The organism is Actinocorallia libanotica (assembly GCF_039525175.1).
Lineage (GTDB): Bacteria > Actinomycetota > Actinomycetes > Streptosporangiales > Streptosporangiaceae > Actinocorallia > Actinocorallia libanotica.
In genome coordinates, this window is the sequence record NZ_BAAAHH010000015.1 from 115344 (window position 1) to 172346 (window position 57003).

Here is a 57003-nt window from a genome sequence, read left to right on the forward strand (position 1 = left end):
ATCGAGGCCAACCACGGCAGGAGGCGCTCGTGCATCGCGATCCTGGCCGACATGGACAAGGCAGACATGGACGAGGCGATCCGGCTCAATGTCGGCGGCGCCGGCAGGATCCGGGTCGTGTGCCGCCGGGGCAACCCCCTGAAGGTGTCCGACCTCGCCCTGGTCAGCCCCGCCACGGCCCGCTCCGTCATCGTGCTGGCGCCGCAGACGCCGGACCCCGACATCTCCGTCGTCAAGACGCTCCTGTCGTTGAACGCCCAGCCCTGGCAGGAACCACGGCCGCCGATCGTGGCCCCCATCCGCACCGCGGCCAACCTGCCCGCCGCGCTGCTCGCGGGCGGCGAGCACACCCGCATCGTCGACGCCGACGACATCGCCGTGCGGCTGATCGTGCAGGCGCACCGCCAGCGCGGCATCTCCGCGGTCTGCGCCGAGATCCTGGACTTCCAGGGACATGAGCTCTACCTGCGCCCAGAGCCCTCCCTGACCGGAAGCGCCTTCGGCGAGGCCCTGCACGTCTTCGCCCGGGGCGTGCCGGTCGGACTCTGGCACGCGGACGGCACCATCACGCTCAATCCCGCCTCCGGTGCGGTCATCGGCCCTGACGACGAGCTGATCATGCTGGCCGAGGACGACGAGCTCATCGGCCTGGCCGAACGGCGGCCGCGCATCGCCCAAGAGGCGATCAGCGACCTGCCCGTCGCCTTCCCAGAACCCGGCTCCGCCCTCGTCCTGGGCTGGAACCCGCGCGCAGCCAAGATCATCGAGAGGCTGGACGGTTTCGCACGGCCCGGCTCGCACCTGCACATCGCCGCACTGCAAGACCGCGACCCGCGCGAACGGCTGCCCGGCCTGGCCAACACGACCGTCTCCTTCACCCGCTGCGACGACACCGCACGCACCGACCTGGAGAACCTGGACGTGCGCTCCTACCACAGCATCATCGTGCTGGCCGACGAGAGCCACGGACCGCAACTCGCCGACGCGCGCACCCTCGTCACCCTGCTGCACCTGCGCGACCTGGCCCCCTACGGAGACCGCCCGTTCTCCCTCATCGTGGAACTGCGCGACGACGCCAACCGCGAGATCGCCCAGATCACCCAGGCCGACGACTTCATCGTCAGCGAAAAACTGATCACCCAGCTCATGACCCAGCTCAGCGAAAGCCCCCGCCTCCACCAGGTCTTCACCACCCTCCTGCACCCCGAAGGCCCCGAGATCTACCTCAACCCCGTCCCCGGCTACCTCCACCCGAACGTCCCCGCCACCTTCGCCACGCTCCTGGAGGCCGCCCGCCGCCGCGGCGAAACCGCCCTGGGCTACCGGCGCCGCTCCCGCTTCCACGAACCCCCCGACTACGGCATCGTCCTCAACCCCGACCGCCGTGCTCCCCTCACCCTGACCGAAGACGACCTGGTCATCGTCTTGGCCGACCGCTGAGAGCGGACAGCGGCACCGCGGTCACAGCGGAGAGCGGCCGCAGGAGCCGCTCGACGCGCCTGCGCCAGAGGATCCGGGAGCCTGGGCGCAGGGATGTTATGTTGTGCCCAGGTGAGCCGGGAAGCCTGGTCGGCGGTCCTTTCCCCTGCCCGAAAGCCGCTCCCATGCCCCCTTCACTCGGCCTCGCCTCCCGATACGAGGACGGATATCTGATCGTCGCGGTGAGCGGCGAACTCGACATCGCGACCGCTCCTGAGCTGCGCGCCTATCTGTTCGGCCTGCTGCCCACGGCATCTGCCGGCCTCGTCCTCGACCTCAGCGGCTTGAGCTTCTGTGATTCCCGAGGGATCGGGGTGCTGGTATGGGCGCGCGCAGCGGTGGACAGCGCGCTTGCCGTGGTCGCACCGCATCGACGCATCGCCCGCCTCCTGCAGATCACCGGACTGAGTGACGTCCTGCGAGTGAACACCACCGTGCCCGAAGCGCTGCGTGCGCTGGAAACCAGGATCGACGGTGCGGCATCGAGGGGAGCCCACGCATCTCCGCTGGAACCGCCGACGCCCTGAGCGGGCCGGGGTGGCGGCTGATCCTGGTGTGACGCTACGATTCGCGCTGGTGCGCCGGGAAGTCTGGTCGGCAAAGTCCCAGATCAGCCGTTCCCGAAAGGCCCCTCGATGGCGCTGCTCCTGGCGTTCTCCGCCGTCCTTCTGCTGGCCGTGCTCCTGTCGGGGCTGGCCCACCGCACGGTCCTGTCCACCGCGGTGGTGTTCCTGGCCGCCGGGTTCCTGCTCGGGGACGGCGTCCTGGGATGGGTGCCGGTCGCGCCCGGGGACGAGGTCGTCTCGACCCTTGCCGAACTGGCGTTGTTCGCGGTGCTGTTCAGCGACGGGATGCGGGTCGGCTGGAGCGATCTGCGCACCGCGTGGCGGCTGCCCGGCCGGGCGCTGGGCTGGGGACTGCCGCTGACCCTGCTCATCACCGCGGCCGCGGCCCACTGGCTGATCGGGCTCGGCTGGGCCGAGTCCCTGCTGATCGGCGCGGTCCTGGCCCCGACCGACCCGGTGTTCGCCGCCGCCCTCGTCGGCAACGACAAGGTCCCGCCCCGGCTGCGGCAGCTGCTGAACGTCGAGTCCGGCATCAACGACGGACTCGCGCTGCCGTTCGTCGTGGTTTTCCTGGCGGTCGCGGCCGGCAGCTCCGATCTGCACCTGGGAGAACTCGGCACCGAACTGCTGCTGGGCATCGTCATCGGCGTCGCCGTCCCGTGGGCGGCGATCATGCTGGAGCGCACCCGCCTCTTCGCCGCCTCCACCGCTTATGCGCCGCTCAACGCCGTGGCGATCGGCCTGCTGGTGCTGGCCCTGGGCAAGGCCACCCATGGCAACCTGTTCCTCGCCGCGTTCGCCGCCGGCATCACGGTCGCCACTTTCGGAGAACGTCAGCGCGAGTCGTTCGAGCACTTCGGCGAGCTGATCGCCGAGCTGTTCAAACTCGCCGCGCTCCTGCTGTTCGGCGCCCTCATCACCCCGCAGCTGCTCGGCTCGATCGGCTGGACCGGCTGGGCGTTCGCGATCGTGGCCCTCGTGGTGGCCAGGCCTGTGGCGATCTGGGTGTCGTTCCTGCGCTCGGGCCTGTCAAGCCGGGAACAGGCCGCGGTCATGTGGTTCGGCCCCAAGGGCTTCGCCTCCGTCGTCTACGGCCTGCTCGTCCTGGAGTCGGGCATCGTCGAAGCCCAACCGATCTTCGCCCTCGTCGCCGTCACCATCACCCTGTCGATCCTCGCCCACTCCTCCACCGACATCCTGGTGGCCCGCTGGTTCGACGACGAGCACAAGACACCCGCCTGGTACGGCAAGGTCCGCGGCCGACTCACCCGCACGGACGCCACCGAGGAAAGCCGACAGTGACGAAACCGAACAGCCCTGTACTTCAGCGGCCGAGGTCGCGACGGGCGAAACGCCAGGTCCCGTCACCGAGGAGCGCCCCGGTGGCGGCTCTGTAGAAGGTGGCCAGGAGCGGCACCAGCAGCCCGAGCACCGCGCCTTGGACGAGCCCTACGGGTACGAAGGACTGCGCTCGGGCGAGCTCACGGCATCGAACCCGCCGACGAGGAGATCGCGGAGCTGGAAGCGCTGGCGGATGCTGCGGACGTCGACACGCGCGGCAGCTGGGAGGACGACATGTAGCAGTCGTCGGCGGCCTCCTCGGCGGCTACGCGCAGGATGACGCGGATGGGGCACTCACTGGTCAAGGCCCTCCGCTCCCGAACGTGTCCCCAGCAACCCGAAAAACGGATACCAGGGATAGAAACGCCTCTTCAAGCGGCCGATTTCGTCCGTGGATCAACGACAGGATTTTCGACAGGCTGAAGGGCTCTTCGCCCTTCCCCGAGGGGTCGGTATCAGAAGTCGACTGCACGGGTGTCTGAAGTCGTGTGCGCAGCGCTCAAATGGACGCGGGAGTCAGGTGTGATCGACGGCGTCAGGCTCAGTCGGGAGGCCGAAGACGGCCTGTGCCAGGTCCATCAGCTCCGCCTCGCTGAGCGAGGGCACTGCTCCTCGCCGGGTGCGGACATCCGAGACGAATCGGGGGTCCAGTTCGACGTGGTACCGCTCGACGTAGTGGGGGAGATCGGAGTACCAGACCCAGAAGCCGTCGGTCAGCACGGCGAACCCGCCGATGACCTCCCCGGTCGGACTCAGCACGTCGCGGGTCCTCGAGGGGGAGGCGACCAGGACCGCACCTGAGCGCAGGTACCGCACCAGGAGATCTTCGTCGTCTTCGCCCCGGTCCCGAACGGCGGCCCTGAGAGACGGCCCTTCCGGCCGCCCGTACGGCAGCTCGCTGAACTCGCCGAGGAACCGGTCCTCGTGCTCGCGGAGAGGGGGCATATCGCTGCTCTTTCAAGCGGAGTCGTGTGAGGCCTCCCGCGGCATGGCCACTTACGGTGAGATGGGTCAGCCGGCGTCGTGGAGGGTGGCTTTGCGAGCGGGTTCTCGGCGGCCTATCGGGGTGGCGGGGTTCGGCGTTCGCCTTCGATCCGCCGCAGGTGGTCCTCGACGACGGCGGTCATCTGGTCGTGGCCGACGGAGATCTCGAAGGACTGCTCCATGAGCAGGAACCGGGAGACGCTGGACAGGAAGAGGATCAAGGCCAGTGGCGGCCAGGTGTCGGACGCCGCTCCGCGTTCTTCGAGGATGCGGGTGATCGCCTCCTCCTGGAGGCGGCGGAACCTGCTGGAGGAGTCCGCGATGACGCCGCGGATGGCTTTGCGGTGGTTGGCCAGGGCGACGAATTCCATGGTGAGGGCGCTGTGGGACGGGTCCTGCATCATGTCCCACAGCGCCCAGAGCGGCTGGGGTGAGGCGAGGGCTTCGGCCTGGCGGCGGAAGGTCTTGTCGGCGCCCCGCCGGAACAGTTCGGTGAACAGGTCGTCCATGACGCCGAAGTGGTAGTAGACCATTCCCTGGTTGACGTCGGCGCGGGCGGCGACCCTGCGTGTGGTGACCCCTGCGTAACCCTCTTCCAGCATGATCTGCTCGGCCGCGTCGAGAATGGCTTCGCGAGTCCGCATACTTTCAGCTCTGCTGGTGCGACCCGGTCTCATGGCCTTCCTCTCAGGTTCGAAGACGCATGTTACCGAACCTGCTCTCCCGCCATCCCATGTCACGCTCCGCGCATGCAGGAGGCTACCGCGCGCCGGTGGTGATGACGGTTCCGGTCGCGGCGCGGCTCCGATACGGCCTTCGAGCCGACATGCCTCGAAATCAGCCATGCGCCCCTTGACATCCCCCGCAGTCGCCTCTAACAATCAATCTAGTCGATCGACTAATTATCGCCTGAAGATGCCCCGGAACCCCCCGGGAGCATAAACCGAGATCGCCCATCCGTGCTGTTTGCCTTTTGAATTGAGGCTGAGATGAACGGCGGATCCCCACCTCCCGGCAGAGGAATTCATTCGTTGAAGGTCACCGCCGTCTTCCGTGAGACGGCGGACACCACATCATTCGTCCTGGACGTTCCCGATGGATTGTCGGAGAGATATTCCTATCGAGCGGGCCAGTTCCTGACGTTCCGGGTGGAGCTCGACGGCGTCACCCATACTCGGTCGTATTCGATGTCCTCCTCGCCGTTGCTGGACGAGCGGATGAGGGTGACGGTGAAGCGGGTGCCGGGCGGGGTGGTGTCGAACTGGATGAACGACGTGCTGGCGCCGGGCGATGAGATCGCCGCGACGGTGCCGACCGGGTCGTTCGTGGTCGGCGGGGATGACGGCGAGGTCGTGGCGTTCGCCGGCGGCAGCGGGATCACGCCGGTGCTGTCGATCGTGAAGACGGTGCTGGCCGGTTCGGACCGGCGGGTGCGGCTGCTGTACGCCAACCGGGACCGGGACTCGGTGATCTTCCAGCGGGAGTTGGAGGAGCTGGCCGACCGGTACGCCGATCGGCTGGCGATGACTTTCCATGACGACAGCGAGCGCGGGCTGCTGGGACCTGAGACGATCCGGGCGTTCGCGGACGGGTCCGGGCAGGGGGAGTTCTTCGTCTGCGGGCCGGAACCGTTCATGGACTGCGTGCGCAAGGCGTTGGCCGAGGCGGGCGCGGAGGAGGCGAGGGTCCGTTTCGAGCGGTTCACCCCGGCGTCGACGGTCGCGGTGGAGCCGCCGGAGCAGACGCCACCGGAGCAGGCGCCGCCGGTCCGGGTGTCGATCCGGCTCGGCCGCCAGGACGTCTCCGGGGAGCTGCGTGCCGGTTCCACGCTCCTTCAGGGCGCGAGGGCGCTGGGGCTGCGGGCGCCGTCGTCGTGTGAGAGCGGGAGCTGCGCGACGTGCATGGCGCGGGTCGTGGAGGGCTCGGCACGGATGCGCAACAACGAGGCGCTGACGCCCGAGGAAATCGACGAGGGCTGGGTGCTGACCTGCCAGGCCGTGCCGACGACCCCGTCGGTGCGCGTGGTCTATGAGTAGGAGAGCCGTGGATCACCGTAGGAGCACGAGCAGGACGGCCGTCGTGACCGGCGGCGCGTCGGGGATGGGCGTGGCGATCTGCCGGCGCCTGGCCGCTCAGGGACATCGGGTCGCCGTCCTGGACCGCGACGGTCCGGGTGCCCGGCGGACCGCCGAGGAGCTGCACGCGGCCGGTCACGCCGGCATGGCGTGCGAGGCCGACGTGACCGACCGGACCGCGGTCGAGCATGCCCTGGGCGAGGTCCGGGACCGGTTCGGTCGGGTGGAGGTCATGGTGACCAGCGCCGGGCTGGTGGCGTTCGAGGCGTTCGCCGACATCCCGCCGGAGTCCTGGAACCGCGTCGTCGAGGTCAACCTGACGGGGACCTTCCACTGCGTCCAGGCCGCCATCGGGGACATGCTGGAGGGCCGGTGGGGGCGGATCGTCACGATCTCCTCCTCCAGCGCGCAGCGCGGCTCACCGCGGATGGTCCACTACACCGCGTCCAAAGGGGCGGTGATCGCGATGACGAAGGCGCTGGCCCGCGAATACGCCGCGTACGGGATCACCGCGAACACGATCCCGCCGTCCGGGATCGACACGCCGATGTCCCGGGCCTCGCAGGCGTCAGGCGACCTTCCCGGCAACGACGTCATGGCACGGGCGATCCCGGTCGGCCGGCTCGGCAGCGGCGAGGACATCGCCGCGGCGTGCGCGTTCCTGTGCTCGGACGAGGCGGGCTACATCACCGGCCAGGTCCTGGGAGTCAACGGCGGTGCGGTCATATGAGCGCACGGCCGGGAATGCGGCGGGCGCCGCGGCTGGCGCCGCTGGCCGCGCACCTGTGGGACCGGGACGCGGCGGCGATGCTGCGCGGCCGGGTCCGCAGCGCCGACCGCTTCCTGTCCGGCGGCGCCGACGCTCCGCGCCTGCCGAACGTGCTGGGCGTCCTGGGGCATCATCCGCGGCTGGCCGCCGCCTGGCTCGGATACAACGGGGTGCTCCTGGACGATCCGGCACTCGAACCCCGGCTGCGCGAACTGCTGATCCTTCGCGTCGCCTGGCGGACCCGCTCGCGGTACGAGTGGATCCAGCACGCGCGGATGGGCAGATCCGCGGGCCTGTCGGACGCGCATCTGGCAGCCCTCGCCGGAGACGAGCAGGCCGTGGAGTGGACGCCGCTGGAGCGGCTGCTGCTGGACGCGGCCGACCAGCTCCTGACCGCCCACCGCATCGACGACATCACCTGGAACGGGCTGGCGGCGCACCTGGACGCCCGCCGGCTCCTGGAGGTCCTGTTCGTCGTCGGCAGCTACCTGTGCCTGGCGATGGTCTTCGGCAGCACCGGCCTGGAGCTCGACCCGGACATGGACCCCACTTCCGCACCCCCGCTTCCCGGAATGGAGGAATGAGCATGGCACGCTGGCCCAAGCCCCCCGAGGGCAGCTGGACCGAGCACTACCCCGAGCTCGGCACCGCCCCGGTCTCGTTCGAGGACTCGGTCTCGCCGGAGTTCTTCGAGCTGGAACGCGAGGCGATCTTCAAGCGGGCGTGGCTGAACGTCGGCCGCGTCGAGCAGCTCCCGCGCAAGGGCTCCTACTTCACCAAGGAGATCGAGGTCGCCGGCACCTCGCTCGTCGTCGTCCGCGGCCTGGACGGGCGGATCCGCGCGTTCCACAACGTGTGCCGGCATCGCGGCAACAAGCTGGTGTGGAACGGCTTCCCCCGCGAGGAGACCTCCGGCACCTGCCGCCAGTTCACCTGCAAATACCACGGCTGGCGCTACGACCTGCAAGGACGGTTGAACTTCGTCCAGCAGGAAGGCGAGTTCTTCGACCTCGACAAGGACACCACCGGCCTGGCACCCGTCCACTGCGACATCTGGTCGGGATTCATCTTCGTCAACCTCGCACCCGAACCCGAGCAGACCCTCACCGACTTCCTCGGCCCCATGATCACCGACCTGGACGGCTACCCCTTCGACAAGATGACCGAGCGGTACGTCTTCCAGGCCGACAACCACAGCAACTGGAAGCTGTTCGCCGACGCCTTCCAGGAGTACTACCACGTACCGTCCCTGCATCCGCAGCAGGTCCCCACGCCTGTGCGCACCGGCGCGGGATTCGAGTGCGCGCACTTCCAACTGGACGGCCCGCACCGGCTGGTGTCCACCGGCGGTGCCCGTCGCTGGACACTGCCGCCGGAGTACATGTACCCGATCGAGCAGGTCACCCGCAGCGGCCTGGTCGGCCCGTGGGAGTCGCCCGACATCGGCGATCCGCCTCCCGGCCTCAACCCCGGCAAGATCGACCCCTGGGGCATCGACAACTTCCAGATCTTCCCTAACGTGGAGATCCTCATCTACCGCGGCTGGTACCTGATGTACCGGTACTGGCCAACCTCGCCGAGCACCCACCGGTTCGAGGGGATGCTGTGCTTCCAGCCCGCCACCACGGTGCGCGAGCGGATCGAGCACGAGGTCGCCGCGGTGGTGTTCAAGGAGTTCGCGCTCCAGGACGCCGGCATGCTGACCGGCACCCAGACCGCGCTGGAGTCGGCCTACGCCAACAAGATCATCGAGACGTTCCCGGTCAACGACCAGGAGGTCCTGGTCCGCCACTTCCACCACGTCGTCGCCGCATGGGTCCAGAGCTACCAGAGCAAGGCGGCGTCATGACCGGCCCGCTGCTGCCCCCGGCGTTCGCCGACCTGGAGCCCTACGCCGCGACCTGGTGCCTGGCGACCGAGACCGAACGCTACGCCCGCCGCCAGGCCTCGACGATGCCGCAGCTGCAGGAGTTCTACGACGCCTGCTTCCCGCGCCTGGAGGAGGCGATCGCCCACTGCGACGCCTTCCCCCTCGACGACCTGCCCGACGACGCCCTGCGGCTGCTCCACCTCGTCTACTCGCTCGTCATGGCCGCGATGTCGGTGGAGATCTTCCAGCAGGTCAAGGCGACCGACGCCGCCGACGCCGAGCTGGAACGCATCGAGGAGCCCGTCCCGTGACCACGAACCCGCTGCCCGGACGGACACGACCGAAAGGGGATCCGCATGCCGCCGATCACCGTTGACAGGCTCGGGCACCAGGTCGGAGCGGAGGTCCACGGCGTCGACGCCGAACGGCTGACGACCGACGCCGCACTGCCCCCTCTGATCATGGAAGCGCTGGAGACCCACGGCGTCCTGGTCTTCCGCGGCCTGCACCTCGACCCTGAGACCCAGGTCGCGTTCTGCCGCAGGCTCGGCGACATCGACACCTCTCCCGGCCACCACGAGGTGGCGGGGATCTACCGGGTCAGCCTCGACACCGCCAAGAACTCCGCCGCCTCCTACCTGCGCGCCACCTTCGACTGGCACATCGACGGCTGCACCCCCGAGGACGACGCCTTCCCGCAGAAGGCCACCGTCCTCACCGCCGAGCAGGTCGCCGACCGCGGCGGCGAGACCGAGTTCGCCAGCTCCTACGCCGCCTACGAGACGCTGACCGACGAGGAGAAGGACCGGTTCGCCGCACTGCGGGTCGTGCACTCCCTGGAGGCCTCCCAGCGGCTCGTCACCCCCGATCCGGCGCCCGAGCAGCTGGAGGTCTGGCGCCGCCGCCCCGCCAGGGAGCACCCTCTGGTCTGGACCCACAGGTCCGGACGCCGCTCTCTCGTCCTGGGCGCCTCGACCGACCACATCGCCGGCATGGACCGCGAGGCCGGCCGCGCCCTCCTGGACGAACTCCTGGCCCGCTGCACCACCCCGGACCGGATCTACCGGCACGAGTGGACGATCGGCGACACCGTCATCTGGGACAACCGGGGCGTGATCCACCGCGCGGCCCCCTACGACCCCGCCTCCCCCCGGGAGATGCTCCGCACCACCGTCCTGGGCGACGAGCCCATCCGGTGACACCGGCCTGAACCGCACCCGCCCCACCCCCAGGAGGATTCCCATGGCCCGATGGCCCAAGCCCCCCGAAGGCAGCTGGACCGAGCACTACCCCGAGCTCGGCACCGCCCCCATCTCCTATGAGGACTCCATCTCGCCGGAGTTCTTCGAGCTGGAACGCGAGGCGATCTTCAAGCGGGCGTGGCTGAACGTCGGCCGCGTCGAGCAGCTCCCGCGCAGGGGCTCCTACTTCACCAAGGAGATCGAGGTCGCCAAGACCTCCCTGATCCTCGTCCGCGGCGCCGACGACACCGTGCGGGCGTTCCACAACATCTGCCGGCATCGCGGCAACAAGCTGGTGTGGAACGACTTCCCCCGCGAGGAGGCCTCCGGCACCTGCCGCCAGTTCACCTGCAAATACCACGGCTGGCGCTACGGCCTGGACGGACAACTGACCTTCGTCCAGCAGGAAGGCGAGTTCTTCGACCTCGACAAGGACACCACCGGTTTGGTGCCCGTCCACTGCGACGTCTGGTCGGGATTCATCTTCGTCAACCTCGCACCCGAACCCGAGCAGACCCTCACCGACTTCCTCGGCCCCATGATCACCAATCTGGAGGGCTACCCCTTCGACAAGATGACCGAGCGGTGGCAGTACCGGTCGCAGGTCGGCGCGAACTGGAAGCTCTTCATGGACGCCTTCCAGGAGTTCTACCACGCGCCCGTCCTGCACTCGAACCAGACGCCGGACGCCTTCTCCGCCGCCGCCGCCCAGGCCGGGTTCGAGGCGCCGCACTACCGGATCGAAGGCCCGCACCGCCTCGTGAGCACCTCCGGCATCGTGGCGTGGGAACTCGCCCCCGACATGCGCAAGCCGATGGAGGACATCACCCGCAGCGGCCTGTTCGGCCCGTGGGACAAGCCCGACCTGGGCGTGGAGAAGATGCCCGTGGGCCTCAACCCGGCGGGCTGCGACCCCTGGGGACTGGACTCCTTCCAACTGTGGCCGAACTTCACGATCCTCATCTGGTCGGGCGGCTGGTACCTCACCTACCAGTACTGGCCGACCTCCTACAACAGCCACACCTTCGAGGGGAACCTCTACTTCGTCCCCTCCCGCACCCCGCGCGAACGCGTCGCCCGCGAGATGGCCGCCGTCACGTTCAAGGAGTACGCCCTCCAGGACGGCAACACCCTGGAGGCGACGCAGATGATGCTCGAATCCCGGGCCGTCACCCACTTCCACCTCAACGACCAGGAGATCCTGTGCCGGCACATGCACAAGGTGACCGCGGACTGGATCGCCGACTACCAGGCCGAGATCGAGAAGGGCACGACCCGATGACCGCCCTGCTGCCCGCCGCGTTCGCCGACCTCGAACCGTTCGCCGCCGACTGGTGCCTGCCGACCGAGGCGCAGCGGTACGCCAAGCGGCTGGCCACCCCGATGAGCGACATCCAGGCGTTCTACGACGCGGCCGCCCCCCGCGCCGAGGCCGCGCTCGCCCACTGCGACGCCTACTCCCTCGACGACCTGCCCGAGGACGTCCTGCAGCTGATGTACCTGCTGTACTCGCTGGTCAACGTCTCCTTCTGCGTCGAGGCGTGGAGCCAGCAGCGCGTCCCCGACACCGGAGCCGCCGCCCTCGACTGCCTGATCGAGCCCGTCCCGTGACGGGTCCGATCGTGCTGACCGCCGACCGGTGGATCGACGCCGACAAAGGCGAGGTCCGCTCCCCCGCGGTCATCATCGTCGAGAACGGCCTCATCACCGCGATCGACCCGCCCGCGACGCCGTGCGGCGCGACCCGCATCGACCTGGGCGGCATGACGCTCCTGCCCGGCCTGATGGACATGGAGATCAACCTGCTCATCGGCGGCCCCGACACCCCCACCGGGCTGCCCAGGCCGATGCACGGCGTCCAGGACGGCCCCGTCTACCGGACCCTGCGGGCCACCGCCAACGCCCGCACCACCCTGCTGGCCGGGTTCACCACGGTCCGCAACCTCGGGTTGATGGTGAAGACCGGCGGCTACCTCCTGGACGTCGACCTCGGCCGCGCCATCGACGAGGGCTACGCCGAGGGCCCCCGCATCGTCGCGGCCGGCCACGCCATCACCCCGACCGGCGGGCACCTGGACCCGACGATGTTCCAGAGGCTCGCGCCGGGCATCATGCCGCTGAGCGTCGAGGAGGGCATCGCCAACGGGGTCCCCGAGGTCCGCAAGGCCGTCCGCTACCAGATCAAGCACGGCGCCGGAGTCATCAAGATCTCCGCGTCCGGCGGGGTCATGTCGCACGGCACCGCCGCCGGAGCCCAGCAGTACTCCGACGAGGAGCTCGCCGCCATCGTCGACGAGGCCCACCGCGCGGGGATCAGGGTCGCCGCCCACGCCCACGGCGACGCGGGCATCCGCGCCTGCGTCCGGGCGGGCGTCGACTGCATCGAGCACGGGTCCCTCGCCACCGACGACACCCTGCAGATGATGGTCGACCACGGCACGTTCCTCGTCCCCACCAGCTACCTGTCCGAGGGCCTGGACGTCTCCAACGCGCCGCCCGCGCTGCGCCGCAAGGCCGAAGCGCTCTTCCCGCGCGCCCGCGCCACCCTCGGCAAGGCCATCGCCGCCGGAGTCAAGATCGCCTGCGGCACCGACGCGCCCGCCATCCCGCACGGACACAACGCCAAGGAGCTGTGGGCGCTGGTCGACCGCGGCATGACCCCGATGCAGGCGATCCAGGCCGCGACCGTCGTCGGCGCCGACCTCATCGGCGCCGACGACCGCGGACGGCTCGCCGAAGGCCTCCTCGCCGACATCATCGCCGTTCCCGGCGACCCCACCGGCGACATCACCCTCCTGCAGGACGTCCGCTTCGTCATGAAAGACGGCCGCGTCCACAAGACCCCCGCACCCACGGCCTGACCGGACCGACCCGTCGGAAGGGATCCCCCCATGCAGGGAGAAGAACGCGTGTTCATCGGAGGCTCCTGGGTGCCGCCGAGCACCGGCCGGAGGATCGAGGTGATCTCTCCGCACACCGAGCAGGCCATCGCACGGATCGCCGCCCCCGCGCCGCGGGACGCCGACGCCGCCGTCGCCGCGGCCCGGGCGGCGTTCGACCGCGGGCCCTGGCCCCGCCTGCCGCCCGCCGAACGGATCGCCGCGATCCGCAGGCTCGCCGACCTGTACGACCCTTGCCGCGAGGACATCGCCCGCCTGATCAGCGCCCAGATGGGCGCACCGATCACCTTCGCCCGCTCCGCCCACGCCGCCCTGCCCGGCGTCATGATGCGGGCCTTCGCCGACATCGCCGAGACCGTGGACTGGGAACAGGCACGGCCCGGCCGCTACGGCAGCGACATCCTGCTGCAGCGCACCCCGGTCGGCGTGGTCGCCGCGATCGTCCCGTGGAACATGCCGATGCTGCTGGCGGTGATGAAGCTCGTCCCCGCACTCCTGGCGGGCTGCCCGGTCGTCCTCAAACCCTCCCCCGAGACGCCGCTGGACGCCTACCTCCTGGCCCGCCTCACCGAACAGGCCGGCTTCCCGCCCGGGGTGATCAGCGTCCTGCCCGGCGACGGCGCACTCGGCGCGCACCTGGTCGCCCACCCCGGCGTCGACCGCGTGTCCTTCACCGGTTCCACCGCCGTCGGAGCCCGGGTCGCCGCCGTGTGCGGCGCCGCCCTCAAACGTGTCAGCCTGGAACTGGGCGGCAAGTCCGCCGCCATCGTCCTGGACGACGCCGATCCCGCCACGACCGCCGCCGGCATCAAGGTCGCCGGCCTGATGAACAGCGGCCAGGCCTGCGTCGCCCAGACCCGGATCCTGGTCCCGCGCTCCCGGCACGACGCCCACGTCGACGCCCTCGCCGCGATGATGGACGCCCTCGTCGTCGCCGACCCCGCCGACCCCGCCACCGACATCGGTCCCCTGGTCAGCCGCCGCCAGCAGGAGCGGGTGCGGGCCTACATCGAACTCGGGGAGAAGGAAGGCGCCGTCCTGGCCACCGGCGGAGCCGCACTACCAGCCGGAGCAGGCTCCGGCTGGTACGTCCGCCCCACCCTGTTCGCCCGCGCCGACAACGGCAGCCGCATCGCCCAGGAGGAGATCTTCGGACCGGTCCTCACCGTCATCCCCTACGACGACGAAGACCACGCCGTCCACCTGGCCAACGACACCCGCTACGGTCTGTCCGGCTCCGTTTGGACCCCCGACACCGAACGCGGACTGGCCGTCGCCCGCCGCGTCGCCGCCGGGACCTTCGGGGTCAACCAGCCCTACTCCATGGACCCCGCCGCGCCGTTCGGCGGCGTCAAGGACAGCGGTATCGGCCGGGAACTGGGCCTTGAGGGCATCGACAGCCACCTCGACACCAAATCCATCTCCGTCGCCGCCCCGTGACCGCCCAGCGGCCGTCGCCGCTGATCAACCACGGTCGCCTGTTCCCGTCGGCGCCTACTCTGGTGGCGATGGTGCCGTGATCAGGCGTCCTTGGAGCAGCAGCTGGAGTGCCCGGACGGTGTCGCGGAAGTCGTATGCGGTCGCGAGGGCGGCGTCGTCGTAGAGTCCGCGCATGATGGCGAAGACGGCGTTGGCCGCGCCCGCGGTGGTCGCGTCGGGGTTCAGTTCGCCGTTGCGGTGTGCTTGGGCGATCACGTCCTCCACGATGTCCCGCAGGGAGGCGAAGATGCCGTCGCTGATCTTCGCCACCGCGTGGTCGGTACCGGGTGCTCGAACGGCCCGATCGAACGCGACGGCATAGGGGTATTCCTGCACGATCCGAGCGCCCTGGTCGATGACGGCCACGAGTTTGTCGATCAGGCCGTCGGCCTGTGCGGCGGCCGCCTCCAACCGCGGCATGGCCGCCGCGCCGACTTCGAGGTAGGTCGCTTTGACGATCTCCGCCTTGTTCGGGAAGTAGTGGTACAGGCTGCCGCTCGTCATGTCCGCGGCGCGGGCGATCTCGCGGATCGTCGCCCGTGCGTACCCCATCTCGGCGACGCGCTGCATGGTCGCGGCGAGAATCCGGCGGCGGGTGTCCTCTCCTTTGGATCCCACCGGACGCCCGAGAGACGGCGTCCCGTCCGGCACCGCTTCCCTCTGACGGTCCAGTTCTGCGGAGTCCACTACCGTCCCATCAGCTGATCGATCACCTCACGCCATGGTACGCGGGAGCCGGGCGGTGGACGGATGCCGCGATGGTCCGCCTCTTGACGGGGCACCGGTGCCTCCTCATACTGACGAAACAATCAACTGATCGATTAATTATCGTTCCCCCGCTCCGTACAGGAGGCCATGTCATGAGCGAACCGCCGGGCGGAAAGGCGCCCTCGGTCACCGAGCCGGACGGATCAACGCATCGGGTCACGCTGTGGGCCGCCGCGGGCGGCGCCGTCCTGCTCCTGCAGCTGTACGTGCTGATCCAGTGGGTCACCGGGCCGTACTTCGTGCGGGTGCCCTCGGGGCCCAGTGACCCGCCGGCGTACATGAAGGTGTTCCTGACCGCGAACATGATCGCGATGTGGATCCTGGTGCCGATCGGCCTGTGGTTCTTCGTCATCAGGCCGTGGCGGCGCGAGCGGCGCATCACCCTGGACGGCATGCTCCTGGTGTCCATGGGCCTGATGTTCTTCCAGGACCCGCTGCTGAACTACTTCAACACGTGGTGCACCTACAACGCGTGGCTGTTCAACCGCGGCTCCTGGTCCTCGCACGTTCCCGGCTGGGTGTCCCCCGAGGAGCCCGGCCACCAGGTGCCCGAACCGATCCTGACGAACGCGCCGGGCTACGCGTTCGGCGTCCTCCTGCTCACGATCGCCGGATGCTGGATCATGCGCAGGATCAAGGCGCGGTGGCCGCACATGAGCAACCTCCGGCTGATCGGCGTCACCTATCTGATCGCCATCGCCTTCGACTTCGTCATGGAGGCCTGCATCATCCTGCCGTTCGGCATGTACTCCTACCCCGGCGCCATCCAGTCGCTGTCCGTCAACGCCGGCACCTACTACCAGTGGCCCGTCTATGAGGGGCTGATGTGGGGAGGCGTGCAGGCGGCCCTGTGCTGTCTGCGCTACTTCACCGACGATCGCGGCCGGACCGTCGTCGAGCGCGGCCTGGACCGGGTCCGCGCGGGTGCCGCCCGGCAGCTCACCCGCTTCCTGGCGATCTTCGCCGCGGTCAGCGCGTCCTTCTTCGTCTTCTACCTCATCCCCGCGTGGGGGGTCAGCATGCACGCCGATCCGTGGCCCGCCGATGTCCAGAAGCGCTCCTACTTCAGCGGACCGGTCTGCGGCGAGGGATCGGACCGGCCCTGCCCCGACCCCTCGCTGCCGATCCCGACCAGGCACTCCGGCTACGTGAACACCGACGGCGAGTTCGTTCTACCGCCGGGTGTGGAGCAGCCGAAGACCATCCCCTTTGAGCGGGGCGAGTGAGGTGCTCGCGGCAGGCACGCGGTTCCGGAGCACGGATCCGGCGGTGGCCGCCGGGAGAGGGACACGGAGCGCGTTCCCAAATGTTCAAGACTCCGCCGCCGGTCGGCTCCACGATGGGTGCATGACCCAGAACACCTGTCTTTCTCCCCGTCTCATCGTCCCCGACCCGGACCGCGCTTCGGCGTTCTACCAGCGTGCTCTCGGCGCCGAGCAGGTGTTCTGCGCCCCAGCGGGCGATGACGGCCGACCCTCCATGATCGACCACCGCGTCGGCGGCTCGTCCTTCCAGCTCTCACCGGCCGTCTCCGCGTGGGGCTGGCTCTCACCGGACGACCTCGGCGGTTCCGCGGTCCTCCTCGAGATCGAGGTCGACGACCCGGACGCGACCGGCGAACGCATGGTCGCCCACGGTGCCGAAGTGGTCATACCCATCGAGAACCGGCCCTACGGCAAGCGCTCGGGCCGTATCCGCGACCCGTTCGGCCACCTGTGGATCATCACCGGCGAACTTCGCTGAACCGCGTCCCGACCCGCCCTTCACGGGCGATGCCCGGCGCGCGGAGCGTCCTCTCCGGCCCTTCGTCCGCCCTGCCCCTCCGCTCCTGCCGATGGCCACCGGCTGCGGGAGGGGCGCCGGGCACGGTGAGGCGAAGTCCGGGGAGGCCGCCGAAGGGGATCACTGTCTCGTACAGGCGGGTGCAGCCCGTGTGGACGAACACTCGAAGACTCGTTCGTGCTCCGCATATCGGGTGTTGTAGATCAAGTCCCTGATCGCGGTTGCGTACCCCTTCGCAGGTGTCTTCGTAAGGCTGCCGGCCTTCTCGTCCATCTTGTCCGCGACATCGTCGATGGCCTACATGGCGACCTGTGCGCCGAACGCGATCGTGTTCGGGTGGTTAGGTGGTTGCGGGGGGTTTCCACTTTTTGGCTACGGCGTAGACGCGGTCGTGTTCTTCCTTTCGGGTTTTGGTGATCAGGTTCTTGATGGTGGTCGAGTAGCCCTTGGCGGGGTTTGTTGCGAGGCTGTCGGCCTTTCTGGTCATTGCGTCAGCGACTTTGCCGATCATCTTGACGAAGTCCTGGTCGGTGGCGTAGCGGGTGGCGCTGTCGGACTTCAGTTTGGCGATGGCCGCCTTGACGGCGGTGATCTGGCTGTCGGCGTCGTCTTCGAAGTCGTCGGCCCTCGCCTCGGCCTCCTTCTCGAGGGACTCACGGTCGAAGAGGCCCTTGGAAGTGGTGGCCGTGCCTTCGCCGTGGCCGCCGCGGTCACCGGAGTTGACGGTGGCGAACGGGAGGACGTTGCGGAAAGTGAGGTAGGCGCGGATCGCCTGCTCGGGGGTGCCCGCGGTGCGGACCTCATAGGCGGCTTTGGCGACGGCCTCGAGCTGGCCCTTGTCGAGCTGGCCGGTGTTCAGGACCGGGGCGAGCTCCGTCATCAGCTTGCCCTGGAGATCCCTCTCCGTCTCCGCTTTGAAGTGGTCGATGATCGCGGCGTCTCCGCCGCGGTTCTCCCGCACTTCCTTGAACCACTGCTTCACGGCATCGGTCTCCGTCTTCCAGGCGGTGCTGTGCGAGCCCATGCCTTCGATGCCGGGCGGCGGGGCCGCGCGTCCCAGGATCACCGGGTCGCCCTTGCGGATCCCGACGACGAGGCCGTCGTTGCGGGAGCCGACCACCCAGCCGTTGCCGGCGCCGGCCTGCGGAAGGTGGTTCAAGGAGTCGTACTGCGCGGCGAACGCGGCGAGCAGATGGGCCTCCTCCCCCGGTTCGACGTCGAGCGTCTTCTTCGCCTTGCCTTCGCTGATGAACTTCTCGAGCATCGCGCCGGCGGCACCGGCCGGGTCATCGACGCCTGCGGCGTTCTGGAGGAATCCGGTCAGCTTGACCGTCTCGGGATAGGCATCGGCCATGTTGCTCTGATGCTCATTGATCATGTGTGCGAGCATCAGGCCGGTTTCGGCGCGGACTTCCGCATCCGTCTTGGACATTCTGTCGATGACAGGACCGAGAGCGTTGTCCTTGGCGAGTTTCTCGACCTCCTTCTTGATCTTGCCCAGATCCGTGGCCGAGACCTTCTGCCCGGACAGCAGTTTGAGCCCGCCCACCACCTCCCGCACCTTGCGGGAGAGCCAGTACACCGCGTCCTCGGCGGAATTCTCGTCTTCCGTTTCCGGGGCGAAGGCCGGCGGAACCGTTTTATTCGGATCCGTCGCTTTCGTCAGGGCGGTCAGCACATCGTCCAGGGTCCTGCCCGGAACGAGCCTGGTGGGCTGCCGGGCGGTCGTGCCACCGGCGACGGGCAGCAGGATGATCGCGTCAATCTCGGTCGCCAATACCTTGACGTACCTGTCGATCCCCTCTATCCGTTCCCTGGCCTCCTTGCGCTTCTTCGGATTCAGCGCCTCTCCGAGCCGGGCCTCGCGGGTGGCCGCGGTCATCGAGAACAGCTTCGTCAGCCCCTCGCGGGCCTTGTCGGGGTCGGGATCGGGAGCGTTGTTGTTCTTGCTCTTCTCGTTCATGGCGATCTCGACGGTCAGGATGTTGTTGCGGGCCGTCCCCTCACCCGAGCCGATGGAGCCGCGGCCCCCGGGCACGCGCACGGTGGCGAGCGGCAGCATGTTCCGGTAGGCCGCGTGGTGCCCGAGCGCCTCGCTCAGGTGAGCGCTGACCGTGCGCTCCTCCTCCTTGGTCAGCTGCCGGGGGCCCGCCGGGTCCGCCGCGGCCGCATCGATGACCGCCTGTGCGCTGTCGAGTTCGCCGCGGACCTTGAAGGCGTAGCCCTGCACCTGTTCGTACCGGCCTTGACGATCGTCCTCGTCCAGCATCTTCCACAGCTTGAGAACGGCGGGTTCGGTACCGTCCGGCAGCGGGCCGTCCATCCAGCTGTCGGCGGACTCCTGGCGGCGCCGCAGCTCCTGGACGGCTCCCTGGAGGGTCTTGCCGAACACGCTGGCGTGGAGGGAGTCGACGACGCCCGTCCAGGCCGCGGTGTGGTCGCCCATCTCCGCGCCGAACGGGCTCGGGGTCCGGGTCGTACCGAAATTGACGGTCCCGACCAAGCCGTTCTCGACCGAGAAGATCGGGTAGTAGTTGACGTCCTTGACCGTTACGGTGCCATCCCGCTTGAACGCGTTGAGGTCCGGCACGGGCTGCTGCGGCACGTCGGCCAGGGCCGCCCCGCCCTGGTTCGGCTGGATCACGTTGGCAGGGTTCATCGCCACGGTCACCGCCTGCGGGCCCGGGTCGGGCGGCGGGAGCGGGCCGATCAGAGCGGTCAGCGCCGCCATGCCGGGTGACTGCCCGCTGGACGGCGACGGACCGGCGGTCGACGGGCGCACCGGCCCGTTGGCCGGTTTGCCCTGCTGGTCGCTGACGGGCACGGCGACGCGGACACGCTTGACCGCGCTGGACAGCCGGGACGGGCCGTCGGAGTCGGGGTCCGCATCCGAGTCGGAGCCATCGCTCCAGGCCCGCTTGGACCGCCCGCCGGCCTGGAACGACGTGCGGTCCGACGGGCCGATCCTGGTGTTGGAGCTGGAGGAGGGGCCGTCGTCGTCGCCCAGGTCCATCGGGGACGGACGGGAGCCGCGGATCGGGGTGGAGTGGGTGTCGGGCCCGTCGGAGTCGACGCTCATCGCCGAACCCGGCCGGCTGTCGGAATCGGACGACGAGCCTGACGACGCGCTCATCGTCCGGTCGGACGCCGACTTCTTCCGTTTCTTGATCTTCTTGTTCGTCTTGGGGGGCATCGCGACCTCGCTAGGCGGTGGCTCGGTACAGCAGGATCAGGGTCACGCCGGTCAGGTGCTCGGCGTCGCCGGACAGCGTCAGCCGCCACGGGGCGGACCCGGCGGTGAGCCCGGCGGGCCGCAGCAACTGCCCTTCGACCAGGGTCTGGCGGGCGTCGCCGTCGAGCAGGAGCCGGGTCGTGGAGCCCGCGCCGTACAGCGCGGTGATCCCGGTGATCTGCCGTCCCGACATGCCGGGCAGCAGATCGGGCGTGACCGGCAGGCGCAGCTCGTCCGCGTCGTCGGCCTGCAACTCCTCCCATTCCTCGGGGAAGACTGCCGCGACGTCGAGGGAGACCGCCGCCGGGTACGGCTTGAGCAGGCCGCGCACGGCCGTCGCGAACGTCTCGCCGCCGTCCTCGGCCGAGTACCGGACGGTGATCGTGACGTCCCGCAGCCCGGACGGCGGGCGGCGGGTCTCCAGCCGCCACCGCGAGACCGCGCCGGTGCCCTCGAACGGCAGGTACCGCGGGTCGTCGTACCGGACCTCGAACAGCCCGGAGTCCTCCCCGTCGGTCACCTCCGACAGGGCGATCCGCTGCCCCGGACGCCATGCGGAGCGCAGTGACGCCGGGGGCGTGCCGCGCGGGTCGAGCAGGTATCCGACGGCCTTGGGGTCGGGCGTCAGCACGGTCTTGTCGCTGAGCTGGGTGAGCGTGGCGTTGAGCTGCAGGGGCCCTTCGGCGGTCGTGAATGCGACGCTGATCGACTTGATCTGCCGCCGGTAGTGGCCGGGGAAGTCCCGGTCGAACAGGTCCTCGCCCAGCGCGAACTCGCACCGGCCCTCGATCTGGAAGGCCATCAGCGCGGCCGCGTCGAGCCGCAGCAGCGACACCCGCTTGGTGATCTCCATCCCGCGGGCGCCCGCCTCGGAGTAGGCGCTGTCGAGCCGCTCCAGGTCGAGCCCGAGCTGGTCGCCTGCGAGCAGGCCCTTGCGGCGCGAGTCCCAGTAGGTGGGCCGGATCAGGCCGGGGGCCCGTCCTCGTTCGGCTTCGAAGGCGCGTTCGGCGGCGCGGGCCATGTCGAACGCCAGCTGGTAGGTCTGGAAGTACAGGCCGGAGATCTGCCCGACCATCCAGCCGTACAGCTCGGCTCCGGCGAACTTGGTGGTCAGGAAGGTCTTCACCGCGTCCAGGTGGGCGGCCTCGCGCAGGTGGATCTCCAGGTCGCGGCGGGCCACGGCCACCTGGAGCTCGGCTCCGGCGATCTGGTGGCCGAGCTGGTCGACCTCGGCGCGGCCGGTGGCCAGCTGGAGGTCCCAGTCCTGTTTCTGGCCCTCGAATTCGGCGATCACCCCGAGCAGTTCGCCGACCATGCTGAAGCCCTCGCCGAGTGAGGCGGAGATCTCCGCGGCCTCGCTGAGCGCGCCTCCGATCGATTCGCCGCCCGTGGTCGTGCCCATGATGAACGGCCCGATGTGGGCCTGCGGCGCGGCGGTGGCGATGGCCGCGCCGATCTTCAGCCCGCCGGCGACGAACTGCCCGGTCGCGCCCAGCCCCATCATGACGAGCTGGGCGATCTGGAGCGGCGACATGCCGTCGGCGATCAGCTTCGTGTAGTGCTTGACGCGCGCGTCGGCGCCCGCCTTGGCGGCCCGCGCCTCCGCGAGGCCCTCCTCGGCGATCTTGATCTGCTGCTCCTTGATCTGCCGGGTCAGGGCGTGCAGCTCGGCGTCCTGGCGGTTCTGGAGCAGGCCCAGCTCCTCGCCGTCGCGGCGTTCGATGGCGTCCAGCAGCGCGGAGCCGAGCTCGCGGACCCGTCCGGCCAGTTCCTTGGCGCGGGCGAGCACGATGTCGAACCGGTAGGCGGGGATCGGCGCGGCGAGCGCGGCGGTGACCTGGTCGGCCGACAGCCCGGCGGCGGCGCCGCGGACCAGCGCCATGACGTCCAGCGGCGGGTCGAACAAGGGCAGCGGCCGGCTGATCCCGAGGATGTCGAGGGACGCCCGGATCTTGGTCAGCCGGTCCTCGACCCTGGTCCAGTACTCCAGGAACTGCGCGTTGCCCGGCACGTGGAAGTAGGGGTTGGCGACACCGGCGTGGACGATGCCGCCGCCCTTGAGCAGGGTGCCGTCGGCGGTGAGGCGGGCGGTCTCGCCCGGCCCGTCGCCATCGGTCAGCTCGTACGGCGCGGCGGCCGGGAGCAGCCCGGTGCCGAGGGTCGCGGGACGGCGGCCGAGCAGGTCGTAGGCGAAGATGTACAGCAGCCGCGCCTCGTCGACGCTCTCGGCGGTGTACTGCCGGAACAGCATGTCGCCCCAGTCGAGCAGGTTGTCGATGTAGGCCATGACGACGCCGCGCCGGTAGCCGTCGGGGCGCAGCTCGGCGATGGCGTGCGGGTCGAACGGGTCGTCCAGGTAGGTCTGCAGGAGCGCGCGCCGGTCGCCCATGAGGTCGTACTGGCGGCGCAGCCGCCCGATCAGCGCGATCCGCTCGGCCAGCTCGGCGGTGCGCGCGTTCTGCGGCATCGCGGAGAGGGCCTCCTTGACCGGGTTGAGGCCGGTGTCGGCGAGGTCGGCGAGGCGGTCGCGTTCGGCGGCGGTCAGGTCGCGGACCCGGCGGAACGCCGGGATCATCGGGTCGAGCGAGGCGAGGACCGGGGTGAGCCGGGCGGTGAGCGTGGCGTCGCCCAGCTCGGTGAGGTCGAGACGGCAGGCGGCGACCAGCGCGCCCGGGTCGACCGCGAGGAACGGCAGGAACCGCCACGGCCTTCCGTGCCGGGTGGGATCGAAGACGAACTCGTACCAGTGGCGGGCGTCCTCGAACCGCTGCGCCTCGTTCAGCGCCTGCGCGATGAGCATCGGCGCGTGGTGGAAGATCTCCCAGTAGTACAGGCCGTTGGCGCTGTCGAAGTCCAGGTGGGTGCTGACGGGGACGTGCGCGGCGACCTTCGGCTTCACCTGGATGGTGGTCGCGTCGGACGTCGTGGAGCTGAACGAGGGAAGCTCGTCGAGCTCCTGGGTCGGCTGGGCGAGCAGCGCGTCGACGCCGCCGGTGAGCAGCCGCCGGTTCAGCTCGGCGGCGGTGCTGGACGTCAGCCGGACGATCTCGATGGGCAGCGTCGCGGTCTCGTACGGACGCGCGGTGGCGTCCGCGGTCGGAGAGGTGACGTAGCCCGAGCGCAGGAACAGGAACAGCGCGCCGTCGGTCGACATGGCGCCGGTGAGGTCGGCGGGGAACCCGGGGGGCAGTCCCCGCCAGTTCGCCGTGTACGACAGGAGCGGGACCGCGGTGCCGGGTTCGAAGTCCCGCCCCACCGGCGCGTACCCGGCGGTGCTGATCAGGTAGCGCTGGTCGCCGCGCGTGATGACGCCGCTCAACGGCTGCGCGACGGGCTTGGGGTATCCGGCGTCGACGAACCGGGGCACCGACCCGTCGGCCGCCAGCGTGTATCGGACGTAATGCTGCGCGCCCGCCAGGAACAGCTTCCCGTTGGAGATGTAGGCCGCGGCGATCTTGCCTTCGGTGGTGAACGCGTTGGCGGCGCGGCCCAGCTCCCAGGTCTGCCGGGGCGCCTCGTCCTGGCCGCCGCCGCGCGCGGAGAAGGTGCCTCGCGCGTTGTCGAAGGTGAACAGGCCGCCGCCGAGGGTGAGCGACGGGCCGGTCGGCTCCTGCACCGGGACGTCGTCGTTGTTGCCGTTGAGCGGCCTGGGGTAGCCGGCTCCGGCGGTCAGGTCGGCCAGGAGCCGGACATACTGGCCGCCTCCCACCACGTAGGCGCGTCCGCCGGAGACCACGGCCCGGGTGATCGGGGTGCGCGCGGGCAGCCGCCAGTTGGCGGCGACCGGCTTGACGTTGGTCAGCGACCCGGAGGTCACGTACCCGTCGAGGGCGCGGGAGTAGAAGACCTCGGTGCCGTTGGGCGCGGTGAAGGCCACGTCGACCTTGTCCCAGAGGGGCAGGTCCTCGGTGTTGGTCGCCAGCTTCTTGGGGTAGCCGGCTTCCAGCAGGCTCGCGCCGAACAGGTAGTCCTGGTAGCGGTAGTACTCGTCGCCGCAGAAGAGGAACACCTTGTCGCCGCGGATCAGGACGGCGTCGACGGCGGCCGAGGTCCCCAGGTTGTTGGCGGCGAGGCCGAACCGGTCGTAGGTCTTCTGGCGGACCTGCCCGGACGTGGGCCGTCCCGGACCGGCCTGGGCGTACAGGCCCGAGGCGGAGTCGAAGACGTACAGGGTGCCGTCGGGGAGCTGGAATCCGGCGTCGACCTGGCTCCAGGTGGTGGGCAGCCGGTCGGCGTTGCCCTTGTAGGGCAGCACCTGCGGCGCGTCGGACGGCGCGTCGACGGGCCGGACCAGGAAGCTGCCGCCCTTGTGGTCGACGCTGCACCACGGGCCGTCCTGGCTTTCGGCGGGCGCGTTGAAGCGGACCACCCCGGCCAGGTCGATGGGCGTCGGCTCGGCGAACACGCGCGACAGGTCGACCGGACGCGGCGGCGCGATCGTCTTGGTCGCGGGCCGCGAGGTCAGCTCCGGGGTCAGGCTGAACCCGGCGGTGACCGGGACGGCGGCGGTGCCGGTGCCGACGGTGTAGTCGCAGCGCACCACGATCGAGTCGTGCACGTCGCCGCCGGGCACCGTCCGCGACGCCTGCACGTACAGGCTCACCCCGCTGATCGGCCCGCCCCGCACGACGTCGGAGTCCAGCAGCTGCGCCGGGAGCCAGTCGCCGTTCAGGTTCAGGTACGAGTAGTAGACGCTGACCTGATAGTTCGGCGGTTCGGCGGTGACCTCCTGCCTGCCGCCGGACTCCTTGGTGGTGATGGTGGTCTTGCTCTGGTCCTCCTTGGGCACCGCGGACACGACCGGCCAGAACACGAAGACCCGGCCGAAGGCGTGCACCGGGTCCACCCGGTCCGCGGTGATCTGGGTGTCGACCTTCAGCCACGGCCGCCACGTCGCCGACAGCTTGTCGCCCTCGCGGAACTCGGCGGTCCGGTAGTAGTAGCGGCGCGGGTCGGTCCTGGTCCGGCCGAACAGCACCAGGCGGCGCACGCCGGTCGCGGCGCCCTCGGCCGGGTAGACGTAGCCGCCCGCGATGGTGAGCCGGGACACCTCGGTGTACTCGTCCAGATAGCGCTTGTAGGCGCCCTGGACGGTCGCCGCGGTGATCTCGCGCTGGAGCAGGTCGTCCTGCAGGGCCTGGAACGCCGGGGTCTTGCGGTCGCGCAGCTCGGGCCGCAGGTAGTTCTCCGGGTACAGGAAGACCTTCCGGTTGGCCTCCCAGACCCGGTAGGTGCGCATCCACTTCCACCAGGTGCGCAGCCGCGCCTTGACCTGGACGGGGTCGACCCCGGCGGGCAGGTCGGCGCGCTCCAGGTCGAGCAGGTAGCGCTGGACGTACAGCTGGGTCGCGGCGATCGCCTCGCGGACCCGCGAGGTGGTGCCCGCGGGGCCCATGTCGACGTCGATGAGGTACTTCTCGTACAGGTCGCGGGACTTGCCGTGGACCGGGGTGAGCGCGGCGACGAGGGCGTCGCGGCGGCGGGTGTTGAGCCGGTCCCGGAGCCGGGCCGACACGGTCTTCCATTCGGCCGGGGCGGAGCGGCGGCGCAGGATGTCGCCCAGCGCGGCCGCGGCGGCGTCCTGGTCGCGGGCGGGGCCGTAGAGCTTGGCCCAGACCTTCTCGTAGAGCTCGGCCGGTCCGCTGCCGATCCGCCCGGTGACCTTGAACAGGCTCGCGAGGGACAGCAGGAACTCGATCTCGAACAGGTCCTCCTCGCGGGTGTCGGGCCGCAGCAGCGCGATGTGCCGACGGGCCCAGCGGACCTCCTCCAGCGGCCAGCCGAACCGGTCGGCGAGGTGCGCGTACGGGTCCTCGGCGCCGGTCAGCAGGAACGCCGCGAGCCCGTCGGGGCGGGTGCGGCACAGCTCGGCGAACCCCGCGATGACGTGCACGTCGCCGAGCCGGTAGTCGGCGCCGCCCGTCCAGCGGTGCGCGAACGCCTGCGGGAAGGTCCGGTCCACGACCCGACCGGGCCCCGAGTACCGGACGTACCGGTCGCCCTTGGTCAGGTAGACGCGGCCGTCCAGGGTGAACGCGCCGTCGATCCCGGCCTCGAAGTCCGGCGGCAGGTCGCCCCAGTCGTCGGCGATGGTGCGCGGGTAGCCGAGTTCGGCGGTGTCCAGCGCGCCGGTCGCGGGGTAGCGGACGTACTGGCCGCCGCGGAAGGCGTACAGCTCGCCGTCGCGGCCGGTGAACGCGGCGTCCAGGGCGCCCGACGCGAACGCGTTGCCGTTCTTGCCCCACACGCCCGCGAGCGGCGTGACCACTCCCCCGGCCAGGTGGGCGCGGCCCTTGAACAGGTGGACGGTGCCATCGGTCGCGGCGAACGCCGCGTCCAGGCCATCCTGGAACTCCGGCGGCAGCGGCGGCAGGCCGAGTTCGGCGGCGAGCGCCGACAGGGGGCGCGGGTAGCCGTCGTCGGCGCGGCTGCGGTCGGTGCCGGAGTAGCGGACGTACTGGTCGCCGGAGAACAGGTAGGTGCGGCCGCCGGCGACGAGGGTCGCGTCGACCCGGCCGGTCGACGCGAGGTTGTCGCGGGTCCCGCCGAGCCCGGCGAGATCGATCGTGCCGGTCGGCTCGGTCGACACGGTGTGGCAGACCCCGCCGCTGATCAGGTGGATGGTGCGGTCGTTGCCGACGACCGCGTCGAGCGGGGCGGTCAGCGCCGCGTCGAAGGCGTCCGGCAGGCGGGTGAACGGCGGCTCCTTGCGCAGCTCACCGATGATCGTCTTGGGGTAGCCGGGGTCGATGTGCCGGTAGGTGGTGCCGGTGTAGCGGACGTACCGGGTGCCGGAGAACAGGTAGGTGTACCGGCCCTTCCAGACGAACGCGGCGTCGACCGCGGCGCCCGGCGGCAGGAACGGGTTGGGCGAGCGGCCCCACTGGTCCCGTACGGGAGTGCGGGCGCCGAGCACCTCGCCGGTCAGGGAGGCGAAGGTGTCGTCGAAGAAGAAGTGGATCGTGCCGTCGGCGGCGCGGAACGCCGAGCGCAGGCCGTCGGGGGCGCCGGGCTCGCCGGCGGCACGGTCGAAACCGGGGTACAGCCGCTCGATCGGGCGGATCCGCGACCAGCCGCCGGAGCCGCTGCGGGACACGCACGACTCGCCCGCCAGCAAGGTCAGCGTGTCGCCGCCGGACAGCACCGCGGACGGGAACGGGAAGCCCTCGGGCGCCTGGTGGAAGTCGGCGTCCGCGAGCCCGGGGTGGCCGGGGTCGGGGGCGTCGTAGGTGGTGCCGGAGTAGACCAGGTAGCGGCGGCGTCCGGCCGCGTCGGGGCGCTCGAACAGATAGGTGCGGTCGCCGTGCACGTAGGCGAGGGCGACGCTGGTCAGGCCCGCCCAGCCGTCGGCGATCGGCCGCGGGTCGCCGTCGATGGCCGTTCCGCCGTCGGCGGCGTACACCACGAACTGGTCGCCGGAGAACAGGTAGGTGCGTCCGTCGCGACCCACGAACGCCGCGTCGACCGCGCCGGTCTCGTACAGGTTGTTGCGGGGCCGCCCCCATTCCTGCTCGGCCGGGTAGGGGCGGCCGAGCTGGGTGTTGAAGCAGGTCGCGCCCTGGAACAGGTAGGTGTTGCCGTCAGCGCCGGTCAGGACCGAGTCCAGGCCGGTGCGGAACCGGTCCGGGACGCCGCGCAGCGCACGGGGCCGGAACGGGGTCGCGGTGACGGTGCGGCCTTCCAGCGCCGACAGCCGCACCCAGCCCGCCGCGGTCGCCGCCACCAGCGTGCCGTCCTGGATGAACGCGCAGGTCAGATCACTGATCGGGAGGCCGTCGTAGCGTCGGTAGGTGGTGCCGGACACCGCGTGGCAGCGCCCGCCGGAGAACAGGTAGGCGGTGCGCCGGTCGGAGTAGGCGGCGTCGATCCGCCCGAACCCGGCGGGCAGTCCGGCCAGGCCCGGCTCGGTGCGCAGGGCGGACAGCGGACGCGGGTAGCCGGGGTCCACCGTCGCGGGCGTCGCGGTGCCGGTGTGGGTGTAGCGGACGTACTGGTCGCCGGAGAACAGGTAGGTGCTGGTCCGGGGCCTGTCCACCCCGTCGATCTTCTCGACGGCGTCCAGCACGAACGCCGCGTCGACCTTCCCGGTGCGGGCCAGGGTGTTGGACACCCGCCCCCACAGGCTGGAGACCTTCTCCGGGTAGCCGTCGTCGACCTGGGTGTAGTCGTCGGTGGAGTACCGCACGTACCGGTCGCCGGAGAAGACGTAGGTGCGTCCGTCGACGCCGACGAACGCCGCGTCGATCCGGGCGAAGGGGATGCTGTCCCACCGCTCGCGCAGCGCCATCGGCTCCGACCACCAGCGGTGCCGGGCATCGAAGCGGACGAACCGGTCGCCGGAGAACAGGTAGGTGCGTCCGTCACGGCCGGTGAACACCGCGTCGACCGGGCCCAGCTCCATGTGGGCCGGCATGTTCCACCAGTTGTCCGACAGCGGCTTGGGGAACCCGGCGTCGGGGGTGCGGTAGTCGCGGGTGGAGTACCGGACGTAGAAGCGCGAACCGTCGCCGGACGCCTTCAGCCGCAGGCCCTCCAGCCGGACCGTGAGGGTGACGCCCTCCTCGGTGGCCATGACCCAGTCGCCGGCGTTGCGGCGGACCTCGCGCAAGGTGAGGCCGTGCCCGGCGAGCAGGTTGCGCAGCCGCGGGGTGGCCCGGCCCGCGTCCAGGTCGGCGCGGCTGTCGGCGGGCAGGTCGAACAGGTGGCCGCCGACGCCGAACAGGTAGGTGTGGCCGTCCAGCACGAACGACGCCTCGACCTTGGTCAGGCCGCCCCAGTCTCCGGCGATGGAGCGCGGGTGGCCCGGGTCGGCGACCGAGTAGTCGCCGGTGGAGTACCGCAGGTAGGTGGAGCCGCTGAACAGGTAGGTCTTGCCGTCGAGGCCGGTGAACGCGGCGTCCACGATCCCGCCGGTCAGCGGCGCGGGCAGCACGCCCCAGCGGTCGGTGACCGCGACGGAGGTCGCGCCCGGACCGGTCAGCGCGACGGTCCTGCCGTCCTTGAACAGGTGCACGACGCCGTCCGGAGCGGTGAACGCGGCCTCGACTCCCGTCTCGAACTGCGGCGGGACCCCGGCGGGACGGACGGTGCCCTCGTCGGCCAGGACGCCCGGGTTCTCGATGCTGTCGGAGTAGCCGAGCCACCTGCCGCCCGCCAGGAGCCGGACCGCGGCGCCCTCGACGTAGGCGGCGTCGACGCCGGTCAGGCCGATCGCGGCGGGCGCCGTCCCCCAGCCCTGGACGGTGGGCGCCGTCCCGGCGGTGGTGTGCTCGACGCCGCCGGTGAACACGTGGATGAGGCCGTCGCGGTCCTGGAAGCAGGCGTCCAGGGGGGTGGTCGGCGCCGGGCCGGGCAGTCCCTCGTGCCGCCACCAGTCGGCGACCGGGCGCGGGTAGCCCTCGTCGGCGGTGGCCAGACCGCTGGAGTAGCGGACGTACTGGTCGCCGGCGAACAGGAAGGTGTGCCCGTCGGTGTCGGTGTAGGCGCCGTCGATCCGTGCCGGATCGGTGAAAGCGCTCTTGACCTTGCCGAAGGTCTGGGCGCGCGGCACCCACGCGGTGCCCCCCTTGTCGCGGGTGAAGACGGAGGAGGTGCCCGCGGCGTCGCGGCCGACCAGCCATTCGACGCCGCCGGGACGGACGAACGCCGCGTCGATCGAGGCCAGCGCGGCGAACCGGGGCGACAGGTCGGTGAGCGGGCGGCGGCCGGTCCCGGTGGGCTCGTGGGTGGCGGCCGAGTACGTCCAGTAGCCGTTGCCCGCGAACAGGTACAGCAGGCCGTCGCCGCCTTCCAGCAGGGCGTCGAAGCGGTCCACGCCCTGCGGCAGGGTCAGCGGCTCGGGGAACTTGCCGGTCAGGTCCTGGTCGGCGAAGACCGCGCGGACCTCGTCCGGGGTCAGGCCGAGCTTGGCCGCCAGCGCCGCGAACCGGCGGATCCGCCGGACCGCCAGGCGCACCCAGGCGTCCGCGGGCGGCTCCACCAGGTCCAGGGCCGGGACGGACAGCAGCGCGCGGGCCTGTGCGGGGCCGCCGGCGACGCACTGCGCGATGGCCTCGGCGACGGCGGCGGGCACGCCGAGCACGTCGGCGAGACAGGAGTACAGGGTGGTGCTCTGGCGGCCGGCCAGGGTGGTGAGCCGGTCGGTGATCTCGGTGACGGCCGCCGTCAGCGCGCGGGCGACCGTGTGCAGCAGGAAGAACACCTTGCGGGCGTGGTCGGGGGCGCCGGGCAGGGTGAACGCCAGGGAGTTGTCGGGGTTGGCGAAGTAGCCGAGGCGGTCGCGGGTGACGGCCAGGCGCGGGGTGAGGTCGCCTTCCTTGATCAGGTGCGCGATCACCTGGTCGCGGCCCGCCTCGTCCAGGCCCAGGGCGTCCAGGGCGGAGGGGGCGACGCAGTAGGGGGCCTCATCGCGCAGCACTCGGACGATCCGGGCGAACACCGCGTCCTGGTCGGGGGCGAGGAAGCCCGGGCCGAGCCAGACGGTGCCCTCGGGATCGGCGAACTCGTCGGCGTCCAGGACCCGGCCCCCGGACAGGTGGACGCCGTCCATCGCGGTGAACGCGCGGCGGGCGGCGAGCCCGTCGGCGAGGTCGGCGAAGTCGTCCGCGCTGAAGGTCGTCAGCTTGGCGCGGTGCGCGGCGATCCCGGCCTGGAGGATCCCGAGCAGCTCGGCGCGGATCGGCGCGAACTCGGCCGCCAGCCCGAAGTCGGCGAGCGGCAGGGTCAGCAGCGCGGCCTGGTCGGTGAAGCGGCCCTCGGCGTCGAGGTGGCCGTTGAAGTGCAGGCTCTCCAGCAGCCGGGTCGTCTGCGCGGGGGTCAGCCACAGCTCGGCGAGGGCGGCGGGCTCCAGGCGCAGCGCGTCGTCGCGGAAGTCGGCCAGGCGCTCGGCGAACAGCGCGCCGAGCGGGCCGGCCGCGTCGGCGAGATCGGCGTTGACCTCGAAGCGGGCGACGTTCCGGGCGTCCAGGAAGAAGTCCGGCTCCACGAGGGTGCCGTGCTCCTCGATGTAGCCGATGTACCAGAGGTTGTCGTACAGCTCGCCGCGTTCGGCGTTGCTCAGCTCGCCGAACGCGGCGAGGTCGGACGGTCGGAACACCGCCGTCCCGTTGATGGCCGCGCCGATCGCCTTGAAGACGGCCTCGCGGTGCGCGGAGAAGTCCCCGGCCAGCTCCGCCGGGCTGAGGGCGGTGGTCTCTGCCGCGAGGGCGCCGTCGGTGTGCAGCACCCCGCGGAACACGAGATTGCGGAAGACCTTGCTCTGGAGGCGCTCGCCGAGGCCCAGCCCCTCGAAGTCCGAAGCGAAGATCACGCCCAGGTCGGTGACGGCCCGGTAGGCGGCGCCGCGCACGGCTTCGGCGTCCAGCTCCAGGGCGCGGCTGCCGACGGACGGGACGACGCCGGGGCGGCAGGCGACCAGCACGTCATGGACGACCTTCGCCGCACGCTCGCCGAACCGGTCCGACACCAGCGCGGACGGCTCCAGCGCCACCTGGTCGAGCTCCTCGCCGAGCCGTTTGAACAGCGCGATCCGTCCGGAGTCGTCGGTCTCGGGACGTCCGCCGAGGATCTTGGCGAGCTCCGCGCCGTCGAACCCGGCGCGCCCCGTCCAGCCGGCGATCGCGAACAGCGTCTGCGCCAGCCAGAGCACCGTCTGCGGCGGGCCGCCGCGCAGCACCGCGTGCAGGTCGCGGGTCTGCGGGCCCGGCTCGCCCAGCACCGCGAAGGTCGAGTACCGCTGGAGCGACGGGTCGCCCTCGATCGCGGCCAGCAGGTCGAACAGCTCCCCGGCGGAGATGCCCAGGGCCCGCGCCAGCAGGCCGCACCGCCGGATCAGGGTGATCTCGGGGAGCTCCACCCGGCCGCCGTCGAACGGTCCGGGTTCGCCGGCGGAGTAGCGCTGCCGGTAGCGCCGGACGATCTCCGCGATGTCGGGCTCGGCGACGTCGATCAGCGCGGCCAGGCGGAACCGGTAGTCGCGGTTCGCGGGCGTCAGGATGTCGCCGGTGGCCGTCTCGACGACCGCGCCCTCCGCCGGTTTCCACGGCAGGATCAGGCCGCAGACGTCCGGGACGGTCATGCCGTGCAGCCGGACCAGGCGGACCACGCCGGCGACGGCCCGCAGGGCGGGGAGGTCGAGGCGTCCGGCGGCGAAGGCGGTCAGGACCGTGTCGGCGTCGGTGAGGGTCAGGCCGGTCTTGCGGGTCAGCCGGATCAGCCGGTGGGCGCGGTCGAGCCACGCGATCAGCGAGCCCGGTCCGGCCGGGGCGGCCAGGCGGGTCTCCTCGGGATTCAGCCGCACCTCGGTGCGCAGCTTCACCAGCTCGCGCAGGGCCGCCTCGTCCAGGCCGGTCGCCTCGAGGAAGCGGCGGGCGTCCAGGAGGGCGTCGAAGTCCTCGCCGGCGAGCAGCCCGTAGCGCTGGGCCAGCTCGGCCCCGAGAACCGACTCGGTGGTCAGCACCGTGACTTCCTCGGCCGACAGGCCCAGGTACTCGCGGGCGGCGATGTCGTGATCGACGCGCGCGGCGAAGAGCCGGTAGAGCTCCTCCGGGGTGACCTTCAGCTCGTCGAGATGCGCGCGGAGCCGTTCGTTCCGGACCGAGAACGGCAGCCCGAACGGGTGGACCCGGGTACGGAGCGTGTCGTAGGGATCGGGGCCGACGAGGCGTTCGAGCACCTCGTTGACGATGTCCAGGTAGGCGGTCTCGCCGAAGGTGTTCTTCTCGTCCAGGACGATCCGCTTGAGGTCCGGCCTGCGTTCCAGCAGGCCCGGCCGGTCGAAGGTGCCTTCCAGCAGGCCCAGCAGCTCGACGAAGTACGCCGCCGGAGAAGTCACCGCCCTCGCGTCCTGCCCCTCCACGAACCGCGACTCCCCGAACAGCTCGGCGTACTCGGGCAACGAGTTCTCAGCCACGGCGGCATCCCCACTTCGTGATCCAGAAACGGCGCCTCATGTTCGCTGAGCGGCGGCGAATCCAGATACTTACCCGAAGGGCATAAAACTCAGGCGAGTGTTATTTGCGCACCAGAAATCCTGATCTCCAGGGCTGAGTCACGAAATATCCCCGTAACACGGCAAAGGCGCCGTACGCTGGGCGTTCTTCCAGTTCAGTGGGCATCATCCGACCGCGACGGTCGTTCGTCCGTTTGGACCGAAAACGTGGCGGCCCGCCTTTATCCGGGGCCTGAGGCGTGGAAGCCGGGCCGGGACCGATCGGTTCCTCCGCTTCACCCGAATCCCTGCGACGGAACGCTCCCTGCGGATCGGTAGCGGCCGGAAACCGGTGTCAAAGCTTGCGGCGCGCTCATCCGTGTGACCCTTCCTCGAAGGCATCGACTCACGGCGTCCGGCCGCGATTCGACGTACAGTGATCATTTCAATGTGAGAACATCTCGGTCTACGGACAGGCGATCGGGGGGATTCGTCCAAGGCTTTCTCCGGCCGAATCCGGCCGTACCCGCGCCTCCGCCGCCGGGCACGACGCCGCTCCCGCGTCGCTCAGCACCGATCGCCCTCCTCGCACGGGCCTGGTGCCTGGTCCAGCGGCCTGCCACCGGGGCCGGCCGTTTCGGCCAGGCGGTGGAGGAGGTGCGCCCAGCCGTCGCCGGTCTCCTCCTCCAGGACGGTCGGCAGGCCGCTGTGGCGCAGGGTGAGCTCGGTGCCGTCGCCGTCCGGGGTCAGGGTGACTTCGACCCGGGAGGACTCCGGCGGGATGTCGGGCGCGCCCGGGGTGGCCTCCCAGCCGAAGGTGAAGACGAGGCGTTCGTACGGCACGAGCTCCACGAACCGGCCGCGCATCACCGGGCGCGGGCCCTCGTGCATCGCGACCCGCAAGACGCCGCCGGGACCGGCGTCCAGTTCGGCCGTTCCCCACCATCGCGCCAGACGCGCCGGGTCGGTGAAGAACCGCCAGACCGTCTCGGGGCGCGCGCGGATGTGCAGCGTCTGCTCGATCGTCCTGCTCACAACGACCCCTTCGTGTCCTGGTCACCGGTGTGCGTGCGTTCTTCCTGCTCGGCTTCGTACTGAAGGCGGCTGAGCGAGGCGGACCACATGGTCTCCAGGAACGTCACCGCCTCGGCCAGCCCCTCCGGGCGCAGCCGGTAGAAGCGGCGGTTGCCCGCGCGGCGGACATCGACGAGGCGGGCCGCCGCCAGCGTTCGCAGGTGCTGGGACACCGCGGGGCGACTGATCTCGGGGAAGCGCTCGGCGATCTCGCCCGCCGACACCTCGCGATCCCGCACCAGGACGAGGATGGCGCGGCGGGTCGGGTCCGCCACGGCGCGAAGCGCGTCGTCCATGGGCCACCGCCTTCGTTTGCGCACTGCCGGGACAGTGTGTAAGTGTTTAAGCAACATCTTACATACTTTCGAGGACGAGGATCCGCCATGCCGGGAGACGACAACACCCCTGCGCCGCGACCGGAGAACCGGCGGCTGAACGCGCTGGTCGGCCGCTGGCGTTCGCAGGGGCGGATGACGGCCACCCCGACCGATCCGGAGATCCGCATCGCCGGATCGGACACCTACGAGTGGCTGGCGGGCGAGCACTTCCTCATCCACCGCGTGGACGTGCGCATGAACGACGAACACGTCGAGGTCATCGAGATGATCGGCCCCTACGATCCGGCGAGCCGGACCTATCCCATGCGCTCCTTCGACAACCGCGGCGAGTTCGTCACCATGCGGGCGAGCGTCGACGACGACGGCGTCTGGACGTTCGCCGGCGAGACCGAGCGGGCGACGCTGGTGATCGCCGAAGACGGCGGCTCCATGACGGCCGAATGGGAGCGCACCGACGACGGCTCGAACTGGCGGCACTGGATGGACATGAGCTTCACGAAGATGCCCGACTCCAGTGCTGTCCCCTGCCCTTGAGTCTTACTCGGACCATGCGGCAGAAACTCTTCGGATCCGGTACGCAGCCCGAGCAGGATCCCGCACGCCTCGCGGCCGCCCGATCGCCGGCGGGGCGGCCAGCGCCAGCGGCGGTCCAGTCGCGCCTGGCTTCACCGCCTCCCGGATCCGTCCCGAGACCGAACCGCTCTCACCCGGGCCGGGCGGCGTCGAGCACGGCTCGGACGGCGGCTCGCAGGGCGTCGTCGGCCTCGACGGAACGCCAGTGGCGGCGGACGGGGACGCGCCAGTGGCGGTGGGTGAGGGGGCGTTCGTCGGCGTCGGCCAAAGACCTGAGGCCGGGGAGGGCGGGGGCGACCGCGGTGGGATCGGCGGCGGCGACCTCGGCGAGGAGGGTCAGCGTTTCCAGGCGGGTGAAGAACAGGGCCAGCCGGTCAGCGGGCTCCCCCAGACGGGCCGCCAGGAATGTCAGGGCGGGGGCGACTTCGTCCGGACGGCCGCCGGCGCGCCACAGCACGCGGGCGATGGCCAGGGTGCGTTCGTGGCCCAGACGCGCCGGGTCGCGCAACGCGTCCCGCAGACGGTCCGACGCCTGGGCGGCGACGGGCGGATCGGCCGCAGCCATCTCGGCGAGCAGCATCAGGGCCGTGGCGCTCTCAGCGGTCGCGGGTCCGCGGCGCGAGTAGGGGGCGCTCAGGTCCAGGAGGGCGGGGACGGCCTCACCGGGATCGCCGGTGACCCGCCACAGCGTCCGCAGCAGGAACGGGACTCGGGCGGGGGCGGCGGACGGCAGTTCCCGTCGCAGCCGGTCCGCCTCTCCGGCGGCCGCGGGCCCCAGGGCGGCGCAGACCTCGTCCCGCTGCCAGGCGAAGAGCCGTCCGGACCGCAGGGTGGCGAAGGCGGGACCGGGGTCGCCGGTCAGGCGCCAGTAGGCGACGGGGTCGAGGCTGGAGGAGTCGCGGGGGCCGCGCAGCCGCCGTGTGCCGCCGTCTTCAGCGGAACCGAGGAGTCCGCGCAACGGCCGCTCACGACCGGCGGCGACGGGCCCCGGGTCGATGGCGGCGAGGGCGTGCGCCGCCCACACCGCATGCCCGGTGTCGAGGAGGCCGACCAGGGCGGGCACCACGGGGGCGCCGTCCCGGTGCCATCGGACCAGGACGCGGGGGTAGTGGATCCGATCGTGCCGGGCCGCCATCTTGAGCATCAACGCGGGCAGCAGCACGCCGTGGTGCGCGGCGAAGGGGGCGAGCATCTCGCAGAAGTTCGGTTCGGGATCGCGCCAGCGGCCCTGGTTCGACTCCGGCCGCCAGTCCCGGAAGCCGTCCCTCTTCTCCCGGGCCGGGATGGCCATGCGTTCGGCGAGCACGGGCACGCCCCGGTCGTCCCCCATCCTGCACAGCGCCCACAGCGCCTGAGTCCGCACGCGCGGGTCCGGTTCGCCTTCCGGCGTGAGGCGCGCGGCGGCGGCGTCGGCCCAGGGGCGGGAGGCGGTGCCGCACATCGCGAGTGCCCGCAGGGCGAGGGCGCGGTTGTCCGGCAGCGGGTCTCCGGCGAGCGCGGCGACGTCGGGCAGCAGTGCGGGCACGGCCGTGCGCCGGTCAGCCATCAGCATGACGGCCGCCTGGATGCCGCCGGTCCGCCGCCGCGGTTCGCCGTGGCGCAGCAAGGCGCGCGCGAGGGCGAGGCGGCCGGGGAGGTCTCCGCCCAGCAGCGCGTCGGCCGCGCAGGCCTCCGAGGCGTCCAGGTCGAAGAGATCGCCGTCCCGGACGGAGAACGGCCGTCCGGAGCTCAGCAGCGTCCCCGTCACGGCGCGGGCGTAAGCGGGATCGTCGTGGCCGGGAAGCACATGGCGCAGTGCCCGGACGGCGGCGAGCCTGACGTCCGGGCGTGCCTCATCGTCCCGGGTCAGCCGTGCGCGCAGCCAGGCCACGGTGTCCGCGGGCCGACCCGTGCGGTCGGCCAGCCGTCCGACGGAGTCGACCAGCCGTTCCGCCACGGCGGTGGCCTTCTCGGCCTCGAAGCGCCTCTGGAGCAGCGCCGTGACCTCGTCGGCCCGGCCGGTCGCCTGGGCGAGCGCCGTCGCCGCGCTCCGCCGCACCTCCCAGGAAGGGTCGTCCAGCAGCGCCGCCAGACCGGTCACCGCGCCGTCCCAGATCTGGGACCAGTCCCGCGCCATCCGCCGCGTCCGGGCCCGCTCGGCGGGGGCCGGACGCGGCCCGGTCCGCAGGTACGCCATCGCGGGCAGCCGCACGGCCCGACCTTCCGCCTCGGCCCCGGCGGCCGTCGCGGCGATCTCCCCGACGCACTCGACGAGCCGCGCCCGAACGCTCACCGCGGGATCGGCCGCCGCCTCGACCAGCACCGGCAGCAGCTCGGCGGCAGCCGGGTACAGGTACTCCCCCAAAGCGCAGACCTGCCGCAGCGTCCGCAGCGCGGCCTCGGCCGCCTCCGGCCGCCACAGGTCCAGCACCAGCTCGGGCCCGTGCCTCTGAGCGGTGCCGGGACTGATCACCACCGACCAGTCCACGTCCTCGAGCCTCGCCGCCATCCCCTCGCCCACGCCCCCTCCTCCCGTTCGCAACGCCTCATCCTCGCCGAGTCCGCCGCATCCGAGTCGACGACCGCCGTGGCCACGCGAAGGCCGACAAGGGCTCGACGATCGGATGCCACGTCTACAGGTCGATTGCATGGCGGAGAGCTCTCCCGAGCAGCCCATTTCGCACGCACGCCGTGCGAATTCGCCTCCTGAGCCTCCTCCGGGGTCGTGCCTCTCGGGAGCATCGACGAGGACGACGATGACCGGCAACGGCCGAGCGGCCTCGGCGTGGACGGCCCGATGCGCTGACCGGGAACGTCGGGGGTGCCCCGGGTCGAGGCGTGCTGGGCGGCTCAACGGGCCTTGAGCTCGTGCACCTGTTACGGGCGCTGCACGTCGATCACGTACTTCCCGCGGACACCGCCGGCTTCGAGCCTGCGGTGGGCCTCCGCGACCTCGGCCATCGGGAAGATCGTGTCGATCACGGGGCGGACGTGCCCCGCCTCGGCGGACGCGGTGAGTTCGGCGATGCGGCCGGCTGACGGGTCGTTGCTGAAGAGCTTGATCTTCCTGGGCCGAAAGGCGGCCCGCAGTCCGGTGCCGAGCATGGACCCGATCATGCGGTCCGGGTCGAACGCGAGCGCGACCATGCGTCCCCGCCGGGTGAGCCGCGCCTGGTAGGCGCCGAGATCGGTGCCGACCAGGTCGATGATGACGTCGAAGCGGCCGAGGTCCTCCGGCCGGGTCGTGCGGTAGTCCAAGGCCGCGTCGGCACCGAGCTCTTTGATCCAGTCGAGGTTGCGGGCACCGGCGAGGGCGGTGACGTCGGCGCCGAGCGCCTTGCCCAGCTGCACGGCGACGCTGCCGACGCCCCCGGTGGCCCCGCGGACCAGGAGGCGCTCACCGGGGGCGAGGCGGGCCTTGTCCGTCAGCGCGGTCAGGGCGGTGGTGCCCGACACCGGAAGGGCGGCGGCTTCGAGCAGGCTCAGGTTCTCGGGTGCCCTGGCGAGCCGCTGCTCGGGTACGGCGACATGGTCGGCGATGGCTCCGAAGACGAAGTGCGGCATGAGTCCCCACACCGCGTCTCCGACATGCCACGTCCGCGCCTCTGCGCCTACCGCCACGACGCGGCCGGAGAAGTCCCCGCCCACGCCACGTGGGAACGCGGCGCGGGTGACGCGGCGCATCCTGCCCGCGCGGAAGGCGGTCTCCCCCGCGTCCACGCTCGCGGCGTGCACCTCGACGAGCACCTCCCCCGGTCCCGGGCGTGGTGTGGGCACCTCGTCGACGCGCAGCACCTCGGGCGGGCCGAAACGGTCGTATCGCACAGCACGCATGGTCAGTTCCTCCTGGCCGTCTCTCCGGATACAAGTGGGGTGGCACCCCACTTATGTGGCGCTACACTAACCGGAGTACCACCCCATTTAGCAAACGCAGGAGGTCACCGTGGCCGGCACCACAGCGCGACGGCCCTTGCGCGCGGATGCCCGGCGCAACTACGAACGCATCCTCGCCGCCGCCCAGCAGGCGTTCGCGGCTCACGGCGCCGACGCGTCCCTGGAAGGCATCGCCCGACAGGCCGGCGTGGGGTCGGCGACCCTGCACCGGCACTTCCCCTCCCGGCGCGCCCTGCTGGACGCCGTCTTCCACGACCGTGTCGAAGCGCTCTGCGCCAGGGCCCAGGAGCACGCCCGGGCGAGCGAACCCGGTGCCGCGCTCTTCTCCTGGCTGCGGGACTTCAACGCCTACGCGGCGGCCAGCCGGGGCCTGGTCGGCTCGCTGCTGCGCGACGGCCGGGACACCGACCTGCTGCAGGAGGACGACGACTGCAAAATGATGATCACCACCGCAGCCGACGAGCTCCTCCAGCAGGCTCAACAGGCGGGGGCGGCGCGTCCCGGCATCCGCACCGAGGACCTGCTCGCGCTCGTCAGCGCCATCTCGCTCGCCGCCGAGGACCACGATGACGACGCACAGGCGGGACGGCTGTTGGACATCGCGATCGAAGGCCTGCGCCCGCACCGGTGCGAACACCCGACCTCAACCCGCGAGACGTTCTCCTGAAAGACCGGGCCGGGCGCCGGTAGGAGCCCGGACCGGTCCTTCACCGCGCCGCGCAGAGGCCTGGTCGCCGAGGCGACCCGACGGGGCCGAGCCCGACGAAAACGGGCTCGCGGCCGACCGGTGGCGGGGACGGGCCCGTCTCACGCGGTGGCGTCAACGGTCTCGACGACGTCCCTCAGCTGGGAGCGGACGGTGATGCCGAGTTTGGGAAAGGCACGGTAGAGGTGCGAGCTCACGGTTCGGGGGGAGAGGTAGAGCTTTTCGGCTATCTCGCGGTTGGTCAGGCCCCGTGCGGCGAGCCGGACGATCTGCTGCTGCTGGGGCGTGAGCAGGGTGAAGGCGTCCGGTTCCGTGCTGAGGCCCTGGGCGCCGGCGGCCCGGAGCTCGGCCTGGGCCCGTGCGGTCCAGGGGCGCGCGCCCAGGCTTCGGAAAGCGGTCTCCGCCTCGGTCAGCGAGGAGCGCGCCTCGACGATGCGCCTCCGGCGGCGCAGCCACTCCCCGTACGCGAGAAGTGCTCGGGCGCGCTCCAGGGGACGCGGCGAGAGGACCGGTGCGGCCAGCGCCGAGGCGAAGTGACGCTCCGCCTCCGCGGGATCGGCGAGCACCGCCCGGCTCAGGTGGACGAGGGCCGCCCTGCGGGGCGCGAGACGGCCCGCGCCGGGAAGGGAGCGCTCGGCCTCGTCCACAAAGCTCTCGCGAATCCCAAGGACGTGTAGACCGCGCACAGCGACCCGCCCGCATCAGAACGGTCAGTGGCGATAATCCGGGTCCTGACCTCTCGCTGACGCCGCTGGTCGTTCGATTGCCGCCCGATCCCCGTCGCGAGGCCTCAGAGGCCCTGCCTGCAGCCCGGTTCCCGATGGAGCCACCGGGCCGCCGCGGAACGGAGGCGGTGGGCCATCCCGCACACCGGACAAAAGCGTAACTTGTGGGTTACACTTCATGGGTGGACGAAGTGATGCAGGCGATCGCGGATCCCGTTCGGCGGGAGATCCTCATGCTGCTGCGCGAGGGGAGCCTGCCGGCGGGCGTGATAGCCCAGAGGTTCGCCATCAGCCGGCCCGCGGTGAGCCGACACTTGCGGGTACTGCGGCAGAGCGGCCTGGTGAGCGACGAGCTCGTGGGACGGCGGCGGCTGTATTCACTGCGCACCGAACCGCTCGCCGAGCTCACGGACTGGCTCGCGGACCTGAGCCGCCCCGAGGGGTGGGCGCACCGCTTCGACGCCCTGGAGACCGAGGTCCGCCGCACCGTGCGCGAGCGCCGCGCGCAGGCCCAGACGGACGACGCAGAAGAGGAGAGGACAGCATGACCCCCACCGGAAAGCTGATCACTACCGGGGAAGGGCGAGACCTCGTCCTCGTCCGGACCTACCGGGCACCCATCGAGGACGTATGGGCGAGCGTCACCGAGCCCGAACGCACCGCGCGCTGGTTCGGCCCGTGGGAGGGCGACGCGGCCCCCGGCGCCACGATCCGCGTGCGGATGTCCTTCGAGGAGGACGAGCCGTGGTGCGAGACGCGCATCGACGCATGCGAACCACCGCACCGACTGGCCCTGTCGATGTCCGACGCCTCCGGGGACTGGCGCGTGGAGCTCCTGCTGGCCGAGACCGCGGGCGTCACCGAGCTCCGTTTCGCCCACCACCTGGCGCCTGGAGCACCGCTCGCCGAGATGGGGGCGGGCTGGGAGTACTACCTGGACCTCCTCACAGCAGCGCGCGAGGGAGCCCCCCGCCCCTCCTTCACCGACTACTACCCGGCGATGAAGCCCTACTACGACGCCCTCACCTGACCATCCAACGGGAGCACCGGTGGGCTCGTGAAGAAGAGCGATCAACCCCCGTGGATCGCCTCCGACGGGCTGTGGGAGCGCAAGGTGTTGTGCGGTTCCCGGTGTGTGGGACACCCTGCCCCAGGCATTGCTGATGGAACTGCACACCGCAAGACAGTTGGACTGGTCGCGGACGGGAAGCGACAGCTCACACGTCAGAGCACTCAGGGGCGGCCAAACCGGCCGGGCCCGGTCGACGGAAAACGAGAGGGCTCCAAGCACCACGTCCTGACCGATGGTGGCGGCATCCCGCTGGCCGTGTCGTTGACCGGCGGAAACACAATGACATCACCTGACCAGTCCCGCCGCCGGACAGGATGCGGCCAGTGCGCGGCCGGGTGGGCACACCCCGTCGACGGCCCGACCTCCTGCCGCATCAGAACAGCCGTGAGGTTCCCCTATCGGTGGTCAGGTTGATGTCCCCCCGGTTTCACGGACTCGCTGGTGAGGAGATCGGGCTCGACGTTCGGGTGGTGGTTTCGAACTGTAGCGGGCTCATCCAGTCGAGAGCGGAGTGGCGTCGGCGGCGGTTGTAGAACCCTTCGATGTACTCGAAGATCGCGTTCGCGAGTTCGACGCGGGTCCGCCGGCGTTGCCGGTCGAGGAGTTCGATCTGCAGGCGTCCCCAGAACGCCTCGGCGACGGCGTTGTCATAGGGGTCGCCGACGGTGCCCAGGGAGGGCAGTAGGCCTGCTCTGCGTGCGCGTTCGGTGAAGGTCCAGGAGGTGAACCGGGTGCCGTGGTCGGCGTGGATGATCCCGCCGGGTATCTGGCCGGTGGTGCCGCGGGCGTCGATGGCCATTCCGAGCGCGCTGGTGGCAAGGTCGGCTCGCTGGCGGGAGTCGATGGCCCAGCCGACCACCCGGCGCGAGTAGGCGTCCAGAACGATGCAGCAGTAGAGCTTGCCCTCTCGGGCGGGGTGTTCGGTGATGCCGGTGACCCATAGCTGGTTCGGGCCGTCACGTCGGAAGTCGCGTTTGACGAGGTCGGTCACCGTCGTGGCCGGCGGGACGCGCTTGGCCCGGCGCCGCAGGGGCAGCCCTGCCAGGCCGGCTCGGCGCATCAGTTTCTCCACGGTCTTGCGGGAGACGATTACGCCTTGGCCGTGGATGAGCTCGGCACGGACTGGAGACCGGGATAAACCGTGGGAACCGCAGGTAGGGCCGATGGCCCGGCCATCCTGCCTGGTGGACGGTGAGGTGGCACGGGTGCACGTCACTCCGACCGGGTGTTTCATGAAGGCAGAGCCGGTTGCCCGTTCCCATGGTTTCTCCCGCTCTCCTCCCTGATGATGCGCCCGTTGTCGCGGGTCTCCAGCGAGGCGAGCTCGGCCGCGTTCTCGGTGAAGACCTCGGCGACCTTGTGGAGGAAGAACGCCCGTCCGGCGGCCGGCATCGAAGACCACTTGGGGAAGGCCTTCTTGGCGGCGGTCACCGCGTCGTCGGCGTCCTGCCCGGTCCCGCGCGGGATCCGCGCCCACACCTCCCCGGTCGAGGGGTCGACCAAGTCGAGCGTCAGTTCGGCCGTGCGTAGCTCCCCGCAGATGAGGTGGGATAGGTCTTGACGTCGGTCAGCAGTCCCCTTCCAGGGATGCAGCGTACCAAGCGTACGCTTGTTTGCTCCTTGGAGGGAACCTCGCCCTTGGCAAAAGCCGCGGAAAGTCGAACTCACCATGAGTATCACTACGGGCACCCTGGGTTTGAGACCGGATGGGGCGGGGATCGCCTGTGCTGCGGATCGGGTGCGAACGGGGGCGGCATGGACGTCGGCGATGGCGGGTTCGGTGAGATCACGGTCGGGGGCCGGGTCAGGCTGCTCGGGCCAGGTGTGGTGCCCGCCGAAGCCGCGCAGGCGGAGCCGCTGTACGTGGGTGAGCCGGCGGCGATCCCTGTCGCGCTGCCCCGGCAGAAGGCGAGGGCCGAGATCCTCAGTGTGCTGGTGCGCTTCCCCTCCGGCGCCGTCCACCGAGCCGACCTTGCGATCGACGACGAGGACAGGGCCTCCGGCAGCAAGACGATCGAGGGCGTCGTCTCCGCCGAGGCCGGGGAACTGCATCTGTTCACCACGACCCGCAACGACGACGGCAGCGTCGCCCAGAAGGGCTTCGTCCTGCAGGTCAGGACCCGCGGAACCGTGCAGATGTACATCACGCCGTCGTTCTGGACGCAGTCGGGGGTGGCGGGCGCGCCGAAGTTCAATTTCTCCTTGGGCCGCTGGGAGTGCCATGCGGCGGTGCGCTGGGTGAACAGCATGCCGATGCTGGTCAATCTCGCCCGCCGGATGACAGTGCGGATGACCGACGCCGGAACCCTCGTCGGCACGCTGGCCTTCGACCTGAGCGGCCCTGTCACGCTTCTGCCCGGCCAGACGCAGTACGGCACCGTGATCACCTTCCACGCCCCTGGCAGCGCGGACTTCGAGATCTTCCGCAACGCGGGAGACCTCACCTTCGAGTACAGCATGTCCAATGACGGGTTCACCCCCAAGGACGGCCAGGTCTGGCGGACGATGCGCGAGGTGGGCTACAACATCATCCGGGTCGGCGACTTCACCGCCGCCGAGCGCGCGGAATACCGGCGGGCGGCGGCGGAGATCGCCTCGGGTATCTTCCGGTCCAGGGACATGACGGTCCGCGGCGTGGAGCTGTTCCGGATCGAGGGAACGCCCGAAATGGAGGCCGACAAGCAACGGTTCCGGTTCATCGACAGCGAGGCCGAGATCGACGAGCTGTTCTCCCGCTACACCATGGGAGACAATGCCTTCCTCGACGCCTTCTTCGTCGAGGGCATGTGGGACGGCTCCGCCGGTGCCTCGAACGTCAACGGGCCCGTCGACAAACAGGGCCCGAGCAGTGGCATCCTGATCTGCCGCGACGCCGACACGGTGAACCTCGGCCAGACGTTCGCCCATGAGGCGGGGCACTACCTCGGTCTGGAGCACGCCGACGAAGAGGATGGTTGTTCCGACACCGACCCCGCCTCGCCGAACATCTCCGACAACTTCATCTTCTCCAGATCGCGCCGGGACAGCACGGTGGTCACCGGTTGCCAGATCGACAAGATGCGTCGGCACGGACTCGTGACGACCCTGACCCCCTGACCTCGGCGAGGAGGAACCATGCGCGACGGCTCAGGCCGGGAACCCGATCCGGATGCGATCTTCACCTATAACGAACCCGACATCCCGCCGGGCCGGGACGGCCTGCCGCCCGGCGATGCCGGCCGGGTGCCCGATAGCTCGCGAGCGGTGCTGCGGATGCGGGTCGAGGAACTGCTCGGCGCCCGGGAGACGCCGGGCGCCGAGGCCTGGCGCCCCCTGGGGCGGGACGCCCGTCGCCTGCTCGTCGAGTTGCTGGACGACTCGGCGGTCACCGGCCACGAGGCGATGCTGCAGCGCGTGATGGCGACCACCGCCCAGCTCGGCATCGACGAGGCCGTCCCCCGCCTCGGGCGGCTGCTGCTCGACCGGTCGCAGAGCCCGCTCACCCGGACCTTCGCGGCCAGCGCCGTCGGGCGGCTGGCACCCGACGCAGCCCTCGAGCCGCTCGCGGCGGCGGTCGGCGATGCGGACCCGATGGTCCGGCGGCAGGTCGCACGGGCCCTCGCCGCGGCGACCGGCCCGGCCGCCCGCGCCCACCTGGAGCGGCTCCTGGATGATCCCGCGCCGAGCGTCGCCGAGGCCGCCGCCGAGGCGCTCGCCGCCCCCGGCCGCGGCACCGGGCTCGAGCCCGGGCGGGGCCGCGCCCGAGACCTGCGCCCCCCGGAGGAACTGCCCGATTGAGCCCCGCCGAGGTCGTCGAGACCGGGAGCGCCGGACCTGAGAGGCCGGCGCGAACCGTCAGGCCGAGCGGTGCGCCCGCCCGGTCGGTCGGCGGGGTCTTGAGCCAGGCAGGCGTGGATGGCGTCTTCGAAGGAGACCGGGAGAAACTGTGGGAACAGATCAGGCCGGGTTGGTAGCGAGGGCGGCGTAGGCGGTTGAGCGGGAGATCTTGAGGGTGCGGGCGGCTTCGGTGACCGAGACGCCGTCGTTGACCAGGTGGTGGAGGGTGGCGAGTTCGGCGGGGCCGATGACGGAGGGCCGGCCGGTCTTCTTCTTGCCGGGCAGCCGACGGCCTTCGGCTTCGCGTCGTTGGGCGGCGGCGATGCCGTCGGCCTGGCGTTCAGCGCGCAGTTCGAGTTCGTATTCGGCGGCAAGGGCGAGCACGCCGAACATGAGGCGGCCTTCCTTGGTGTCGAGGTCGAAGTCCTCGGTCAGGCTGACGACCCTCACGCCGCGGTCGCGCAGCTCGTTGACGGTGGCCAGCACGTGCGCGGCCGAGCGGCCCCACCGGTCGGACTTCCAGAACTTCACGGTGTCGCCGCGCCGGGCGACGGTCAGGAGTTCGCGCCATTGGGGCCGATCGACGCCGCGTTTGCCGGACAGGGCCTCGGTGAACAGCCGGTCGTAGCCGGAAGCAGTGATGGCGTCGAGCTGGAGCTGGGGGTTCTGGTCGCGGGTAGAGACCCGCACGTAGGCGTAGACCCGGCCCGGGGCCGGTGGGGCGGTCTCGGTGAGGAGCACGTCGGGGTAGAGGCTCCGGTACCGGGCGGCGTTGGCCAGCACGTGCGCGTGGCCGGCGTCGTTGATGAACGCGTAGGTGCCGCGGGGTTCGCGGCCGTCCGGCACGCGCCGGTCGACCAGCGGCCCCTCGGGGGTCGGCCGCCGGTACACGTCGAGGCGGGTGAACTCGCGGGCAGCGTCGCCACGGACCGCAAAGCACCCCTCCTCGCCTGCGGTGTAGGCCTCGACCAGTCGACGCCACAGCTCCTCGGGCAGCAGCCCGTCCGGGATCCGCTTCGCCATCCCGAGCCTCCTCGACCGTCCGGAAAGGTCTACCTTTCTGGACACTGTAGCGACCAGGCACGATACCGTTTAGAAAGCTCCGTCCGAAAAGTTGGTGCGCGACGCCCGAAGCGTTACCGGAAACCAGGGTGCGCATCGGCCGGGATCGGAAGAATCGGCGGTGTGGATCACTCGGGCGGCTCGGAGGCCGACGTCGTGTTCCAGATGCGGGTGGTGCTGGCCGGGGTCAGCCCGATGGTGTGGCGGCGCCTGCTCGTGCCCGCGACGACCTCGATCGCCGATCTGCACGAGATCTTCCAGTGCGTGTTCGGATGGAGCGATGAGGGCCTGCACCGCTTCACCGTCCACGGGGCGGAGTACGGCTGCTGGCGGCCCGGCTCGGCGGGGTTCTCCACCGACGGCCGCCAGGTGCGGCTGTCGCGGTTCGGGCTGCGGGTGGGCGAGCGGTTCACCTACGACTACGACTTCTTCGCCGGCTGGCGGCTTGAGATCCGGGTGGAGCAGATCCTGCCCCGCTCGCCGCGCCGCCGGTATCCGGCCTGCACCGGCGGCGTCCGCCAGGCCCCGCCCGAGACCTGCCGTGGCGTCCAGGAGTTCCTGGAGCTGCGGATGCGCTGGCCTCAGGTGGTCGTCGTGGGCCGTCTCGCCGAACTTCTCACCGATCTCCTGGACGAGGAGGGCTCACAGGGCCGGGCGGAGTTCCTCGCCGAGCACCGCGAGGAACTGACCGCACTGGCCGACCTCGCCCGCCTGGACTCCTTCGACAAAGCCGCGCTCAACGACGCCCTGCACGCCCTCGACTTGACGACCGCCAATCCGGAGAACGAACACCCGTGAAGATCACCGTTCAGCTCGTCATTGACGCCCAGGACGGCTCCCAGCCGGTCGTGGAACACCTCGCCGCGATCGCACGCGAGGACCTGTCCCCGGCCACCGCGGGCCTGGCGCTGGCCGAGGCACACGAAGTACTGTCCGGCCTCCAGCACCACCTGGTCGCCGCGCAGGCCCAGGCCGCCATCGACACCCATCGAGACTGCGGCGGCTGCGGCCGGCCCTACGCCCGCAAGGACACCCGGCGCATCGTGCTGTGCAGCCTGTTCGGCACCCTCCGCCTGGAAAGCCCACGGCTGAAGACCTGCCCATGCGCAAAGAGCCCGGCCGCGACGTTCAGCCCCATCGCCGCGCTCCTGCCCGAGCGGACCACTCCGGAGCTGCTTTTGTGGGAGGCCAAGTACGCCGCGCTCACCTCCTACGGTGCCGCCGCCGCTCTGCTGGCCGAGTCGTTCCCGCTCGGCCGGCCCCTGCACGCCACCGCCGTCCGCCGCCAGGTCGAGCACACCGCCACCCGGCTGGAGAACGAACTCGGCGAAGAACGCTTCAGCTTCATCGACACCTGTCCCCGAGATTTGGAGACCATGCCCCGCCCGGACCTGCCGCTGGTCGTCGCCCTGGACGGCGGCTATGTCCACTCCAGCAACCAGACCTCCCGCCGCGACGGCTGGTTCGAAGCCGTCACCGGCCGCTCCACCCCCACCGGCGACGGAGCGGCCAAGACCTTCGCGTTCGTCCAGACCTACGACCACAAGCCCAAACGACGGCTGTATGAGCTGCTGCGCTCCCAGGGGATGACCGACAACCAGCAGATCGTGTTCCTCACAGACGGCGGCGAGGACATCCGCGACCTGCCCCGCTACCTCAACCCCCAGGCCGAGCACTACCTCGACTGGTTCCACATCACCATGCGCCTGACCGTCCTGCGCCAGATGACCCGGTCTCTGCCGGCGCCAGACGCCGACATCGAGGACTTCACCGTCGACCCTGCCGAGGCCGACCGGACCCTGGAACGGATCAAGCACTACCTATGGCACGGCAACACCTTCCGCGCCCTGGACCTGCTGACCAACCTCGTCGATGACTTCGAGCTCCTCTGCGCTAATGAGCCCGACGACAAGCGGCGCGCGTTCCTCACCCGCGTCACCGAGTTCCGCGGCTACATCGACCGCAACAGCGAGCAGATCCCCAACTACGGCGAACGCCACCGCAGCGGCGAGGCCATCTCCAGTGCCACCGCCGAAGCCACCGTCAACCACGTCATCAGCCGCCGCATGGTCAAGAAACAACAGATGCGCTGGACACCCCGCGGCGCCCACCTGCTCCTGCAGATCCGCACCCGCGTCCTCAACAACGACCTCGCCGCCGACTTCGCCCGCTGGTACCCCAGCTCAGATCCAACGCTCAGCCTCGCGGCCTAAGCCATCCCACAGTTTGTCCCGGTCTCAGGTTCAGGGCGCGCCGCCGGAACTCCGGCGGGTAGGGCTTGGGCACGACGAACGGTCTCCTTCAGATGGTCGTCGAACCGTACCTCTCTCAACCTCGGTGCCCGCCAAACCGGGGGAACATCAGTTCACCGGGGCGAGGACACCGCAGAGCCCTGTCCCTTCTCACCGGTCCTCTCCTGAGGTGGTCACGGCGTCTCGACATCTCATTGACTGTCTCAGGAGAGTCGCTCCTGTCCTGGTCTGTGTCCCGGGAATCTCCCCCGGTCAGGGGACATCGACCTCAAGCGCCCGGGATGGCATCACCTCGACCATGGCAACACCGCCGGGACCGTCCCGCGCGGTGAAGGAGAACCTCCATGCGCACCCGCGTGAAGATCAGAACCGCCGTCCTGGCCGCGGCCTTCGCCGCCCCGGTCGCCGTGATCGGGACGGCCGTCCCGGCCCATGCGGAACCGACCGGCTGCACCATCACCTACAAGAACCTCAGCACGGACCGCCCCAAAATGCTCGTGACGGCGCAGTGCGCCGGCGGATCCGGCTACTACCGCATCGTCGCCAAGTGCACCTCCGTCCTTCCGCCCTTCGCCACCCACACGCTGCAAGGGGCATGGGCCACCGCAGGCCCGACGCCTTCGTCCTCATACGTCACCTGTATCGGCTACCTGCGGTCCCCCACCATCGAGACCGCCTGACCTGAGGGCGCCGCCGATCTCCGACGGTGTTCGGGCATCACTTCGGCACGGGACGCCTCCGGTGCGTCCGCAGGGCTCGACGAGCCCTGCGGACGCACATGCATTTCGGAGCGCGCCGCCCGAAAGCCATCACCGCCGCAAAGGCGGACGAAGCTCTTCTCATACGGTGGTTCGCCTGGCGGAGGCGACGCGCCCAGCGCGGCGGTGTTCGGGTACGTCTTGGGCAACGTCACCCATGATGAGCAGTCTCGCGCCGTTCTCGCTCACGTGGCCGTCGCTCTACCGGGCGGCGGCTTCCTCGCCTTGGCCGAAGGCGTGAGCGACCGTCCTCCTGGCCTCATCGAAGCGCATGTCGACCGTATCTGTGACGTGACCGACGAACCGTGGGCACTGCGCGGAGCGAGTAATGTCACCCGGTCGTTGGACGGCCTGAAATCGGGAGCCACGAGCAGAGGAGGGGTCCCGTGCGAGGGGCCGTCGTCCTCCTCGCTGATGCATGTTCGATCGGCTGCCGGGCAGAAGGTGGACGGACCGGCCTGACCGGTTTGGGGCGGTCGGCTCACGGCCGCCGCGAACATCTGATGACGGCCCTGTGCTCCCAGGGCTCCGGCGAGGGGCGAAGCGGGGGCCGACTCGGTTGACTTTGTCGCAACCTTTGACGCAATCTATTGCTACAAAGCTTGCGTCAAAGGAGGAAGCATGGCGAACAGCTCCATGCCGGACGCCGGTCTGCGACCGACGTACGTCCACTACGCGAAGGTCTGGCTGCTGCAGCACGGCCTCGGCGACGGCCCGCCGACGCCGCTGCTGACCGCGCGGCTGGCAGTGCGGTGGCGGGTGCGGCTCCTCGACGGCGTCCTGCAGGCAGTGTTGATCATCGGGGCGGCGCTGGCGTTGGCGTTCGGCGGTTTCGGATCGCTCAGGCCGACGCCGCTGCTGGCCCTCAGCGCGTTGATCGTCGCCCTGGTGGTGGCCCGGACGCTGCTCAACGCCTGGATACGGCGCGTCGACCGGCAGGCCGGAGCGGCACTGGCGCGGCGAGCCGCCCACGCGGTGCAGCCCGGCTGGCGGGACCTGCTCGGACGTCCCTACGCCGCCTTGGTGGCCGGCACCTTCGTCGGCGCGTTCGCGCTGGGGGCGAGCGCGCTGGCCGTCGGCGAGGGCACCGCGAGATACGCAGCCGTCGTGGTACTGGTCGCCGTGGCCGGGGTCGGCCTCGGCGAGACTCTGCAACTGCGCGAACTGCTGGCCCGGCCGGTCGTGGCCGAGGACGAGGCATCGCTGATGGCCGACGTCATCATGCGCATCGAGGACGTGCGCGAGAGCACCACGCCCACCGTGCTGTGGTCGCTGCCGGTGGTGTTGCTGTTCGGGTCCCAACCTCTCTGGTGGAACGCCGCCTCCATCGGCTTCGTAGTGCTGGGCATGGCCGCCTACATCACCGTCCGGTTCAAGACGCCGGGTCCTGCGGCCGTGGCGCGAGAGGTGGTGGGCGCCCGTTGATCGTCATCGACACGAACTCACCGGTACCGCCGTTCGAGCAGCTGCGGGCCCAACTGGCCCGGCAGATCCAGGAACGCACGCTGGCCGTCGGCTCCCGGCTGCCGACCATCCGCCGACTCGCGACCGACCTCGGCCTGGCCGTCAACACGGTCGGCCGGGCCTACCGGGAACTCGAGGAGGCCGGACTGATCGAGACCCGGGGGCGAGCGGGCTCATTCGTATCGGCGGCCGGAGAGCAGGCCCGCGAACGAGCCCTCCAAGCCGCCGCCGACTACGCCGCCGTCGTGGCCAGCGTCGGCATCGACGACCATGAGGCGCTCCGCATCGTCGAGGCCGCCCTGAGATCCGGCAACGCAGCGGCCCCCGCCTCAGGATGACCCGGCTGTCTTGATCCGCTCGCAACCCCTACGCGACGAACCCGCAAGTCGGCTCACCGCCGCTCCGCCCCGGCCATGACCATGAGGAGTTCCAGCCCATGACGTCGTCCACCGACTCCAGAACTGATTTGCACCCGGCTCTGGTTCTCCACCTTCATGGCCAACGGATCGTCGGCGCCACTGTCCTTTCATCTGAGGAATGACCCACAGACGTCGGACCGGTCATCGGTGTCGCGCTGGTCGCTCCCGAGCCGATGGATGAGCTTCTCCTGCAGCGGCACCGCTTCTTGGTCGAAGTAGGTAGACGCGTGATCGCGGACCTGCGCAACGCAGACCTTCGAGGTGTGAGAACCCAAGGTGGGTGATTCGTCGACGATCTCAACGGCGCCGCGTCGAGCGGCTCCGGAGGGGTGGATCTCGATAAAGCGGACTTGCGAGGCACCGACTCGACCAAGGCGGAAGTCCTCTGGTCGGCACAGGATCTTCTCGGCCGATAAGTGATCTTTGGTACGGTTCGCCTCACTGCGTAGGGAGATCCGTTGATGGTGCTCGTTCGGGAGCTGGAGCGGTGGGGCGCGGCCGCTCGGATGCTGCGCGCGGTGCTGTTCGCGGTGGTGCTGGCCGGCGGTGTGATGGCCGTGCAGTACCGGGTGGCGGACCACACCTCGCTTGCCAGGCTCCACGAGGACCTGCGCGAACAGCGGGTGGAGGCGATCGTCTACCGGTACGAGGTCCACAACGGGTACTACCGGCTCGATGTGCGCTGGTCCACCGGTCCCTTCTCCTGGTGGCAGTTCAACGAGGGCGGCGGCATCGAGGTCCCCCAGATGATCGAGGACGCCTTCCCTGAGGAGTACGACGCACCGCTGCAAGGCCGCACCTTCGAACGGGACCTGCGCACGGCCATCGGCGACCAGGACATCGACGTCCGGGCCGCATCCAAGATGTCGATCCGTTCCTCCGACCTGCCCGGCAGCTGGTTCCTACGCTGGGAGACGCCTTTCGGCTGGTTCCAGGCGCTGGTCGCCGTATCGGCGCTGGCGATGTTCGGTGTCATGCTGGCGTGCGGGGGCCACCGCTACGCCAACCGCTGGGCTTGGACCTGGCTGTTCCTGTCCAGTCCCCTGGGCGTGCTCGCCTACCTCTACCTGGAACGGCGCCCCTTCCCTCCGGTCCTCCCAGCCCGCGCCAAACCGCCCATCGGCGGCCTCACCGGCTTCTTCCTCGCGTTCCCAGCAGCCATCGCCTTCACCTTCGCCACCGCTGGCCTCGCTCATCTCATCACCTGAAGCCCTACCGACTCCGTCCCAGAAGGGCCTCCCCCGCCCTCATCCGCACTCGGAACCTCAAGATCATGCACTTCCCTGATTGCGTCTTCTAACCGTCCCTCCGCTCCCGAGCGCGGCCCCAACCGTCATGTAACTGTGGGTAATGGCGATGACGCCAGAGGAGGCTGTCGCGGCGGGAAGGTCGCCCCGAAGCACCGCACCGCCCGTTTCATCCTCGTGCCCGCGCTCCGTGACGGGGCTTGAGCAGCAGCCGAACCGTCAGTGGCGTTAGCGAGCCGCGTGTTAACGCCGCTGACGGTTCCAAATGCGGAAGACCTCAGGTCAGGAGAGGTGGATCCAGGTGGCGCCGGTGCCCTTGTGCTCGCCGGCTACGCCCCGGCCGTTCGGGGCGATCTCGCTCGCAGCGAGTAGAGGATCGGGAGGTAGGTGTCGCCGAACGGGAACCGGCGTGTGCCGTCGGGGCCCTCGGGCAGGATGCGACTGCCGGGGAATTCGACCTCGGTGTGCTCGGCGAGCCGGTCGATGATCAGACCCGCTCCGGCGGCCGCTGTCACGATCTCGCCCACCGAATGCGGGTACTGGACCACCTCCTGCGGAGTCATCGGCAGGTCCGGGTCCGCATACGTGCACGTGACGACCTCGCGCTGGGGCTCTCCTCCGCCATAGGGCCAGTCCGCCACGAGCGGCTCATAGCTGGCGAGGGTCTGGTAGGCGGGATGCAGGTCGACCAGCACCAGCCTTCCGCCTGGCCGCAGCGCCATCGCCGCACCGCGCATCCACGCGTCAAGGTCCCCGATCCAGCACAGCACCCCGTAGGTGGCGATCACGAGGTCGAACCTGCCCGCCAGGCAGGACGGCAGGTTCTGCGTGTCCGCCTCGACGAAATCGGCGGTCAGCCCGGCGAGTTCGGCCAGCTCGCGTGCCCGGCCGATCGCCGTCGTTGAGAAGTCGACACCGGTGACCCTGGCACCCAGACGGGCCCAGTTGAGTGTGTCCATGCCGAAGTGACACTGCAGATGCAGCACGTCCTGGCCGGTCACATCACCGGCCAGCTCCAGTTCGATCCCGTAGAGCGTCTGCCGGCCCGCCAGGAACGAATCGACGTCGTACAGCATGTCGTTGGGGGTCGTGCCGTGTGCCTGGGCACGGTCATCCCAGAGGGCGCGGTTCGCGGCGAGCCCGTCATCGGGAGAGTTTCCGTTCATGTCCGCAGTGTGGCAGGCCGATTCGAGCGAGCGCCGACACCCTGGGAGGCATTGAGAATCGAACTGATCCCGGCACCCGTCGCGAAGCCCGTCCGCGTCTCGCAGGTCAGTGGGGTTTTCTGGGAGGGGTGCGGAGGAGGGGTTCGAGGCGGGCGGCGGTCTGGCGGTATCGGCTGACGGGGACGAGGTGGACGCCGTCGAAGGCGCCGCTGTCGCGGATGGCCAGGACGTGTTCGCAGGCGGCGGCGATCCCGGCTTCGGGGTCGTGTTCGACTGCTTGGACGAGTGCGTCGGGGATGGTGATGTCGGGGATGGTGGCGGCGAGGTTGCGGGCCATGGTCGCGCTGGCCAGGACCATCACTCCGGCGTAGACGGGTGCGTCGATGGTGACGGTCTCACGCCACCGCAGCAGGTCGTCCAGGCTGTAGCTGACCTGGGCGAAGACGAAGTCGGCCTGCTGCTTCCAGGCGGGCAGGGGCCGCATGCCGGAGGCGACGCCGATCTGGAAGTGGGGATGCCCGGCGAAGACGGGGTCGGAGGTCGCGGCGCGGGCTTGGTCGAGCATGGACCGGACGGTGAGTTCGCCGGTGCGGTTGCCGGAGGCGGGCTTGTCGCCGTAGACGAACAGGAACCGCTGCACGCCGTAGGCGGCGGCGGTCAGCAGGTCCCGCTGGAAGCCGAGCAGGTTGCGGTCGCGGGCGTTCAGACAGGCGATCCCGGTCGCTCCCATCGCCTGCACCTCGTGCGCGACCGCCACACTCGACACCGTCGCCCGCCCGATGTGGTTGTCGGGGATCAAGAACGCGTCCGCGACGGCGTCCAGTACCCCGATCTGGTGCCGCACCCGCCGGAGATCCGGCCGGGTCGGCGGCTCGATCTCACACACCACCTCGAACCCACGTGTCATGCCATCACCCTAGACGGCCGACCACCGGGTTCGCAGAGCCATGATCGATCTCAACGCCATCCGAACTCGACGTCAGCCTGTTGCGCTGAAGAGGTTCGCCAAGGCGTTCCAGCATCCAGGTGCGGGTAATGGAGGTACCAGAGCCGGGCCTGCGGGGCGGGATCACGTATGAGCGACACCGACGGCGCCCGCTTCGACGACCCCGCCCACAAGCGCGCCTACGCCGCCTATCCGGACGCCGCCGTCGAGCTCAACGGTCCCGAGCTGCGCTCGATCACCACCGCCGTCCGCGACTTGGGCGTCTTCACCTACCTGGGCATCACCGAGCGGGTCCGCGGCACCTTCCACGGCCGGCTCGCTGATCGGATCTCGGCCTGCGGCGGAGGCTCGGCCATCGCCGGACCCGACGGCCGGTGGATCGTCCCGCCCGTCTGCGGCCAGGAGCAGCTCGTCACCGCCGACATCGACCCGGCCACCGTTCGCGGCGAGCGCCAGAACTTCGACCCGACCGGCCATTACGCCCGGGCGAACGTGTTCCGGGTCGAAGTCGACCGGCGACGCCACGCCCCCGCCGTGTTCCGCGAATGAGCGGCCGCGCAGCCCCGCACTTCCGCTTCCTTCCTCGAACTCACTCGGTCCACCCGACCGATGGCACCTGAAAGATCCTTCGCTGAAGGGACCACGATGTCCCGGCTCTCCGCTCCCGAAGGCGTCCCCAGTCCCAAAGCCGGGCAGGGCCCTTTTCGGCCTCAGAAGAGGAGATCGGGCGGGAAGCCGCCTCGGTCTTCCCCGGCCAGGGCGGCGAGGCCGTCCAGGATCTGTCCGGCCGTGGGCCGGGTGGCGGGGTCCTTGGCCATGGCGGCACCCACGAGGCGTCGCAGTCCCGGCGGAACGTGGGCGAGCCCCGGTTCGGTCAGATGGACCTCCAGGAGTGCGGGCATGGCGGCGTTCTCACCGAAGGGATGGCCGCCGCGAGCGCTGAAGGCCACGGCATAGCCCCAGGCGTAGACGTCGGACTTCGAGCTCGGGAACGCTCCGCGGAGGAGTTCCGGTGCGTGGCACAGGGTCTTGTCCATACCTCTCATGGAGTACGCGTGCACGGCGAGCGGGGGCTCGGGGACACCGACCCCGGACAGGGCCGGCCCTTGCGTGGTCATGATGATGTCGTCCGGCCACAGGAGCCCGTAGTGCAGGCCGTGCCGGTGCAGGCCGTGCAGAGCGGAGCAGAGGCGGACGGCGAGCCGGTACAGGTCCCGGCCTGCGAGGACGCCTCGGTCCACCAGATGTGCCCGCAGGTCGGGCCCGTCGAGGTACTCCCGCGTGATGTACCGCTCGGCTCCCTCCCACTGCGCGTCGATGATGCGCGCCGCGGCGGGTGGATCGGCCCGGCGCGCGAGTTCCAGCTGCGGTGCGCGCTCCGCCCACTCCTCGCCGAGCAGCAAGGTGACCGAGGCCTCCGTGCCGTCGGCGGCCACGCCGTGGAAGATCTTCGCGTTGCCCCCGGCCGCCCTTGCGACGATCACCGTGTCGAGTGCGTACCCGCCGAGCTCCCGCGGGTCGTGCGCCGACAGCGGGCTCGGCCCGCGCCATGACCGTGACAGCATCCCTCATCCCCCTCCGCCCGGGGGCGCGATCCTGTCCGGCCGGCAGATGGCCTCGGCATCCACGACGTTCAGCAGCGCTCCGTCCATGCGGCCGACGGTAGGAGCGCGACGTCCGGCCGGCCAGGGACCGGTGTCCCGCCAGGCCGTCCGGCACGGCCGCAGGCGATGTCCACGTCGAAGACTGGAACAGCTGTTGTAAACAGGTTGATTTACAACGGCATGCAGGGACAGGTGACCGCGTCCTGCGAAGAGCGGCCTGCGTTGGGAGCGGTTAGGAATCCGCAGGATCTTTCTGTGCCTGGCACGACGTCTCATGAGGTGTGAGTGACTCCCCTTACACCCCGCCGCTCGCCGCTCCTCCCTCCGCCGGTGAAGGAGGTGGGTCGGCCCAGCGCCAGTGGGTTCGGCCTGTTCTGATCGTGCTCGGGGCATTCGCGGTGCTCACCCTGCTGTTCATGCTGCTGTGGCCGGGCACCACGTGGTGGGTCGAGCACGTCGACGGCGTCGACCTGGACGGAAAGGACCTGGAGGCC

The 57003-nt window shown here is 70.5% G+C and carries 45 protein-coding genes (1 of these 45 cut by a window edge); 28 read left to right on the forward strand and 17 right to left on the reverse strand.

The window, feature by feature from the left end; genetic code table 11:
- The 3 genes from ABD140_RS19370 to ABD140_RS19380 form a co-directional block, all read left to right on the forward strand.
- Nucleotides 1-1440, forward strand: the 3' portion of a protein-coding gene (locus ABD140_RS19370) for a CASTOR/POLLUX-related putative ion channel (RefSeq protein ID WP_344242282.1). 432 nt of this gene lie to the left of the window's left edge; 1440 of the gene's 1872 nt are visible here — the last part of the coding sequence; its start codon lies beyond the left edge, outside the window; it ends in the stop codon at nt 1438-1440.
- Nucleotides 1441-1604: 164 nt separating this feature from the next.
- Complete coding sequence (locus ABD140_RS19375) at nt 1605-2006, forward strand: STAS domain-containing protein (RefSeq protein WP_344242283.1); 402 nt, start codon at nt 1605-1607, stop codon at nt 2004-2006.
- A 108-nt stretch (nt 2007-2114) separates the two neighbouring features.
- On the forward strand, nt 2115-3347 hold the full coding sequence (locus ABD140_RS19380; protein ID WP_344242284.1) for a cation:proton antiporter: 1233 nt from the start codon (nt 2115-2117) through the stop codon (nt 3345-3347).
- Nucleotides 3348-3526: 179 nt separating this feature from the next.
- Here ABD140_RS19380 and ABD140_RS19385 read toward each other — a convergent pair whose 3' ends face one another.
- From ABD140_RS19385 to ABD140_RS19395, 3 genes are all read right to left on the reverse strand, one after another.
- Nucleotides 3527-3691 carry a hypothetical protein gene (locus ABD140_RS19385; RefSeq protein ID WP_344242285.1) on the reverse strand — a complete coding sequence of 55 codons (165 nt, stop codon included), beginning with the start codon at nt 3689-3691 and terminating at the stop codon, nt 3527-3529.
- Between the two features lie 211 nt (nt 3692-3902).
- Complete coding sequence (locus tag ABD140_RS19390) at nt 3903-4331, reverse strand: hypothetical protein (RefSeq protein ID WP_344242286.1); 429 nt, start codon at nt 4329-4331, stop codon at nt 3903-3905.
- A 113-nt stretch (nt 4332-4444) separates the two neighbouring features.
- Nucleotides 4445-5014: a TetR/AcrR family transcriptional regulator gene (locus tag ABD140_RS19395; protein WP_344242287.1), complete on the reverse strand. Its 570-nt coding sequence runs from the start codon at nt 5012-5014 to the stop codon at nt 4445-4447.
- Between the two features lie 387 nt (nt 5015-5401).
- Here ABD140_RS19395 and ABD140_RS19400 point away from each other — a divergent pair, with 387 nt between their 5' ends.
- The 10 genes from ABD140_RS19400 to ABD140_RS19445 are packed head-to-tail and all read left to right on the forward strand — an operon-like array spanning nt 5402 to nt 14665.
- Nucleotides 5402-6406, forward strand: coding sequence for a 2Fe-2S iron-sulfur cluster-binding protein (locus tag ABD140_RS19400; RefSeq protein ID WP_344242288.1), 1005 nt, complete (start codon nt 5402-5404; stop codon nt 6404-6406).
- A 7-nt stretch (nt 6407-6413) separates the two neighbouring features.
- Entirely contained in the window at nt 6414-7175 is a 762-nt protein-coding gene (locus ABD140_RS19405) for an SDR family NAD(P)-dependent oxidoreductase (RefSeq protein ID WP_344242289.1), read from the forward strand.
- Nucleotides 7172-7798 carry a carboxymuconolactone decarboxylase family protein gene (locus ABD140_RS19410; protein WP_344242290.1) on the forward strand — a complete coding sequence of 209 codons (627 nt, stop codon included), beginning with the start codon at nt 7172-7174 and terminating at the stop codon, nt 7796-7798. The genes ABD140_RS19405 and ABD140_RS19410 overlap by 4 nt, the downstream gene beginning before the upstream one ends.
- A gap of 2 nt (nt 7799-7800) precedes the next feature.
- A complete protein-coding gene (locus ABD140_RS19415) occupies nt 7801-9063 on the forward strand; it encodes an aromatic ring-hydroxylating oxygenase subunit alpha (RefSeq protein WP_344242291.1) in 1263 nt (420 codons plus the stop codon).
- On the forward strand, nt 9060-9395 hold the full coding sequence (locus ABD140_RS19420; RefSeq protein WP_344242292.1) for a hypothetical protein: 336 nt from the start codon (nt 9060-9062) through the stop codon (nt 9393-9395). The genes ABD140_RS19415 and ABD140_RS19420 overlap by 4 nt, the downstream gene beginning before the upstream one ends.
- A 45-nt stretch (nt 9396-9440) precedes the next feature.
- Complete coding sequence (locus tag ABD140_RS19425) at nt 9441-10283, forward strand: TauD/TfdA dioxygenase family protein (protein ID WP_344242293.1); 843 nt, start codon at nt 9441-9443, stop codon at nt 10281-10283.
- A 43-nt stretch (nt 10284-10326) separates the two neighbouring features.
- Nucleotides 10327-11607, forward strand: coding sequence for an aromatic ring-hydroxylating oxygenase subunit alpha (locus tag ABD140_RS19430; RefSeq protein WP_344242294.1), 1281 nt, complete (start codon nt 10327-10329; stop codon nt 11605-11607).
- Entirely contained in the window at nt 11604-11936 is a 333-nt protein-coding gene (locus tag ABD140_RS19435; RefSeq protein ID WP_344242295.1) for a hypothetical protein, read from the forward strand. Before ABD140_RS19430 ends, ABD140_RS19435 begins: the two co-directional genes overlap by 4 nt.
- A complete protein-coding gene (locus ABD140_RS19440; protein WP_344242296.1) occupies nt 11933-13186 on the forward strand; it encodes a metal-dependent hydrolase family protein in 1254 nt (417 codons plus the stop codon). Before ABD140_RS19435 ends, ABD140_RS19440 begins: the two co-directional genes overlap by 4 nt.
- Before the next feature lie 30 nt (nt 13187-13216).
- Complete coding sequence (locus ABD140_RS19445; protein WP_344242297.1) at nt 13217-14665, forward strand: aldehyde dehydrogenase; 1449 nt, start codon at nt 13217-13219, stop codon at nt 14663-14665.
- A 54-nt stretch (nt 14666-14719) separates the two neighbouring features.
- Here the strand turns inward: ABD140_RS19445 and ABD140_RS19450 are convergent, their stop codons facing one another.
- Entirely contained in the window at nt 14720-15322 is a 603-nt protein-coding gene (locus ABD140_RS19450; protein WP_344242298.1) for a TetR/AcrR family transcriptional regulator, read from the reverse strand.
- 242 nt (nt 15323-15564) lie between these two features.
- On the opposite strand from ABD140_RS19450, the gene ABD140_RS19455 reads away from it, so the two are divergent.
- Together ABD140_RS19455 and ABD140_RS19460 are read left to right on the forward strand one after the other, a co-directional pair.
- Nucleotides 15565-16698 (forward strand): spirocyclase AveC family protein, encoded by a 1134-nt coding sequence (locus ABD140_RS19455; protein WP_344242299.1) that lies wholly within the window; start codon nt 15565-15567, stop codon nt 16696-16698.
- 121 nt (nt 16699-16819) lie between these two features.
- Nucleotides 16820-17215: a VOC family protein gene (locus ABD140_RS19460; protein ID WP_344242300.1), complete on the forward strand. Its 396-nt coding sequence runs from the start codon at nt 16820-16822 to the stop codon at nt 17213-17215.
- A 379-nt stretch (nt 17216-17594) separates the two neighbouring features.
- Here the strand turns inward: ABD140_RS19460 and ABD140_RS19465 are convergent, their stop codons facing one another.
- The 4 genes from ABD140_RS19465 to ABD140_RS19480 form a co-directional block, all read right to left on the reverse strand.
- Nucleotides 17595-20267 carry a hypothetical protein gene (locus ABD140_RS19465; RefSeq protein ID WP_344242301.1) on the reverse strand — a complete coding sequence of 891 codons (2673 nt, stop codon included), beginning with the start codon at nt 20265-20267 and terminating at the stop codon, nt 17595-17597.
- Between the two features lie 190 nt (nt 20268-20457).
- Nucleotides 20458-33396 (reverse strand): hemopexin repeat-containing protein, encoded by a 12939-nt coding sequence (locus ABD140_RS19470; RefSeq protein ID WP_344242302.1) that lies wholly within the window; start codon nt 33394-33396, stop codon nt 20458-20460.
- Between the two features lie 585 nt (nt 33397-33981).
- On the reverse strand, nt 33982-34449 hold the full coding sequence (locus ABD140_RS19475) for an SRPBCC family protein (protein ID WP_344242303.1): 468 nt from the start codon (nt 34447-34449) through the stop codon (nt 33982-33984).
- Nucleotides 34446-34784: an ArsR/SmtB family transcription factor gene (locus tag ABD140_RS19480; protein WP_344242304.1), complete on the reverse strand. Its 339-nt coding sequence runs from the start codon at nt 34782-34784 to the stop codon at nt 34446-34448. Before ABD140_RS19480 ends, ABD140_RS19475 begins: the two co-directional genes overlap by 4 nt.
- An 87-nt stretch (nt 34785-34871) precedes the next feature.
- Between ABD140_RS19480 and ABD140_RS19485 the strand changes: the two genes are divergently transcribed.
- Nucleotides 34872-35360 carry a DUF1579 family protein gene (locus ABD140_RS19485; protein ID WP_344242305.1) on the forward strand — a complete coding sequence of 163 codons (489 nt, stop codon included), beginning with the start codon at nt 34872-34874 and terminating at the stop codon, nt 35358-35360.
- Nucleotides 35361-35529: 169 nt separating this feature from the next.
- Here the strand turns inward: ABD140_RS19485 and ABD140_RS19490 are convergent, their stop codons facing one another.
- On the reverse strand, nt 35530-37899 hold the full coding sequence (locus tag ABD140_RS19490; RefSeq protein ID WP_344242306.1) for a HEAT repeat domain-containing protein: 2370 nt from the start codon (nt 37897-37899) through the stop codon (nt 35530-35532).
- Nucleotides 37900-38255: 356 nt separating this feature from the next.
- Nucleotides 38256-39212 carry an NAD(P)-dependent alcohol dehydrogenase gene (locus tag ABD140_RS19495; RefSeq protein WP_344242307.1) on the reverse strand — a complete coding sequence of 319 codons (957 nt, stop codon included), beginning with the start codon at nt 39210-39212 and terminating at the stop codon, nt 38256-38258.
- A 109-nt stretch (nt 39213-39321) separates the two neighbouring features.
- Here ABD140_RS19495 and ABD140_RS19500 point away from each other — a divergent pair, with 109 nt between their 5' ends.
- Nucleotides 39322-39939 carry a TetR/AcrR family transcriptional regulator gene (locus ABD140_RS19500; protein ID WP_344242308.1) on the forward strand — a complete coding sequence of 206 codons (618 nt, stop codon included), beginning with the start codon at nt 39322-39324 and terminating at the stop codon, nt 39937-39939.
- A 140-nt stretch (nt 39940-40079) separates the two neighbouring features.
- On the opposite strand, the gene ABD140_RS19505 is transcribed toward ABD140_RS19500, so the two are convergent.
- The gene (locus ABD140_RS19505; RefSeq protein WP_344242309.1) at nt 40080-40625 is read right to left on the reverse strand and encodes a helix-turn-helix transcriptional regulator; all 546 of its coding nucleotides are present in this window, start codon (nt 40623-40625) and stop codon (nt 40080-40082) included.
- Nucleotides 40626-40885: 260 nt separating this feature from the next.
- Between ABD140_RS19505 and ABD140_RS19510 the strand changes: the two genes are divergently transcribed.
- Nucleotides 40886-41251 carry a metalloregulator ArsR/SmtB family transcription factor gene (locus ABD140_RS19510; RefSeq protein ID WP_344242310.1) on the forward strand — a complete coding sequence of 122 codons (366 nt, stop codon included), beginning with the start codon at nt 40886-40888 and terminating at the stop codon, nt 41249-41251.
- On the forward strand, nt 41248-41733 hold the full coding sequence (locus ABD140_RS19515) for an SRPBCC family protein (RefSeq protein WP_344242311.1): 486 nt from the start codon (nt 41248-41250) through the stop codon (nt 41731-41733). The genes ABD140_RS19510 and ABD140_RS19515 overlap by 4 nt, the downstream gene beginning before the upstream one ends.
- Nucleotides 41734-42202: 469 nt before the next feature.
- Here ABD140_RS19515 and ABD140_RS19520 read toward each other — a convergent pair whose 3' ends face one another.
- Both ABD140_RS19520 and ABD140_RS19525 read right to left on the reverse strand, forming a co-directional pair.
- A complete protein-coding gene (locus tag ABD140_RS19520; protein ID WP_344242312.1) occupies nt 42203-43009 on the reverse strand; it encodes an IS3 family transposase in 807 nt (268 codons plus the stop codon).
- Entirely contained in the window at nt 43006-43278 is a 273-nt protein-coding gene (locus ABD140_RS19525) for an aldehyde dehydrogenase family protein (RefSeq protein ID WP_344242313.1), read from the reverse strand. Before ABD140_RS19525 ends, ABD140_RS19520 begins: the two co-directional genes overlap by 4 nt.
- An 84-nt stretch (nt 43279-43362) precedes the next feature.
- Between ABD140_RS19525 and ABD140_RS19530 the strand changes: the two genes are divergently transcribed.
- Complete coding sequence (locus ABD140_RS19530) at nt 43363-44871, forward strand: hypothetical protein (protein ID WP_344242314.1); 1509 nt, start codon at nt 43363-43365, stop codon at nt 44869-44871.
- Nucleotides 44872-44889: 18 nt separating this feature from the next.
- A complete protein-coding gene (locus ABD140_RS19535) occupies nt 44890-45552 on the forward strand; it encodes a HEAT repeat domain-containing protein (RefSeq protein WP_344242315.1) in 663 nt (220 codons plus the stop codon).
- A 159-nt stretch (nt 45553-45711) separates the two neighbouring features.
- Here the strand turns inward: ABD140_RS19535 and ABD140_RS19540 are convergent, their stop codons facing one another.
- Entirely contained in the window at nt 45712-46614 is a 903-nt protein-coding gene (locus tag ABD140_RS19540) for a recombinase family protein (protein WP_344242316.1), read from the reverse strand.
- Between the two features lie 162 nt (nt 46615-46776).
- Here ABD140_RS19540 and ABD140_RS19545 point away from each other — a divergent pair, with 162 nt between their 5' ends.
- The 6 genes from ABD140_RS19545 (at nt 46777) to ABD140_RS19570 (ending at nt 52754) form a co-directional block, all read left to right on the forward strand.
- On the forward strand, nt 46777-47451 hold the full coding sequence (locus ABD140_RS19545) for a plasmid pRiA4b ORF-3 family protein (protein ID WP_344242317.1): 675 nt from the start codon (nt 46777-46779) through the stop codon (nt 47449-47451).
- Nucleotides 47448-48866, forward strand: a complete 1419-nt coding sequence (locus ABD140_RS19550) for an ISKra4 family transposase (protein WP_344242318.1) — start codon at nt 47448-47450, stop codon at nt 48864-48866. Before ABD140_RS19545 ends, ABD140_RS19550 begins: the two co-directional genes overlap by 4 nt.
- A gap of 383 nt (nt 48867-49249) precedes the next feature.
- Entirely contained in the window at nt 49250-49585 is a 336-nt protein-coding gene (locus tag ABD140_RS19555; protein ID WP_344242319.1) for a hypothetical protein, read from the forward strand.
- Between the two features lie 699 nt (nt 49586-50284).
- Nucleotides 50285-51088: a hypothetical protein gene (locus ABD140_RS19560; protein ID WP_344242320.1), complete on the forward strand. Its 804-nt coding sequence runs from the start codon at nt 50285-50287 to the stop codon at nt 51086-51088.
- Nucleotides 51085-51465, forward strand: a complete 381-nt coding sequence (locus ABD140_RS19565) for a GntR family transcriptional regulator (RefSeq protein ID WP_344242321.1) — start codon at nt 51085-51087, stop codon at nt 51463-51465. The genes ABD140_RS19560 and ABD140_RS19565 overlap by 4 nt, the downstream gene beginning before the upstream one ends.
- A 542-nt stretch (nt 51466-52007) precedes the next feature.
- Nucleotides 52008-52754: a hypothetical protein gene (locus ABD140_RS19570; protein ID WP_344242322.1), complete on the forward strand. Its 747-nt coding sequence runs from the start codon at nt 52008-52010 to the stop codon at nt 52752-52754.
- A 368-nt stretch (nt 52755-53122) separates the two neighbouring features.
- Here the strand turns inward: ABD140_RS19570 and ABD140_RS19575 are convergent, their stop codons facing one another.
- Together ABD140_RS19575 and ABD140_RS19580 are read right to left on the reverse strand one after the other, a co-directional pair.
- Nucleotides 53123-53959, reverse strand: a complete 837-nt coding sequence (locus ABD140_RS19575; RefSeq protein WP_344242323.1) for a class I SAM-dependent methyltransferase — start codon at nt 53957-53959, stop codon at nt 53123-53125.
- A gap of 106 nt (nt 53960-54065) precedes the next feature.
- Nucleotides 54066-54866, reverse strand: a complete 801-nt coding sequence (locus ABD140_RS19580) for a methylenetetrahydrofolate reductase (RefSeq protein WP_344242324.1) — start codon at nt 54864-54866, stop codon at nt 54066-54068.
- Nucleotides 54867-55034: 168 nt separating this feature from the next.
- Here ABD140_RS19580 and ABD140_RS19585 point away from each other — a divergent pair, with 168 nt between their 5' ends.
- Nucleotides 55035-55454: a carbon-nitrogen hydrolase family protein gene (locus ABD140_RS19585; protein WP_344242325.1), complete on the forward strand. Its 420-nt coding sequence runs from the start codon at nt 55035-55037 to the stop codon at nt 55452-55454.
- Between the two features lie 161 nt (nt 55455-55615).
- Here ABD140_RS19585 and ABD140_RS19590 read toward each other — a convergent pair whose 3' ends face one another.
- Nucleotides 55616-56470 (reverse strand): protein kinase domain-containing protein, encoded by an 855-nt coding sequence (locus tag ABD140_RS19590; RefSeq protein ID WP_344242326.1) that lies wholly within the window; start codon nt 56468-56470, stop codon nt 55616-55618.
- Between the last annotated feature and the right edge of the window lie 533 nt (nt 56471-57003).

Coding starts and splice junctions, on each gene's coding strand:
- ABD140_RS19430 (WP_344242294.1), top strand. CDS start 10,327: ATGGCCCGATGGCCCAAGCCCCCCGAAGGCAGCTGGACCGAGCACTAC.
- ABD140_RS19530 (WP_344242314.1), top strand. CDS start 43,363: ATGCAGCGTACCAAGCGTACGCTTGTTTGCTCCTTGGAGGGAACCTCG.
- ABD140_RS19590 (WP_344242326.1), bottom strand. CDS start 56,470: ATGCTGTCACGGTCATGGCGCGGGCCGAGCCCGCTGTCGGCGCACGAC.
- ABD140_RS19465 (WP_344242301.1), bottom strand. CDS start 20,267: ATGGACCTGGGCGACGACGACGGCCCCTCCTCCAGCTCCAACACCAGG.
- ABD140_RS19560 (WP_344242320.1), top strand. CDS start 50,285: ATGGCGAACAGCTCCATGCCGGACGCCGGTCTGCGACCGACGTACGTC.
- ABD140_RS19540 (WP_344242316.1), bottom strand. CDS start 46,614: ATGGCGAAGCGGATCCCGGACGGGCTGCTGCCCGAGGAGCTGTGGCGT.
- ABD140_RS19435 (WP_344242295.1), top strand. CDS start 11,604: ATGACCGCCCTGCTGCCCGCCGCGTTCGCCGACCTCGAACCGTTCGCC.
- ABD140_RS19390 (WP_344242286.1), bottom strand. CDS start 4,331: ATGCCCCCTCTCCGCGAGCACGAGGACCGGTTCCTCGGCGAGTTCAGC.
- ABD140_RS19485 (WP_344242305.1), top strand. CDS start 34,872: ATGCCGGGAGACGACAACACCCCTGCGCCGCGACCGGAGAACCGGCGG.
- ABD140_RS19415 (WP_344242291.1), top strand. CDS start 7,801: ATGGCACGCTGGCCCAAGCCCCCCGAGGGCAGCTGGACCGAGCACTAC.
- ABD140_RS19380 (WP_344242284.1), top strand. CDS start 2,115: ATGGCGCTGCTCCTGGCGTTCTCCGCCGTCCTTCTGCTGGCCGTGCTC.
- ABD140_RS19395 (WP_344242287.1), bottom strand. CDS start 5,014: ATGCGGACTCGCGAAGCCATTCTCGACGCGGCCGAGCAGATCATGCTG.
- ABD140_RS19495 (WP_344242307.1), bottom strand. CDS start 39,212: ATGCGTGCTGTGCGATACGACCGTTTCGGCCCGCCCGAGGTGCTGCGC.
- ABD140_RS19515 (WP_344242311.1), top strand. CDS start 41,248: ATGACCCCCACCGGAAAGCTGATCACTACCGGGGAAGGGCGAGACCTC.
- ABD140_RS19420 (WP_344242292.1), top strand. CDS start 9,060: ATGACCGGCCCGCTGCTGCCCCCGGCGTTCGCCGACCTGGAGCCCTAC.
- ABD140_RS19585 (WP_344242325.1), top strand. CDS start 55,035: ATGAGCGACACCGACGGCGCCCGCTTCGACGACCCCGCCCACAAGCGC.
- ABD140_RS19480 (WP_344242304.1), bottom strand. CDS start 34,784: ATGGACGACGCGCTTCGCGCCGTGGCGGACCCGACCCGCCGCGCCATC.
- ABD140_RS19580 (WP_344242324.1), bottom strand. CDS start 54,866: ATGACACGTGGGTTCGAGGTGGTGTGTGAGATCGAGCCGCCGACCCGG.
- ABD140_RS19575 (WP_344242323.1), bottom strand. CDS start 53,959: ATGAACGGAAACTCTCCCGATGACGGGCTCGCCGCGAACCGCGCCCTC.
- ABD140_RS19570 (WP_344242322.1), top strand. CDS start 52,008: ATGGTGCTCGTTCGGGAGCTGGAGCGGTGGGGCGCGGCCGCTCGGATG.
- ABD140_RS19455 (WP_344242299.1), top strand. CDS start 15,565: ATGAGCGAACCGCCGGGCGGAAAGGCGCCCTCGGTCACCGAGCCGGAC.
- ABD140_RS19535 (WP_344242315.1), top strand. CDS start 44,890: ATGCGCGACGGCTCAGGCCGGGAACCCGATCCGGATGCGATCTTCACC.
- ABD140_RS19375 (WP_344242283.1), top strand. CDS start 1,605: ATGCCCCCTTCACTCGGCCTCGCCTCCCGATACGAGGACGGATATCTG.
- ABD140_RS19410 (WP_344242290.1), top strand. CDS start 7,172: ATGAGCGCACGGCCGGGAATGCGGCGGGCGCCGCGGCTGGCGCCGCTG.
- ABD140_RS19520 (WP_344242312.1), bottom strand. CDS start 43,009: ATGAAACACCCGGTCGGAGTGACGTGCACCCGTGCCACCTCACCGTCC.
- ABD140_RS19460 (WP_344242300.1), top strand. CDS start 16,820: ATGACCCAGAACACCTGTCTTTCTCCCCGTCTCATCGTCCCCGACCCG.
- ABD140_RS19445 (WP_344242297.1), top strand. CDS start 13,217: ATGCAGGGAGAAGAACGCGTGTTCATCGGAGGCTCCTGGGTGCCGCCG.
- ABD140_RS19555 (WP_344242319.1), top strand. CDS start 49,250: ATGCGCACCCGCGTGAAGATCAGAACCGCCGTCCTGGCCGCGGCCTTC.
- ABD140_RS19425 (WP_344242293.1), top strand. CDS start 9,441: ATGCCGCCGATCACCGTTGACAGGCTCGGGCACCAGGTCGGAGCGGAG.